The sequence below is a fragment of the Bradyrhizobium sp. 31Argb genome, from assembly GCF_043638955.1.
Taxonomy (GTDB): Bacteria; Pseudomonadota; Alphaproteobacteria; order Rhizobiales; family Xanthobacteraceae; genus Bradyrhizobium.
In genome coordinates this window covers 1-57,259 of record NZ_JBEGDB010000013.1, presented here as the reverse complement: position 1 = coordinate 57,259, position 57,259 = coordinate 1, and the positions used below count along the sequence as shown (strand labels likewise).

Sequence of the window (57,259 nt, the reverse complement as noted above, 5' to 3'; positions counted from 1 at the left end):
CTCTTCCTCCAGCGAGATTTCGCCCTTCTTGCGGACCAGGTCGATGGCGCGGTTGCGGGCAATGGATGCCATCCAGGTGATCGGCGACGCCAGCGCCGGGTCGAATTGTCCCGCGCTGTTCCAGATCTTGACGTAAGTATCCTGAATGACCTCCTCGGCAAGATCCTGTCGCCGCAAGATACGCAGGACGACCCCGAAGAGTTTCGCCCGTGTGGCCACGTACAATCGCTCGAAAGCGGCCTCATCCCCCTTCGCAACAGCAGCGATCAGCCAGACCAGTTCAGCCGGCGTCAGCATTCAGCATTCCCCAAATCGCGATCCCTGTTCGCCTGATGCCGGGAATTAATCCTATCCTTTCGTAGCATAGTTCGGCAGGCCGCGGTCCACCAGCCGATCGGATTCGGGACCTTTCCAAAGCAAAACCCGGGCTTCGCAGCCCGGGTTCGGTTCCCGTCCAACGTGCGGAGGTTCAGGATCAGGCGACGCCGAGGCGCGCGCGCATCAAGCCGATCGAGTCCATGTCGGCCTGCTCGCGGGCGCTCTCTTCCGCGCGCTCGCGGGCCTGGTCGCGCTCGTCCAGGAGCTCGACCTTCTTGAGTTCCTCAAAGGCTTCGCCGAGCTGCGCCTTGGCCTCTTCGAGCTGGATGCGCAGTTCATCGGCGGAGCGGGTCAGGTTTTCGCGGCGCTGGATCGCAGCCTTGGCATAGGTCGGATAGGCAAAGTGAGCGGGATCGTTGATCCCGGCCCGCTCCTGCTCGACCTGAATCTCGCGTTCAAGCTCCACCGACATGCGGTGGAAATCGGCGATCATGCCTTCGATCTGGGTGACCCTGCGGCGCTTCTCGTCGACCTGAAACTTCTTCAGGCGGATCAGCGTGTCACGTGACTTCATCGACTCATACTCCCCAGAAGTCCCGATTTTGAACGCGGGACAAGGCCGGCTCCCCCTGGACCCCGCCGGCGCAGTTAATGACCTGCCGCGGATGATGGCCCGACAAAGTTAGCGTTCCGTTTCCAAATTCGAGAGGATTTGCGCCAGTTGCCGGTAGCCGTCGGCCAAACTGACCGACTCGCCCTTGGCCTGGCGCAGGAAGGCCTCCAAAGGCTCATGCAGGCGGATCGCCTCGTCCACTTCCGGGCTGGAACCGGCCCGGTAGGCGCCGAGCCGGATCAACTCCTCCATATCGGCATATGTCGCCATCACCTGGCGCGCCCTGGTGATAACGGGGAGAAATGCCGGATCGGCCGAACGCGGCATCGTGCGGGAGACCGATTTGAGGATGTTGATCGCAGGATAGCGCCCGCGCTCGGCGATCGAGCGCTGCATCACGATGTGACCATCGAGGATGCCGCGCACGGCATCGGCGATCGGCTCATTGTGGTCGTCGCCATCGACCAGCACCGTGAAGATCGCGGTGATGGCGCCGACCCCGGTCCCCGGCCCTGCCCGCTCCAGAAGCTTCGGCAGTTCGGTGAACACGGTCGGCGTGTAGCCCTTGGCCGTCGGCGGCTCGCCGGCGGACAGGCCGATCTCGCGCTGCGCCATGGCAAAGCGCGTCACCGAATCCATCAGGCACAGCACCTCCTTGTCCTCATCGCGAAAATACTCCGCGATCGCGAGCGTGAGATAGGCGGCCTGCCGCCGCATCAAGGCCGGCTCGTCGGAGGTCGCGACCACGACCACCGAGCGCGCAAGGCCCTCCTCGCCGAGGTCTTCCTGGAGGAATTCCTGCACCTCGCGGCCGCGTTCGCCGATCAGCCCGATCACCGAGATGTCGGCATCGACGTTCCGCGCCAGCATCGACAGCAGCACCGACTTGCCGACGCCGGAGCCGGCGAAGATGCCGAGCCGTTGGCCGCGGCAGCAGGTCAGGAACGCGTTGAGCGCGCGGATGCCGAGATCAAGCGGGCTGCCGACCCGCTTGCGCGAATGCGCCGGCGGCGGCGAGTTGCGGAAGGGTACGGGAGAGGCGCCCTGCGGCAGCGGACCCTTGCCGTCGATCGGCTCGCCCATCGCGTTAACGACGCGGCCGAGCCAGGCCGGCGACGGCGGCACGAAGCCGGCGGCATTGGCGATGACAGCACGGCAGCCACGCCTGACGCCTTCGAGACCACCGAACGGCATCACCACCGCGTTGCTGCCGGAGAAGCCGATTACCTCCGCCGGGATGAAGCGATTGCCGCCAACGTCGATCACGATGCGGGCGCCGACCGACATCGCATGGATAGGGCCTGCGATCTCCACCATGAGCCCGCGGACGCCGACCACGCGGCCGTAAATATTGACGCCGTCGATGTCGCCGATCTGTTCCGCGAGCGCCTTCATTGCGAAAACCTTAAGTTTCGCCGATTTCTGCGCATCCGCTTAACTTCGTGTTTACCCGCATCATTAATCATTACGTCACTGTCTTTGGGTGACTGAGGTCGCTTGCCTGTTCAGAAGAAGGGCGAGTCGCGAGAGTCGGTTAGTCCGGCCTCTTAATGTGGAGCTTGAACGAGAACGGATGAGAAAAGCTACTTCCACGCAATATCTTAGGGCGATTCGAAAAAAATTGCACCGCGGACCTTGCGAACGGGAATCAGTTTTTGTTAACCATGTCTCGTCAGGATCCGAATCAGTTGTGCAAAGGCGTTTTGTGAGTGCCGCAAGTGCGGCCGACCTGACGCCCAGGAGCGGCGACTAAAGGGGACTGGCATGCGCGTTTTGCTGATAGAAGATGACAGCGCCGTCGCGCAGTCGATCGAATTGATGCTCAAATCCGAGAGTTTCAACGTCTATACGACGGACCTCGGAGAAGAAGGCGTTGATCTCGGCAAACTCTATGACTACGACATCATCCTTCTCGACCTGAACCTGCCCGACATGTCCGGCTACGACGTGCTGAAGCAGCTCCGGGTCTCCAAGATCAAAACCCCCATTCTGATCCTCTCCGGCCTCGCCGGCATCGAGGACAAGGTCAAAGGTCTCGGCGTCGGCGCCGACGACTACATGACCAAGCCCTTCCACAAGGACGAGCTGGTCGCGCGCATCCACGCCATCGTGCGCCGCTCCAAGGGCCATGCCCAGTCCGTCATCCAGACCGGCGACCTCGTGGTTAATCTCGACACCAAGACGGTGGAAGTCGGCGGCCAGCGCGTGCATCTGACCGGCAAGGAATACCAGATGCTGGAGCTGCTCTCGCTGCGCAAGGGCACCACGCTGACGAAGGAAATGTTCCTGAACCACCTCTATGGCGGCATGGACGAGCCGGAATTGAAGATCATCGACGTCTTCATCTGCAAGCTGCGCAAGAAGCTCGCCAACGCCTCCGAAGGCCGCAACTTCATCGAGACCGTGTGGGGCCGCGGCTATGTGCTGCGGGAGCCGCACGAAGCCGACGAGCGCATCCCGGCCTGATTACCCCGATCTCGCTGCTCCGACGAAAACCCCGCCGAAATGGCGGGGTTTCTGCTTTGCACCAATCCGGATTGCCAATGTTCAATCACCTCATATTTGAGCCTGGCGGGAACGATCTAAACTTCTGCTACGATGAACCGAACTGGGCTGATGGAGTTTGCGACACATGTCGAACTTCGATCTGGCACTGTCGGTCGGCCTTGGCATCGGCCTGGCCGCCGCAACCGGCTTCCGGCTATTCCTGCCACTGCTGATCCTGAGCGTGGCCGCCTACACCGGACATGCGAACCTGAATGAGGGCTTTGCATGGCTCGGCACACCCGCCGCGATCATCATGCTTGGCACCGCGGCCATAGCCGAGATCGCCGCATTCTACATTCCCGGTGTGGACAACCTGCTCGACACCGTGGCGACGCCCGCTGCCGTCGTCGCGGGGACGATCATTTCCGCCGCTGTGATGACCGACGTACCGCCGATGCTGAAATGGACGGCGGCCGTTATCGCGGGCGGCGGCATTGCCGGCATCACGCAAGGTTTGATCGCGGTGCTCAGGGCAAAATCGACCGTCTTCACTGGCGGCCTAGGAAATTCTGTCGTGGCAACCACCGAACTCGGAAGCGCCTCGCTGATCTCACTTCTGGCCCTGGCCGCGCCGCTCGCCGCGCTCGCGCTGGTCGTGCTGTTTTTCTGGCTCGCCTTCCGCCTGCTTCGGGGATCGGCTCGGCGATCGCACCAGCCGAACGAACCATGAGAGGTCACACGTCTGGTTGTGACCTTCGTCAATCGGCTCAAGCGAGGCTCACGACGAAATCATAACGGCCGATCTTGCCGTCGGACGCGTCGTCGATGCGCATCAGCAAGCGGCGGTCGAAGATGCCGTCGCGGCTGTTGGCACGTGCATCGTCCGGGAAGTAAAGCTGCGTGGTGAGGACCCGCTGACCCGGCGCCGCGATCTTGACGTGGAAGTGGCGTGTGCGCCCGGGATACATGCCCGGCACGACGGTCTCGAAAACATATCGTCCCTGCGCATCCGTGACCTGGTATCCGCGCAGCTTATAGCCGGTATTGTCGTAGGCGCCGCGCGCGTCGGCGTGCCAGAGATCGACGACCGCGTTCGCGACAGGTTGGCAGCGCTTGTCGATGACAAAGCCGGTCAACGTGATGGCCTCGCCCGCTGCATCAGCCCGAAAGTTGCGCTTCAGGGGTGTGCGCGGCGTGTAGAATGGCCCTTCGGTTTGCGAAACTGTGGGCGCGTTGTCGGCACCACATGATGGCGTTTCGGGCAGCAGTTGTGCTTGTGCCGGATCGGGCTGCCACAGCTCCGAAGCGGCAATGCCGAGCGAGGTTGCGGCCAGCCAGCGACCGATGGCCTGACGCCGCGTCAACAGATGATCTTTCATCAGGGATTGCCGACCTGTTTCCATGGGCACCACCGAGATGCGATTGAACCGGCCGTTGTCATCCGGCGACCAACGGATCGTGCAATTCTGTTGTCGGACGAATCGGGGCACGCTCGGCAAGGCCAGCATTCGGTTTTGCGTCGCCGCGCCGAAACAATGATACGGCGCGTTGAATGATCCTGCAATCGCTTGCCGGGCTTCCGGCTTTCCTGGTCTATTTCTGCACGGCGCTGGTCGCCGTCATGGCCTATCTCTTCGCCTATACCCGCGTCACCGCGCATAACGAATTCGAGCTCATCCGCGAGAACAATACCGCGGCTGCAATCGCGCTGGGCTTGAGCCTGTGCGGCTTCGTGCTGCCGGTGGTGAGCGCGATCGCGCATTCCGCCAACGTCATCGATTGCCTGATCTGGAGCGTGGTCGCGCTGATCGTCCAGATCATCGTCTACTTCATCGTCAAGGTCCCCGTACCGAACCTGTCGGGACGGATCGCCGACGGCGAGCTCGCACCTGCGATCTGGCTCGGGCTCTCCTCGCTCGCCGGTGGCGCCCTCAACGCCGCCTCCATGATCTACTGACCTCACCTGACCCAAATCTACTGACCAATGGCGACCAACCCGTCCAAAGAGTTCGGAACGCGAAAGCCGGCCCCTGTGCCGCCGCGCCCGCCGACCAAACGTTCGGCCGAGATCGTCCTGATCCTGATGGGCACGCTGGCGGTCGGCGTCACCGCCTATTCGCTGATGCCAAGCGAGGATTGCGTGCGGTCGCCGAACGACCCGGCACCATCGCTGCTGCAGAGCAACAACGCCGAATGCCGGCAGCGCGGATCTTCGTCCTCCAGCAGCCACGGCTCCAGCGGCGGTTCGCGCTACTCCGGCAGCGCCTCCTCCTCGAGCCATTCGGCCTCAGGCGCATCCGAATCAGGATCGAACCATGTCAGCCGCGGCGGCTTCGGCTCGTTCGCACACGCCTTCGGCTTCTCCGGTGGTTGAGAACGGCATATCCTTCGCACATCGCCGTGAAATGCGCGCTTTTGCTTGCCTTGGCATCGGTCGGTGTTGGAGACTGGCGTCACACCGCAAACGGCGGAAGACAGGACTGCCGTCATGAAACGCTCGCGCCGCGTCGTACTGACTCTGATGGGAAGTGCGGCGGTCGGCGCCGTCTCGATGGGGCTGGTACCGCGCACCAATTGCGGCCCCGGTAACACGGCCATGCCCCGCCCCGGTGGCAAACCCGATTGCGGCCCGGTCTACGGTGGATTCGGCGGCACGCCACGCCGCTTCCAGGACCATGCCGAGGGTGACTTCGACCCATCGTATGGCGGCAGCTGATATCCCATGCGCCGCATCCCTTGTGCCGAGCGTGACGACTGGCGGGCGACCGCCGAGCGCGCCGGATTCAGTTTCCACAGCATCGACGGCGAACGCTACTGGGACGAACGCGCCTATTACGCCTTCACGCTGGACGAGATCGAGCGCGGGATCGAGGCGCCGACCGGCGAGATCGATGCGATGTGCCTCGAACTGGTCGGTCGCGCCATCGACGACGAAAAATATCTGCGCCGATTGAAAATCCCCGAAGCGTTCTGGCCGCTGATCGCGGAGAGCTGGCGCCGCAACGAGGGCAGCCTCTATGGCCGGCTCGATCTCAGCTTCGACGGGCACGGATCGGCAAAGCTCCTGGAGTACAACGCCGACACGCCGACCTCGATCTTCGAAGCGGCGGTGTTCCAATGGACCTGGCTCGAGCAGGCGATCGAGCGCAACATCATCCCGGAGCGAGCCGACCAGTACAATTCGATCCACGAGCGGCTGATCGACGCCTGGAAGAAATTGGCATCCGGCGGACACCTGCATCTTGCCGGCATGACCGGCAATGCCGAGGACGCCGCAACGCTGGCCTATCTGGAGGATACCGCGTCGCAGGCCGGCCTTGCGACCACGCTGCTCGATATCGAAGACATCGGCCTTACCGAGGACGGCCGCTTTGTCGACCTGGATAACCGCGCAATCGAGCTCGCATTCAAGCTCTATCCCTGGGAATGGATGTTCCACGACAGCTTCGGCGCCAGGCTCGCGAGCGCTCCGACGCGCTGGATCGAGCCGCCGTGGAAGGCGATCCTGTCCAACAAGGGCATCCTGCCGCTGCTATGGGAGATGTTTCCGAACCATCCCAATCTGCTGCCGGCCTATTTCGAGGATGATCCGAACGCGCAAGCGCTCGGCAGTTCGTTCGTCCGCAAGCCGATCTATTCGCGCGAGGGCGCCAATGTCGCGCTGGTCAGCGCCGGCGCCACGCTGGTCGAGCAGGAAGGGCCCTATGGCGCGGAAGGCTTCATCCGCCAGGCGCTGGCACCGCTGCCGAATTTCGCAGGGCAATATCCGGTGATCGGGAGCTGGCTGATCGATCACACCCCATGCGGACTGTCGATCCGCGAGGACGAGAATCCGATCACGGGCAACACATCGCGCTTTTTGCCGCACGCGATCCTTTGACAGTGCCGCTCCTGCGTAATTGCGAGCGAAGCGAAGCAATCCATGCCTCCGCAAGCGGTGAGATGGATTGCTTCGCTACGCTCGCAATGACGGCCAAGGGCGATGGAGTTGTAGGATGGGTAGAGCGGAGCGAAACCCATTATTGGCGCCGCGTTCTCGTCGCGATGGGTTTCGCTCCGCTCTACCCATCCTACGGGAGCAATGCCGTTACCGCGCGGCGGAAGCGACCGCCTTTAGCCCGATCGGCGCGCCGGCGCGCGCGATCGGCGCGGTGCCCAGGCAATAGAGACCGCGGCGGTCCGGATAGGGCTTAAAGACGCTGGTGATGCCAACCACGGATTCGGCCGCCCCCAGCGCCAGCACGCCGTCAGGCTCGAGCATTTTCGCAAGCCGCGCGAAGATGTCCGTCTTCGTCTCCTGGTCGAAATAGATCAGCACGTTGCGGCAGAAGATCACGTCGAACATGCCGAGATGGGAAAAGTCCTGCAGCAGGTTGAGCTGGCGATGCTGCACCATGGCGCGGATATCGGCATTGAGCTGCCAGAACTCGCCGATCTGCGTGAAGTATTTCACCAAGAACTGGATAGGCAGGCCGCGCTGCACCTCGAACTGGCTGAAGATGCCGGCCTTGGATTTTTCCAGGACCGCCTGCGACAGGTCGGTCGCGACGATCTCGGTGCGCCAGCCCGCGAGCGCCGCGCCCACTTCCTTCAGGCACATCGCAATCGAGTAAGGCTCCTGCCCGGTCGACGATGCCGCGCACCAGATGCGCAGCGAACGCCGCGCGGCGCGCGCCTGGATCAGCGCCGGCAGCACCGCCTGCCTCAGATGATCGAACGGAATCTTGTCGCGGAAAAAGAAAGTCTCGTTGGTGGTCATCGCCTCGACCACTTCCGATGTCAGCGCCTCGGCGCCGCCGCCCTTCATCTTCTGGACCAGTTCCGGAATGCCGGCCAACCCCCACTTGCGCGCGAGCGGCACCAGCCGACTCTCGACCAGATATTGCTTGTCGGACGACAGGTCGAGGCCGGACCGCTCCTTCAAGAGCTTGCGCAGATAGTCATAATCCAACGGCGTCACGAACGATCTCCCGCAAACAACCGGTTAAGCTTCGGTCCGATCTCCTTGAGCGGCAGCACGGCCGCGCAGATACCCGCATTCGCCGCCGCGCCCGGCATGCCCCACACGACACTGGTCGCCTCGTCCTGGGCAATCACGCTGCCGCCGGCGGCGACGATATCCTTGCCGCCGCGCATGCCGTCCGACCCCATGCCGGTCAGGATCACCGACATGATGCCGCCCTGCCAGACATCGATCGCGGACATGAACATGGGATCAACCGCGGGCTTGCAGAAATTCACCGGTGGCCCGTCATCGAGTGCGATCGCGATCTCGGCACCGCGGCGCGCAACGCGCATGTGGCGGCCGCCCGGCGCGAGATAGATCTGGCCGGCCTTGACGATCTCGCCGTCAACAGCCTCGTGCGCCGGCCGGCGGCTGGCACGCGCGAGATGCTCGGCCAGGATCGTGGTGAAGGTCGGCGGCATGTGCTGGGTGATCAGCACCGGAAAGCGGTCGATCACCGGTCCGATCTCGGCGACCAGCGCCATCAGCGCCTGCGGACCACCTGTCGACGAACCGATCAAGAGCACCTTCGGCGCCAGCATGCCGAAGGGGCGGCGCACCACTGCCTGCTGCGAAGTCGCCGGGCGGATCGCGGCTTCCCGCGCCTTGTCCTGCACCGGGGCTATTGCCGGGCTTGCGGCGACGGGCGCCGCGCGCCGGCGCACCTTGGCACCGAGATGGCGGATCTTCTGGATCAGGTCGTGCCGGAAGGTTTCGGCGGCGCCCGCCTCGCGCGTGCTCTCCGGCTTGGGAATGTAATCGGCCGCGCCGAGCGACAGCGCCTTCAGGCTGATCTCTGCGTTGCGACGGGTCAGCGTCGAGGCCATGATGATGACGAGGTCGCGCTTCTTGGCGAGCAGCTTCGGCAGCGCCGAGATGCCGTCGAGCTCCGGCATTTCGATGTCGAGCACGGCGACATCGGGATTGACGCGCTCGAGCTGATTGACGGCGTCGAGACCGGTGCGGAAAGAGGCCGTCACCTCCATGTCGGATTCCGCGCCGATCCAGCGCGAGATCATGCCGCGGATGACGACGGAGTCGTCGACCACCATCACCCGCAACGGCTCCTCCCGCGTCGAAGTCCGGGACGGGGCATTTGTCAACGCAACACTCATCACTTCACCAACGGCTCAACGGCACACCTTCTCCGGATCATGCTCTCATGCCGATGGCTTTCAGCCGCCGGATCGAACACGACACTCAGATCAGGCCGACCTCCTGGAACTTCGCGGTGACGATGTCCCGGTCGAACGGCTTCATGATGTATTCATTGGCGCCGGCATGCAGCGCACGGGCGATATGCGCGACGTCGTTCTCGGTGGTGCAGAACACCACCTTGGGCTGATCGCCGCCGGGCATGCGGCGCAGATTGCCGAGGAATTCGTAGCCATCCATCACCGGCATGTTCCAATCGAGCAACACGGCGGCGGGCATGGCGCGCTTGCAGGCTTCGAGCGCCTTCTCGCCATCCTCGGCTTCGACAATCTGGAAATCCAGGCCTTCCAGGATGCGACGCGCGACCTTGCGAATGACGCTGGAGTCATCGACGACAAGACAGGTTCTCATGTTGGGCCTCTACTTCCTCATCCCGCAAGGGACGTTTCCGTTTCAGTTCTTCAATAGGCGTGCCCGCCTGGAGCGCGATGACTAGGCCGCCTTCGCATCCGGCATCAGTTCGAGCACGCGGTCGACATCGAGAACGACCATAAGCTGGCCGTCGAGGCGATGGACGCCGCCGGCGAGCTTGGCCATCCGCGGGTCGAGGTTGACCGGATTCTCTTCGCGGCTGTCATCGGGCAGCCGCAGCACCTCGCCGATCTGATCGATCAAGAGGCCATAGGATTCGCCGCGGAGATCAACGCCGACCGCCATCGGCGGCTTGCCATCGTCGTTCTTCGGCAGGCCGAGCCGCGCGCGCATGTCGACCACGGTGACGATGCGACCGCGCAGGTTGAGCACGCCAGCGATCTCGCTGGAGGACAGCGGCACACGCGTCAGCCGCTCCGGCATGAACACGTCCTGCACGCGTGAGATCGGCAGGCCGAACAGTTGCCCGCCGATCACGGCGGTGACGTATTCGGCCATGGTGCCTTCGATGGTGTCGGTCTTGCTGGTCATCGTTTCAATTCCTTGTGCCCGACTCAACTATGCCGCTTTCCTGATCTCGGCGGTCTGTTCCTTCAACGCCGCGATCAGGCCGGGACGGTCAAATTTGGCCACGTAATCATGGAAGCCGGCTTGCCGCCCGCGCTCGATCGCGGCCGGCGAGACCATCGCCGACAGCGCGATGATCGGAACGCTACTCAAATGCTGATCGGAGCGGATGCTCTCGGCGAACTCGAAGCCGTTCATCTCGGGCATCTCGATGTCGGTCAGCACCACGTCGAACGCCTGTCCCGAACGCAGCGCGGCCAGCCCTTCCTGTGCGTTCGGCGCGGTACGCACCTTGTAGCCGGCGGCCTTCAGGACCGGGGCCAGCATGTTGCGGAAGAACGCGCTGTCGTCGACCAGAAGCACCGATTGCGCGTTGGAGGACGGCCGCATCTCCTTGCGGCTGAACCAGTCGGAGAAGGCCATCGGCAGGAAGTGGCCGACGTCGATCACTTCGGTCGCCTGGCCCTTGATCACGGCAGAGCCGAGAATGCCATCCTGCGAGCCCGCGACCTCGATGTGCAGCCGCTCCTCCACGATGTCGATGATCTCGTCCACCACGAGCCCCATCGAGCGGCCGTCGTCGGCGAACACCAGGATCGGCTGCGAGCCGGAGCTCTGCACATTGACATCAGCCATCTGCACCAGCGGCATCAACTGATCGCGGTATTGCACCATGTAGCGGCCGTTGGAGAGCTCGATCTTGTCGGTGGCGATCTCCTCCAGGCGCGTGACGAGGCCGAGCGGCACCGCCTTCGGCTGGCTGGTGCCGGCACGGAACACCAGGAGCGAGGTGAGCTGCTCGCCGCTGACATGGGCCGCGGCGTTGTCGTCCGCCATCTCATGGGCGGCTGAGCCGGCAGCGCCGAGCGCCTTGGCGATGCCGTTGGGGTCGATGATCATGATGACAGCGCCATCACCGAGGATGGTGTTGCCGGAGAACATGTCGATGTGACGCAGCTTGGTCGACATCGGCTTGACCACGATTTCCTCGGTGTGGAACACGCCGTCGACCACGATGCCGAAAGTCTGGCTGCCGACCTGCGTCACCACGATGAAGCCGTTCTCGGGATCGCTCGACGAACCGTCATCGATCCTGAGCAGCTTCTTCAGATGCATCAGCGGCAAGAGCTTGTTGCGCAGGCGCAGCACGGCGGTGTCCTTGATACGCTCGATGCGGTGCTCGGAATTGGCCCGCGCGCGAACCAGTTCAACGACCGAGAGCTGGGGGATCGCAAAGCGGTCGCCGGCTGCTTCTACGATCAGCGCGGACACGATGGCGAGCGTCAGCGGGATCTTGATGGTGACGGAGCAGCCCTCGCCCGCGACCGACTTGATGTCGATGGTGCCGCCGATCTGGTCGATATTGGTGCGCACCACGTCCATGCCGACGCCGCGGCCGGAAACCGAAGTGACTTGCGCAGCGGTCGAGAAGCCCGGCGCGAAGATGAACTTGTGGATCTGCGCTTCCGTCATCTTCTCCAGCTCAGCCTCGGTGACGAGGCCGTTGGCCAGAGCTTTCGCCTTGATCCGGTCGGTGTTGAGGCCGCGGCCGTTGTCGGCGATGCAGATGATGATGTGGCCGCCCTCGTGATAGGCGGAGAGACGAATGGTGCCCTGCTCCGGCTTGCCGGCCGCCGCGCGCTCGGCCGTGGTCTCCAGACCATGATCGGCGGAATTGCGCACCATATGCGTCAGGGGATCCTTGATCAGGTCAAGCACCTGGCGGTCGAGCTCGGTGTCGGCGCCGTGCATTTCCAGTTCGATCTGCTTGCCGAGTTCGCCCGAGAGGTCGCGCACGATGCGCGGCAGCTTCTGCCACGCATTGCCGATCGGCTGCATGCGCGTCTTCATGACGCCTTCCTGCAGCTCGGCGGTGACGTTCGAGAGACGCTGCAACGGCACCTTGAACTCGGTGTCCTCGTTGCGGCGGGAGATCTCCAGGAGCTGGTTGCGGGTCAGCACCAGCTCGGAGACCATGGTCATCAGGTGCTCCAGCGTATCCACGTTGACGCGGATCGACTGGTTGGCGACCTTGTCGGACTCGTGCATGTCGCCTTCGGCGGCGGCCGTCTTCCTCGGCGCCTTCTTCTCCTTGGCAACCTCTGCGGCCGGCTCATGCGCGGCGGGCTTGGCCGCGGGCGCGGCAGCCGGTGCGGGCGGCGTCACTTCGGTGGCGGTTTCGCGGAACGCGCGCTCGAGCTCGTCGAGCGAGACTTCACCGGGGCGCAGTGGACGTTCGAGCGTCTGCACCACCAGCGTGCCCTCCGTCGCCGCGGGCTGCAGCGGCGGCGCGGCCACGACAGGCGCCGCTACCTCAGCAGCAGGCTCGCCGCCGGCCTCCGCCGCCATCGATTCGAAACTGCGCTCGGCCATCTCGTGCAGCTTGACGATGAGGTCTTCGTCCGATCCTTCCGGCTCGGCTTCGGTTGCCTCCAGTCCTGCGAGGATCTCCTTGATGCGGTCGATGCTCGACAGGATCAGCGTCACCGCTTCCGCCGTGACCGGCATGCCGTCGCGGAATTTGCCCATCAAGGTCTCGCCGGCATGCGCCAGCGCTTCCAGTCGCGGAAGCCCCAGGAAGCCGCAGGTACCCTTGATGGTGTGTACCAGGCGAAAAATGTTATCGAGAATCTTCGCGTTGTTCGGCTCTTGCTCGAACTTCACCAACTGATTGTCGACCGTATCCAGGCTTTCGCTGGTCTCGGTCAGAAACTCTCGCATCAAATCGTCCATGAACCTGGCCTTCGTACGCAGCGGCACGCGACATCGACGCGCCTTACGGAACTTGGACCAGCTTCCATGCAAAGCGTTTAAGTTTGGTTGAGTATGTGGAAAAGAACGGGATCAACAAAGAGATAAGAAGAAAAGATCGAAATCAACGGCAAGTTGCAAACAATTGGTTAACGCTATGGCCGCCGTCGCGGCGCGCGGCGTACTCGCTTCGCGCCTCCGATCGCGCTCTACGTCGTTGTTTGCGCATGATCTCTTGAGCGCCTGCGCGCCAGGAGATCATGCAGCAATCGTCAGGACGCGCTGACCACCACGGTCTCGCCCTCGAGGGCGAGCTTGACGGTCAATCCGCAGGCCTGCGCCAACAGCCTCGTGTAATAGGGCTGCACTGCATGGGCATCGACCGCGGCGGAGGTGCTGCCGAGAATATCGACGATGTTCTGCGGCACGCGGGCGTTCAGCCCGGCCGAGATGATGCGAAAGCTCATCGTCTCGCCTTCGTCGACCGGATCGATCGTCAGCGTGCCGCCGCGCGGAATCGTCTGCTGCGCGATCACGAGCATATTCAGGAGCAGCTTGACGCGGTTCTTGGGCAAGAGCAGCCGCGGCAGATTCCAGGTCAGCGTCACCTTGCCGTCCTCGATATGCCCCTTCGCCATGGCCTGGGCGTCGCCGAGATCGATCTGCGCGCCGGCCGACCCGGCCGCACCGAAGGCAAGCCGGCAGAACTGCAGGCGGGCAGATGCGGTCTTGGCGCTCTTGCGGATCAGGTCGAGTGCAAAATCGCGGTCCTCGGGTTTCGGATTGTCGTCGATGACCTCAAGGCCATTGACGATCGCGCCGACAGGACTGATGAGATCGTGGCAGACCCGCGAGCATAGCAGCGCCGCCAGTTCGAGGGCATCGGGAGCGGGACCGAGAGACGAAGTGCCAGACATGAAGTGTTCCTGGAATGCCGCGATACACGCGGACGGGAGCGAATCACGCATGCTTTTGGGTTTGATACACTGGGGAAGCGCATGCTGCCAGCTTGCGGCGGAAGTGAGATGGGAACACTAGATCATGATCCGATTGGACCGAATCGGATCATGATCTCATCTTTCTGTTTGAGCATGATCTTTTCGGAAAACCGGTTTCCACTTTTCCGGATCATGCTCTAGCCGATGAGAACCGCTTATGAATGAGGCATGCTCGCCCCGGATCGACGGCAATGCCGCGGCCGCGCTGATCGAACCGTTGACGGAGCTGGTGATCCGGGCCGGCGAGGCCATCCTTGCAGTCAATCGCAGCGCCATGAAGGTTGAGGGCAAGAGCGACGGCTCGCCGGTGACCGAGGCCGATCTCGCAGCCGACCGCATCATTGCCGAGGGCTTGGCGCGGCTTGCGCCAAACGTGCCGTCGCTCTCCGAGGAGCGCACGCATCTGGCAAGGCCGCCGTACAAAGACAGCTTCTTCCTGGTCGATCCGCTCGACGGCACCAAGGAATTCGTCGCCGGCCGCAACGAGTTCACGGTCAACCTCGCCCTGGTGACCGAAGGGACGGCGCTGCTTGGCATCGTCGGGGCCCCGGCCCTGGGCGTGATCTGGCGCGGCATTGTCGGCCGCGGCGCCGAGCGGCTGATCGTTCGCGATGGCGCGCCACCGGTTGTCGAGCCGATTCGCACCCGCCCTCACCCGCCGCGCGGAACCCCCTGGACCGTGGCGGTCAGCCGCTCCCATGGCGATGCGCGCACGGAGGCCTTTATCGCCGGGCGGGGCAGCGCGGTGCGGGCCGAACTCGGCTCCGCGGTGAAGTTCGGACGAGTGGCCGAAGGCCAGGTCGATATCTATCCCCGCCTTGCGCCGACCTCCGAATGGGACGTCGCGGCCGGCCATGCCGTGGTCACCGCCGCCGGCGGCAAGATCACGGATTCGCAGGGAGCGGCGCTGCGCTTCGGCCTGCGGGATGATTTTATCGTGCCGGAATTCATTGCCTGGGGCGATCCCGCCGCTGCGCCTTAGAACTTGTTTTGTCGAGGGCGCTACTGCGCCAGCGTCTGCTCCAGCTCCGGCCAGCGGGCGGTGGCGTCTTTCAGGAAGCGTCCGGGATCGGCGACAAAGGCGTCCCGGTTGTCCTCCCGGCCGAACAGATAGAGCCGCTGCCCGGCCACCGCCCAGAATCGCGGATTGCCGGCATAGGTGACGCCGCGGCCAAGATCGACCGGGTCGTAGCCGCCGAATTGCGGACCGTAGATTTCCGGATGGGCGACAAAGGAGGCGCGGTTGCCTTCATTGCGGAAGCGCCAGACCGCGCCTGCCTGCGCAGCCTCAAAGTCCGGCAAGCCCTCAAGGGCAGCGGCATCGGTAAAATATGCCACCGGGTCGAATCCCTCGATGGCGAGGCCGGAATAGTGATTGACCACCACCCGCTCGGTTGTAGCGGCCCGGACTGCCGAATCAATGCCGATCAAAGCTAAAAGGCCGACGGCGAAGCTGAAAAAGGCTATTCCGGGGCGTCGGCGGTATATTTCCTGCCGTTGTACCGTCATAGTTGATATCGATAACATTGGAGTCGAGGGGACACTGGGCGCAAGCTAGAGCCGACCTTGTTGGCGTCAGGTTAAGGCGGCGACCAGAATTTCGATCGCAGGGGTTCTTTATGAGTTTCGCATCACGCTTTGCCGCGGCAGCGCTCGCTGCGCTGATGTGCTGGATTGCGCCGGTTGCCGCCCAGCAGGCCCCGCCGCAATACCCGCCGCCGCAACGTGAGCCCAGTCCGAGCACCTATGGGCCGGACGAACTGGTTGCCGCCGGCCACAAATTCTTCGGTAACGTCTCGCGCGGGCTTGCCTCCGTCATCGAACGCGCGGTCAGCCAGTGGGGCCTGCCCAATGGCTACGTGCTCGGCGAAGAAGGCTCCGGCGCTTTCGTCGCCGGCCTGCGCTATGGGGAAGGCACGCTCTACACCAAGAACGCGGGCGACCTGCGGGTCTATTGGCAGGGGCCCTCGGTCGGCTTCGACTGGGGCGGCGATGGCGCCCGCACCATGACGCTGGTCTACAACCTGCCCTCCACGCAAGCGATCTACCAGCGCTTCGTCGGCATCGACGGCTCGGCCTATATCGTCGGCGGTTTCGGCATGACCGCGCTGACGGCCAACAATATCGTGCTGGTGCCGATCCGTTCCGGCATCGGGCTCAGGCTTGGCGCCAATGTCGGCTACCTGAAATATACCCCGCGTGCGACCTGGAACCCGTTCTGACCCCGCCGTTAACGCCTTAACGTGAATCCCTCACCGCGGACAGGCATTTGGCTGGCGTTTTGCCGGCCGCCCGTGGCATTGTGATTAACGATTTATTATCGCGGGAGTAACCCATTCATGGTCGAACCGATCATGTATCTGGCGATCGGTTTTCTGGTCTCGATGCTGTGCGGTCTGATGATCGTGCCGCTGGTGCATAACCGGGCGGTGCGGCTGACGACCCGGCGTATCGAGGCCGCAACCCCGCTGTCGATGGCCGAGATCCAGGCGGACAAGGACCAGTTGCGCGCGGAATTCGCGATGTCGGCGCGGCGGCTCGAGATGAGCGTCGAGCAGCTCAAGAGCAAGACCACGAGCCAGTTGGCCGAACTCGGCAAAAAGACCGACGCGATCAACCGCATGAAGATCGAACTCGGCGAGAAGAACGCCGCCATCTTCGCCCTCGAGGCGCGCGAAAAGGCGATGAAGGATCAGTCCCGCGCCACCGAAGAGGAGTTCGGCGCCAAGACCGAGCAGTTGCGCGCCGCCGAGCAGGCGCTGGCGAACAAGCAGAACGAGCTCGGCAAGATCAATGCCGACCTGAACGACCGCTCGATGGCGGCGGATAGCCGCCAGATCGAGCTGATCTCCGTCCGCACCCAGATCGAGGAATTGAAGGACCGGGTCAGCGACGCTGAAAGAGACTTCGCCGCCACCCAGGCCCGCCTGGCCGAGGAACGCAGCGCATCTGAGGCCGCGACCCGCGAGCTCGCGGACGCGCGGAGCCGGGCCGAGAGTCTGAACCAGCGCGTCACCGACCTCGACCGTCAATTGAGCGTCCAGGTCAACGAAGCCCAGATACTCGGCAACCGCGTCAACCAACTGGAGGGGCGGCTTGCGACCCAGGGCAAGCTCTTGGCCGAACGGGAATTCGAGAACAACCAGCTCCGGCAGGCCAGTGAGGCAGCCGAGCGCACCGTGAAGGAACTGCGCGCGGCGATGAATGGCGGCAAATCGCCCGCCCTCGAGAAGCTGAAAAGCGAGAAGGCCACTCTGGAAGAACAGCTCCGCATCGCCCGCGACGAGCGGTCAAAGCTGCAGCGCGACATCAACGCGATCCAGGAGCAGGCGGAGAACTCCTGGGCGACCGAGCGCATGGAGAACGCGCTGCTGCGCGAGCGCATCAACGACATTGCCGCCGAGGTGGCAAAGCTGGCGATCCAGCTCGAAGGGCCGGATTCGCCGATCGAGGCTATGCTAGCCGCAGAGCCGGCGGTGCCGGCCAAGGGGGGACCGAAGGCGAGACCGAAAGCCGCCAATGGCGTGCCCGCCGCAAGCGGCCTGCCCGAAGGCGGCGGAACGCTCGCCGAACGCATCCGGGCGCTGCAATCCCACGCTTCCCGCGCCCGTCAGCAGGGGGCATAAGGCTCTTTCACGCTTTGGGGTCGGCTTTGGCTTGACACCCCGCCCCTGCCCTTCGTAAATCGCGGGCTCCGGCCGTAAGGCCATTTCCGATCGGATGCCGTTTCCGGCCTCCGGCCGCGACGAGATCCCGGACGCATAGCTCAGCGGGAGAGCGTTCCCTTCACACGGGAGAGGTCCAAGGTTCGATCCCTTGTGCGTCCACCATTAATTCCATAGATTCAATGACTTAGCGGCTTAACTCTCTGACGGGTACCCCAAAAGAGCTAGGGCACAATAGGGGCACGTCGGTATGAGTTCAGCCGACAGGCAGTTCGGGAAAGATCTTGTCGAGCGTGATCGGAAAGTCGCGGACACGCACAGCGGTAGCGTTATAGATCGCGTTTGCGACTGCAGCTCCCGCCCCACAGTTGCCGAGCTCGCCGATGCCCTTGGCGCCCAGCGGATTGCCCTTGTCGTCCTCCTCGGGAAGGAAGATGGCTTCGACGCTTGGAATATCGGCATGCACGGGAACGTGGTACTCGGCGAGATCGTGGTTGACGAAATGGCCGTGGCGAGGATCGAGCACGGTCTGTTCCATCAGCGCCGCCCCGACGCCCCAGATCATGCCGCCGATCATTTGCGAACGCGCCGTCTTCGGATTGAGGATGCGACCGGCGGCGAAGACGCCAAGCATGCGCCGCAGCCGTGGTTCGCCCGTGTCGATATCGACCGCGACCTCGGCAAAATGCGCGCCGAACGCATGCTGGGAATAGGTGCGATAGGTTTCGCCGCGGGCCGCAGAGCCCTCGGCCGCTAATCCGTTCGGCGCGATCCGGGCCAGAAGATTGCCGAGGCTCTCCGAGCGTGAGCCGAGGTGGAGTTTTCCCCCCTCGAAACGAGCTTCCGAAATGTTCGCGCCACGCAAGGGCGAACGCTCATGCGATGCGGCTGCCGAGGCGATCTGCTCCCGGAGTATCAGGCAGGCATTGTGGACCGCCGTGCTCGAACTCGATGCGCCCCAGGAGCCACCCGAACCGGCGGTGCGTGGCAGGCTGCTGTCGCCAAGCTCGACCTTGACGGCCGCGAGCGGCACGCCCAGCCGCTCGGCCGCAACCTGCGCCAGGATCGTATAAGTGCCGGTACCGATATCGGTCATGTCAGCCTGCACCGTGACTTGCCCCCGCGCATCGATGGCGACACGAGCCGAGCCCGGACCGAGATAATTGGCGCGGATCGCGGCTGCCATGCCATAGCCGATCAGCTTGCGGCCTTCCCGACGGCTGCCCGGCTTCACCGGGCGGTCGCGCCAGCCGAAGCGCTCGGCCCCGTCGCGCATGCACGCGATCAGGTTTCGGCTGGAGAAGGCCACGTTGCGCTCCGGATCGCGCTCCGGCTCGTTGCGGATGCGCAAGTCGATCGGATCGAGGCCGAGCTGTTCGGCAAGTTCGTCCATCGCGCATTCAAGCGCGAGCAGGCCAGATGCTTCGCCGGGTGCCCGCATCCATTCACCACGATTGGTGTCGAGGCGTACCAGGCGATGCATCGTACGCCGGTTCGCTGCTGCGTAGAGCGCTCGCGTCGGCACCGCGCTCTGCTCAGCGAACTCCTCGAAACGAGATGTCGAAGAGGTGACCTCATGCTCGATCGCGGTCAGGCGGCCGTCGCGGTTCGCGCCGAGCCGGACCCGCTGCTTCATTGCCGCGCGATGGCCGGCACTGGCGAACATTTGCCGTCGCGTCAGAGCGACCTTAACCGGCCGGCCGAGAACGCGCGCGGCCAGTGCGGCGCAGACCGTCTCGGGATGAACGATCAGCTTGGAACCGAAGCCGCCGCCGATGAAGGGGCTGATGACCCTGACATTCTGCGGCGAGATGCGCAGCGTATTGGCCAAGCCGGCCTGGATATTCGCCAGCGTCTGCGCCGAAGTATGGACGGTCAGCCGGTCCCCATCCCACTCGGCGATGGCCGCATGCGGTTCCATCGGATTATGGCTCTCGAACGGCGTCGCATAAACGGCGTCGAGCTTGACCGGCGCCTCGGCGAAAGCGCGGTCAAAGTCGCCAAGTGTCGAGTCCGTGGGGAAGCCGGCATTGATACGTTCGGGCCGGTAGATTTCGGCATTCGGCGCTGCGGGGTCGAACGCGCCCGGTTCGCTCGCATAGCGCAGCCTGATCAGCCCCGCGGCCCCTCGCGCTTCCTCGAAGGTCTCGGCGACGACCAGCGCGACCGGCTCATCATGATAGCGGATACGCTCGCTCGCCAGCACCGGGCGGGCCCGCGTGAACACCTCCGGCACAGTTGGCGTGACAGCCGGACCGAAGGCCGATTGGCTCGGTGCGTTCCTGTGCGTCATCACCAGGATCACGCCGGGTGCGCGCTCGGCATCGCCGGTATCGATCTCGACGATACGTCCCTTGGCGATGCTCGCACCAAGGATGCAGCCAAAGGCCGGCGCGCGATCGAGCCTGTGCTCGTAAGCGTAGCGCGCCCTCCCCGTAACCTTGAGCGCTCCGTCGATACGGTCCACGGGCTGGCCGATCGGCGCGGCAGCGCCGGGGCGCGATGTCGCCTGAACGATGTAATCTTGAGCCATCGTCTTATGCCTCAAACGTCTTGGACGGTTTCAGCGAGCGTCCGGCGCAGCGTGCGCCGCGCCAGCTCGATCTTGAAGGCGGCGTGGCCTTCGGCGCGCGCGCCGGAAAGGGCCGCATCGGCGGCCGCGGCGCAGGTCTCTTCACCCGCGGGCTGTCCGGCAAGAGCCCGCTCGCCTTCGGCAGAGCGCCATGGCTTGGGCGCAACGCCGCCCATTGCGATGCGCGCGCCACGGATGCGTCCGGCGGCGACGTCGACAATTGCCGCGACCGAGACCAGGGCGAAAGCGTAGGACGCGCGGTCGCGGACCTTGCGGTAGAGCTGCCGACCCGGCGGCGGTGGCGGCAAGATCACAGCGGTGATCATCTCGCCAGCGGCGAGCGTGGTCTCGATGTGCGGCGTCGTTCCCGGCAGACGGTGCAGTTCTCGAAGCGGAAAGACCCGTGTGCGGCCGTCGGATTGTATCGTCTCGATCCGCGCATCGAGCGCGGTCATGGCCACCGCCATGTCGGATGGGTGGACGGCCATGCAGGCCTCGCTGGCGCCAAGGATCGCGTGAAGCCGGTTGAAGCCGCCGCGCGCGCTGCAGCCCGAGCCGGGATCGCGCTTGTTGCAGGGCATGTCGCGTTCATAGAAATACGGGCAACGCGTACGTTGCAGCAGATTTCCGGCAGTACTGGCCTTGTTGCGGAGCTGGGCGGAAGCACCCGAGAGGAGCGCCTGCGAAAGCAGTGGATAGCGGGTTCTCACCCGCATGTCGGCTGCGAGATCGCTATTGGGAACCTGTGCCCCGATACGCAGGTCACCTTCCGGCGTCTCCTCGATCAAGCGCAGTGGCAGGCGGCTAATATCGACGAGATGTATCGGCTGCTCGATCTCCAGCTTCATCAGATCGATGAGATTGGTGCCGCCGGCGATGAATTTGGTGCCGGGACGCGCGGCCACCGCGGCGGCCGCCTCGCGCAGGCCGGATGCGCGCTCATAGGTGAACGGCTTCATCGTTCAGGTCCTCTCGGCGACATCGCGAATGGCCGCGACGATGTTGGGATAGGCGGCGCAACGGCAGAGATTGCCGCTCATGCGCTCGCGAATTTCGGCATCGCTCAGCGTGGTCTGTGCAACGAGATCGTCCGTGACATGGCTCGGCCAGCCGTCCCTGGCTTCGTTCAGCATGCCGACGGCCGAGCAGATCTGGCCCGGCGTGCAATAGCCGCACTGGAAGCCGTCGCGCGCGATGAACGCAGCCTGCATCGGATGCAGCGCCTCGCCCCGGGCCAGTCCCTCGATCGTCGTGATCTCGTCGCCTTGATGCATGACCGCGAGCGTCAAGCAGGAGTTAACTCGCCTGCCGTTGATCAGGACCGTACAGGCGCCGCACTGACCATGGTCGCAGCCCTTTTTGGACCCGGTCAGACCAAGCTGGTGGCGCAGCGCATCGAGCAGCGTGGTGCGCGGATCGAGTTCGACTGAAGTCAGGCTGGCGTTGATGATCAGACTTACGGGGATTCTCGTCGTTCCGGCTGCAGGCTCGACAAGACTGCTAGACTGAGCAAGCGCCGGCACAGCGTCGGCGATCCCAACGGTGAGCAGCGCCGTCGCTGCCGCGGCCCCCTGAATCACGCTCCTTCGAGTCGGCCCGTCATCGGTCGGGCGTCGGTCCTTGCAGTCGGCCATGTCGAGCTCGCTCCCTTGCGCACCCCGTGCTTGCTCGGCGCAAGATAGGCGCGCCGCTTCGGGCGTTCTTTCACGATTCCGGCGCTCTTACAGGATTCAGGAAAAAAGCTGTTGCCGGTAGGCTCGGGGCGTCATGCCTCGCTCGCGTTTGAATGCCGTGGTGAAATGGCTCTGGCTGGAGAAGCCTAGTCTCGCCGCTATCAGCGCAAGTTCGTGGTCGGAATCCGCAAGAAGCTGCTCAGCGCGGCGAATCCGCCGCGCGATCACAAAGGCGTAGGGAGCCATTCCGATCGCCGTCCTGAAGCGGCGCGCGAAGGAATCGATCTCCATGTCTGCGATCGCCGCGAGATCGCTCAGCCTGATTTCCCCACCGAGGTGCTCCTCGACGTATTCCTCAATCCTGCGGAGCGTCGCCTTGCCGAGCGCGCCATGTGCACTTGGACTGGGTTTGCCACCGTCGAGCGCCATGACCCGATGCATCGCAATGGCGGCGAGATGCTCGACATAAGCAGTGTCCGGCTTGCCGCCGAATGCAACGTCGTTATGCAGCGCCGTCAACAGCGCGGCGACAACCGCATCGGCGCGATTGACCAATATTGGCAACGTCTCCGCCGAACGCGCGCATCCGAACCGAGCGTGATCGAGCCATAGGGCGGAGTAGACGAGATCCGGCTCGCAATAACTGCCGGAGCGCTCGACACCTGCGGGGATGAAGGAGAGCGCGCCCGGCCTGTCCCGGCCGTCATAGACGAGTTCGCCGGAGCACGAAATCCGCGTTCGCGCGGTCTTGCCTGTATGGGTCAGCACGATCAGATGCGAGGGCGCCGTCCAGGTTAATTCTGCTTCCCGGCAGGACCAGCGGCGATGGTCGAAGACGATTGCACCATCAAGCCATGAACACGTATCCGGTGACTCCGATCGGGTCTCATCTGTGACACGGAGTTCACCCTCTCCGATCATCGGGGTCAAAGCCATGGCAGGTACCTTTCCTTGATCAAATCAATTCGCTTGACCTCACCGAACGGCCGAAGTGAATTCGGGCACTTCCACATACGAATTTGAGATGTCGCTCGGACGTCAAACAATCTCCCTCCGTCACAAGGCGTGAAATAGCTGTGCTATTTGCGCCATACGTCAGATCGAGCACTTCTACCATCTTGCCCGGTCCTGGGGAGCCGGCAACCAGCCGAATGGCTTAGCCGTGCTGGAGGAGGCGCTAAAGCGCACTCTCCGCGACAAACCCTAGCGATCGTAAGCCATGTGGCACGACGCCATAAGCGCATCAGTTGCGCTCGCCGTGTTTCTCTTGCTTTGTAGCCGCCTCTGATATCGGGCCCAGACACCCCCTTGTGGTGCACACCCACTGTATGTATAATTCAGGTTGTTAACGACCACCCATATATATGATGAAGCTACATATTTTAGAGGTTTCAAATGGCCAGCACACCGGCGGCACGGCCGGCCAGATCTGTCCAACTTGATGTCATCAGAGCCTTCGCCATCCTGCTTGTGATCGGTGCACACCTCCTGGTCGCAGCGCCGGATGACGGCATCATCGGCTCGTTCGCATGGGCCTGGCATGAATATGGTGGATTCGGTGTGCCGCTGTTCTTCACGCTGTCAGGCTATCTCGTCGGCGGACTTCTGATCTCTGAGGTTCAGCGTCACGGATCGATCGATATCAGGCGGTTCCTGATCCGACGCGGGTTGAAGATCTGGCCCGCCTATTTCGTGTTTTTGGGTTATCTCGTGGCGATGCCGATCCTCAGGGGCAGGGCATCTCTCCATGACCAGCTGGCCGATTACTGGCCCAATGCGCTGTTCCTGCACAATTACGTCGGACCCAATCCTGCACTGCATACCTGGAGCCTCGCCGTCGAGGAGCATTTCTATCTGGCGCTCCCCTTCCTGCTCCTTGCCATCGTACGGCTCGGGCTGATGCGATGGATCGCGCCGTTGTTCCTGATGGCTCCGGTGTTCACCACCCTGTTGCGGGTGGCATACGCAGCATCTGGAGACCCTTACATGGCGGTCCAGACGATGGTGGCGACGCATCTGTGGGCCGATGCCCTTCTGGTCGGCGTCGGGGTTCGTGCTTTGGCAGAATTCTCCCCTGACCTCTTCGCCGGATTCCATGCCTGGCGCTGGCCGCTACTCGCCGCCGGCGCGCTGCTCCTGGCGATCGTTACACTCCCGATGCCAAAACTCGCCGGCGTGCCCATCAACAGGATCATCCCTATCATCACGATGTCCGCGACGGCGCTATTGATCGGAACGCTGCATCTCAAGCTGGCTGGGCGGACTGCGGCCGTGCTGGCCTGGATCGGCATGTACTCCTACGGCATTTATCTCTGGCATGTGGCGGTTGTCGGCGTCGTGCACCGATCCATCACCCTTTGCTGCAGGAAGGCAGCACCACGCAATGGCTGGCTGTTGCGGTGGTGACGGTCGCCGGCTCGGTCTTGTTTGGTGCGTTCATGTCGCGTCTGGTGGAGTGGCCGGTGCTGGCGATCAGGGATCGCGTATTCCCATCTCGCAGTGGCCCAGAAACGCAAAAAAGGCCCCGCACCCTCCGAAAGGAGGACACGGGGCCAAAAGATGGAAATCAGGAATGCGTTACGCCGTCGTTACCTTTCTTGTCTTAGGCGCCTCACCGGTCATGGCGCAGCAGCCGTTCTCCTGTCGCGGCACCTTGATTGATCAGCGTGTCGTCGGCGTCTCGCTCGGTGAATGCGATCTCAACTCGCTGTCCGAGACCGAGCTCCGGCGCATCACCGCTGTCTGTGGTCCCCCTAACGGGGTCGACGAGACCGCCAATCACGCCATCTGCACCATCCGCGCTCTAGTGTTCGAGAATGAAGGCGCCCCCGGGGTCAAGGTGACGCGGGTACTTAGCATCCGTGCTCGCCGCTAGGCGATCTGCTTGGCATAGTAGACCGAGGGCTCGCACCAGCGCTGCTCCGGATCGCAGCGGACGTAGCCGGCGCGCTCCAGGTTGCGTTGGGAGTAGACGTTGTCGGGTTGGGTATCGGTGACCAGCATGGTCCAACCTAAATCCAGCGCCTTAGCTTCCCTGACGGCCAGAAACAAGCGCTGGAGGCCCTGTCCACGATGGGGTGCCACCCCTCGGAACCTGGATGCTTCATCTGCGGCAGGCGGCCTGGGACCATGCGGTCATACTCGCCACGTACCCGAATCGACCCTCCCGAGAACAAGCGATGGCGAAAGCCATGTGCGCGGCGCTTGAGGACGTCTCCGACTTCCGACCATGGACGGGCGCGCTTCTGGAGCCGCCACATCAAGTTCTATACGCTTCCATCTGGTCCAGCCTTCTTGCTTTGTTGCTCAGTCTCGGCCCCTATTTGCGCGACTTTCTGCTCGCGGCAACGGCCGCTGCGCTGGTGGCGGGTTTCCAGCAACTTCAATATCGAAGAGCTTTGCGATCCGCCGAGTCCGCTCTTTTCGCTGATCAGTTCGCTCGGCGACTTCTCGCGTATCTAGACGTGGCAGTCCGAAACCCGGAGGAGTTTCCAGGTTACCTTGCCGCAGTACGCCGCTCCTCCGGCCTAGACTCGCGCGAGGACGGTAGCACTGCTCCGTTTGCGTGACGGCTCGGCGGAAGCCCAGTTCGTTGACCGCCCTCGGCCGCTGGCAGACGCCGCCGAGACGTGGTTTGAGGAGAATGATCCGGAGGGTGTGGCGTTCGAGTATGAGTGCTTGATCTCATCGAAACGGCCAAAGTGAATTCGGACACTTCCGCATACGAATTTGAGATCTCGCTCGGACGTCAAACAGTCGCCCTCCGTCACGAGGCGTGAAATGGCTGTGCTATTTGCGCCATACGTCAGATCAAGGGGCGTCGTCGAGGAAGACGCATTCCGCAACACGAAGACGAGCAGCCAACTTATCCGAAATGCGGATCTGCAAAAACACGGTCCCTTCCGTGTGGCGTAGTCTTCATCGCTCTCGGCTGATGAGCCCCTCGGACTTTCGGAAACTATGCTGCCAAAAACAGCATCGATCGCAACGCACATGCAGCGCTCCTGCCTTTGTCGAACGTGCGCACGATGGGATCTGGTTGTCGCAGAACTTTGCCGACCATGACCGGTAATTGTCGCGATCTGTCTCAGGAACGCTGCACTGCATAGTTCGCGACAAGTTGGAGCCGTGCTTCTGTCCCCTCCTCTTCGATCACCTTGCTTTCAATACGGCTTTGCGGAACTGCATCGAGTCCTATGCCATACGACTTTGCAACAAAGTGGCTCACCGGGACCGGATTCTGCGACTGCTTGTACTTAAAACGGGTTCAACCCTGCGCGACCGATACATTCTGTTACACTTTTCCGGTGGGTTGAACGCTGGACTTCGGTATGATGTGGAACGGAGCAACTGGATGGACTCGGCACCGCACATCGCCGTCGTGGATGATCATCGCGACATCCGCGATCTGGTCGGCAAATACTTGATGCAACATGGCTACCGCATCAGCCTTGCGGAGAGCGCCGCTGCACTTCGCCGTCTGCTCGAACGAAGTGCCTTTGACCTGGTGGTTCTCGACGTCATGATGCCGGGTGAGGACGGATTGTCTCTCTGCCGCCATCTCCGCAGCACCACGGACCTTCCCGTTATCCTGTTGACTGCCATGGTGGAACAGACCGATCGGATCGTCGGCCTCGAAATCGGCGCCGATGACTACGTGTGCAAGCCATTCAATCCGCGCGAACTCCTTGCCCGTATCAAAGCGGTGCTTCGCCGAGTCCAAAGCCTGCCGCCGCAGAAAGGCCGGCTCGCGACCAAGATCGTACGTTTCGATCGGTGGACCTTTGACATCAGCCGGCGCGAGTTGGTGGGACACGATGGCGTTGCTGTGCCGCTCAGCACCGCTGAGTTTCGGCTCCTATGCGCCTTTGTCGACCATCCCGGTCTGGTGCTCAGCCGCAATCAGCTCCTCGACTTGACGGTCGGCCGAGATGCCGATCCGTTCGACCGGAGCATTGACAATCAGGTCAGCCGGTTGCGGAAGAAGATCGAGGCCGATCCGAAGGTGCCGGCCTTGATCAAGACTCACTGGGGCGGTGGATACAGCCTCGTCGCACAGGTCGAACGGCCATGATGAGCTTATGGAAGCGCAGCCTGGCGGCCCGCTTCATCTGCTTCACGCTGCTATCCCTCATGCTGTCGCAAGCAGTGGTGTTCTTCATTTCCTGGGATGAGCATGGGCAGGCAATCCGGAAGGCCGCCAAGGGCGAGATTTTCAGCCGGTGCGCCTCGCTCGCCCGGGTCTTAGAGGCGACGCCTCCAGCGCTTCAGTCCGATATCCTGAACGCCAGCAACACCAGTTCAGCAAGATATTGGATATCGGCCAACGGCCTGAAGGATGCCCCCGCCTGGCGAGAGGAGGCGTGGGAGCGTTTGGCCCAGCCGTTGCCGCGCGTATCCTTTCCCGGCCACAGCGCGCCCGTCGAGGTGAGACCGGATTTCGTCCGAAATTCGGCCAGCAGTAGCAGCGCCACCTCCTCGCAATGGATCGATCTCAAGCCGGGAGCTTGGCCGCTGTCCCGGCCAGCGAAATTTCTCTATCTCGATGACAGCACCGGCATGGGTTTGGCCGTTCAATTGGCGGACGGCGCATGGCTGAACACTGCATTTGCCAAACCTGCGCAAGACGGCTTCTGGACCTCCCAATCCACGGTGACGCTCGGCCTGTCGGCGTTGTTGTTGTCGATCATTGCCGTATTCGCCGCGCGCGGCATCGCGCAACCATTGCGTCGCCTGGCCGTGGCGGCCGAAGCCCTTGGCCGCGGTCAGGAGATCGTACCGCTGCCGGAGACCGGCCCCGACGATATCCGGCGTACGGCCGAGGCATTCAATCGCATGCAGGCACGCCTGCATCGTTTCGTCGACGATCGAACCAGAATGCTGGCCGCCATCGGCCATGATCTGCGCACACCTCTGACCTCACTCCGTTTGCGTGCAGAATTCGTGCCTGATCAGGAAGTGCGGGAGAAAATGCTCTCCACGATTACAGAGATCCAGACGATGACGGAGGCAACCCTCGCATTCGCCCGCGAGGATGCGACCGCAGAAGCCACACGTACGGTGGACCTCTCCGCTCTCGTGGAAAGTCTTTGCGACGATCTCGCCGAACTCGGCTACGATGTTTCGTTCTCGGAGGGGGCGAAGATCAGCTATAGCTGCCGACCAGACGCGCTGCGGAGCGCGTGCCGCAACCTCGTCGAAAATGCCATCCGTTATGGCGAGCGGGCGCGGGTCAGCGTAGAGAGGCGAGCAGACAGCATCGAAATCATCGTCTCGGATGATGGACCCGGTATTCCGGACAACGCCAAGGAGCAGGTTTTTACGCCGTTCTTTCGGATGGAGAATTCGCGGAATCGCGAAACTGGAGGCGTCGGTCTTGGTCTTTCTATTGCGCGGACCACAGTCCGCCACCATGGCGGAGATATCACATTGATCAACCAGCAGAAGGGACTGCGCGCGGCCATTAGCCTGCCACCGCTGGATAGCGGACCTCCTCCCAATAGCGGACCTCCTCCCATCGGGGTCCGGGTCACGGTCGCAGGAGTGAAGGACAATATCAACGCTCTCGAACCGGCAACCCGCAGCGTTTCCACTTGAGCATACCATCGAGATAATGCCTTGCCACAATACGCTGTTTGAAATTCGATCCAGAATATTGATCAAGGTCCGGTGCACGACAGCGGGCTGATTCCGACCGTCGGTTGTGCGCGGACGCATTCTCGCTGAATGCCGCCAAGCGACATGCCTTTGACAGGTCCAGGGAGAGGTCAAAATGAAAACGCTAACGAGTGGAGCGACGCGTCTTGCACTAGCACTGCTGCTTACAATCGGAGCAACGCTGATGTGTGCCGCAAAGACATTCGTCTATGTGTCGAACGCGCAGGACGGCAACATCGATGCCTACACCATGGACACGAGCACCGGCTCGCTCACGCCGATCGGAAAGGCCGAGGCCGGCAAGCTGGTCATGCCAATGGCAGTGAGCCCGGACAAGAAGCACCTCTATGCCGTGGTACGCTCGCAGCCGCCGCACGTATTGACCTACTCCATTGATCCGGCAGCCGGTGTGATCACGCAGAAGGCATCGGCGCCGCTTCCCGACAGCATGCCTTATGTCTCGACCGATCGCACCGGGCGCTACCTGTTCACCGCCTCTTATGGCGGCGACAAACTCGCCGTGAGCCCGATCGACGAGAATGGGCTGGTCGAGGCGGAAGCGATTCAAGTGATCCCCACCGGCCGCAACGCGCATTCGATCTTGCCCGATCGCAGCAACAAATTCGTGTACGCGGCCACGCTCGGCGCCAATCAGGTGTTGCAATTTACTTTCGACAACAACACCGGCAAACTCACGCCCAACGTCCCGGCGGCGGTCAGTCCGGGGCCGGGTCACGGCCCCCGCCACATGGCGTTGTCGCCCGACAACAAGAACCTCTATGTGCTCAACGAATTGTCGGGGCACGTCACGCAATATGCGGTCGATTCCGGCAAGGGGACGTTGACCCTCGTCGAGAGCATTAGCTCGGTGCCGGCGGATGCCGGCCTCGCTTGGGGTACGCCGCAGGCGCCCGTCGGCGCTGCACCGACGCCCGGCTCAGCGCTGCCGAAGGACGAGAAGCCGAAAGTCTGGGCTGCTGACATCCAAATCACGCCCAACGGCAAGTTTCTGTATTCGACCGAACGTACCACCAGCAAGATCGCCTTGTTCACCGTGGCACCCGGAACCGGCAGGCTCGCCTACGTCGCCAATTTCGCGACCGAGGCGCAGCCGCGCGGCATTGGGATCGATCCGAGCGGCCAGTACCTCGTCGCGTCGGGTGAAAAGTCGGATCACCTTTCGGTCTACAAGATCGACCAGAGCACGGGCAAACTCGGCGAGCCTAGTCGCTATCCAGTGGGAAGTGGAGCGAACTGGGTCGAGATTGTCGACGTGCAGTGAGCGTACTCGCTTTTTTTGGGCTCTGTTCCGCGGAGATCGTGCGTTGCGCCTCCGCGATTGCGCTTGTTCTACTCCCCAATGATGGCCATCGACGTGAGCCAGGATGGCTTCAATAGGATTGCGTTGGCGACCATCAGCCACGGGCTCGCTGTCGCTCAAGTACACAAAGACCTCAGCTCCGGCGGCGGGGCGCCCTTCCCCTCGAGCATCCCCAGCGCTAGCGCGGCCTCCACCCGCACGCTCGGATCCTGATCGCCCGCTAGCTGTCGGAGAGGGAGGAGGGCTTGTTCGATCCCCGGGAAGGCCGGACCGAGGCGACCGAGGTGCCAGGCCGCCAGGCTGCGGACGAAGCCAAGCTCGTTGCCCAACTCCGCGATGAGGACGGTGACCGACTCTCCACCCGATGGCGCCACCCGGGCCAGGGCCGCCGCCGCCCAGACGCGCACGAACGCAACCGGGTCCTGGAGGGCCGCGGCGAGGTCGGACATAGCCTCGGTTGCCGCGGGGCCGATCTCGCCCAGGGCATATGCGCCGAGGCGGCGCTGGAGCGGATCGGTGCTCGAAAGCTCCCTCGCCCAGTCTGGAACGGAAGTCCCTAGGTAAGCGAACTGCGCGCTCATGGCCCGACCCTCAAGGCCCCGCGCCGAGCCGGCGGTCCAGGTTGAACGCGGCGCTTATCAACCCGATGTGAGTGAATGCCTGCGGGAAGTTGCCCAGCGCTTCGCCACACGGACCTGTCTCCTCGGCGTACAGACCGAGGTGGTTGGCGTAGGTCAACATCTTTTCGAAGATGAAGCGGGCCTCCTCGGCGCGGCCCGCCCGGGCCAGCGCTTCCACCAGCCAGAACGTACACATATTGAACGTCCCCTCGCTCCCGGTCAGGCCGTCGCCGGCTCCTCTGCCGATCTCGTAGCGGTGCACCAGGCTGTCGGAGACCAGCTCCGCCATGGTCCGGTCCAGCGTCCCGCGCATGCGGGGGTCGGTCGGCGACAGGAAGAAGACGAGCGGCATGATCAGATTGGACGCATCCACCGCGTCAGTGGCGAAGTGCTGCACGAAAGTCTGCCGCTCCGTGTCCCAGCCGTGCGTCATGATGGCCTCGTAGATGCGGTCCCGCTCCGCGGCCAGGCGGGTGCGGTCCAGCGGCAGGCTCCGCTTCTGCGCAAGGCGGATCGCCCGATCCAGCGCCACCCAGCACTGCACTTTGGAGTAGACGAACTGCTGCTGTCCACCGCGCACCTCCCAGATGCCATCGTCGGCTCGCTCCCAGTTGTTCGTCACCCAGTCCAGCATCTTGCGCAAATGGCACCAGGAATCATAGGCGATCGGCGTCCCGTACTTGTCGTACAGGTAGACGGCGTCCATCAACTCGCCATAGATGTCGAGCTGCAACTGGTCGGCAGCGGCGTTGCCGACTCGCACCGGACGCGAGCCGCGGTAGCCATCGAGGTGGCCGAGGACCTCCTCGGGCAACTCGCGCCCGCCGTCGATGCGATACATAGTCTGCAACGGGTCGCCCCGGGTGCCCTCAACGGCCCGTTGCTCCAACCAGGCCATGAACTGCTCTGCCTCCGACGTCAGCCCCAGGCGCAGGAAGGCGTAATTGGTGAAAGCGGCGTCGCGCACCCAAGTGTAGCGATAGTCCCAGTTGCGCACCCCGCCGATCTCTTCCGGCAGCCCGCAGGTCGGCGCCGCCACGATCGCGCCGGTCGGCGCGAACGTCAGCAGCTTCAACACCAGCGCCGAGCGGTGGACCATCTCGCGCCAGCGACCTGAATAGTTGCACTTCCTCAGCCACTGCCGCCAAAAGGCCAGGGTCTGCGTCAGGGCCTCCGTGCCGACCAGCCGCGCCTCGAGCAGGACCCCGTCATGAACGCTGTCGTGGCCGTTCTCCTCCACCTGGCGGAGGATGAACGTGGTCGTCTCGCCGGGGTTGAGGACGAACTCGGCAGCGACGCCGTCGCCCTGCCGACCAAGCGGGAAGCGGCTGACTAGCGAGACTTTCATGCCTTGCGCCTCGAAGATCGCTCCCCGGCCCTCCAGGACGACCTGGTGGGGCCGGCGGGCGAAGTCGAAAGCCGGCCGGCAGTCGAGGCGGAAGCGGACCGACCCGCGCACCGCCCGCACCACCCGGACGATCTGATGGATCTTTCTGATCTCGCGCGCGCTTTGGACCGGCATGAAGTCCACGACCTCACCGACGCCCTGGTCGCTAAGAAAGCGCGTCACCAGAACGTTGCTGTCAGGCATGTACATCTGTTTGTGCTGCGCCTCGTAGAGACTGGCGATGCGGAATGAGCCCCCTTTCTGGTCGTCGAGGATCGCCGCGAAGACGCTCGGCGAGTCAAAGTGCGGCAGGCAGCACCAGTCGATGGAGCCGTCGATGCCAACCAGGGCAACGGTGTGCAGGTCGCCGATGACGCCGTAGGACTCGATCGGCTTGTAGCCCATGATCTCGTCTCCTCCGCTCGCTCGACGCTGATCGAGCCCCACGATGGGCGTATCGTCAATGCCCTGAGGCGGCGAAAAGACACACCGGATATTCAACTTTTTTGCTTGCAACCCTCGCCCGCGGCCGCTCGCCAGTAAGATTTCTGAAATTCAGAATCCGCTAAGAGGTCCGAAAAACATCGTTCGCATCGAGATCAACTGGTCTGCACTTTCGATAGCTTAAGCGTTCTACGCTGAATGTGGAAACTCCAGCCGTGCACCGAAGGGCCTCCTTTGGACGGCTCCTGGAGCGCCTCGCAGGACGTCAAAGCGCGTCTCATCGCCATCGCGCCAGAAACGGATGTCGAATAGCCCTGTACCAAGCCGCAGATCGAGTACGGTCAGATCGGGCAACCATTGCGGCAGAGATGGATCAACGTACAGCTTTCCCTTCGGAGCGTCCGGCGCGAACCCAAGTATCGCCTGCAGAAATGCGAAGACCGACCCCGCTGCCCAGGCCTGTGGGATGTTGGCGCCAAGATATTGAACGGGAAAGCTCCTTCGATCACGCTCGATCGTCGTATAGAGCTCCGGCAACTGATTGGACAGGAAGTGGCTTCCTGCATCGCTGATATCGCGCGCGATCCTTGCGGCCTCTGCGTGGAATCCATATCGTTTGAAGCCGAGAGCGATGACGGCATTGTCGTGGGGCCAGACCGACCCGGTTTGGTAATTGTATGGGTTGAACGCTGGGTTCGAGGCCGACAGCGTGCGGATGCCCCAACCGCTCCACATGTCCAATGCCATGAGACGTTGCACGACCTTTCCGGCGCGTTCCTGCGGAACGATGCCTGACCACAAGCAATGGCCGGCATTGGAGGCAACCGTGAGGACCCTTTTCTTTTCGCCATCCAGCGCCAGGGCGTAGAAACCCAACTCCTCATCCCAGAAGGTCTCGTTGAACCGTTTGAAGAGTGCTGCGGCTTTCCTTCGCAGATCCGCGGCACGGCGTGTCTTGCCGAGTTCATCGAACACTTCCGCCATGCGCAGCCAGGCGTCATAGACATACCCCTGCAACTCGCACAGCGCCTTCGGTCCCTTGACAAGCGATCCGTCAGGATAAACCACACTGTCTCCGGAATCCTTCCAGCCCATATTCTCGTAGCCGACCGGAGAGCGGGTCTGATATTCCTGGAATCCATCGTCGTCGCTATCACCGTGGTTGTCTATCCAGGACAGGCATCCCTCCGCGGTCTCAAGATGCTGATCCAACAGCGCCCTGTCGCCCGTTGCCCGCCAGGCCGCATGTAGCGTGATGAGATAGAGCGGCGTCGCATCGGCCGTGCCGTAATATGGCGTGTGCGGGATCAGTTTGAAATGAGCGAGTTCTCCGTAGCGGATTTCATGCAGGATCTTTCCCGGCTCCGCGTCACGATAATCGTCCCGTTCCTTCGCCTGGAGCGAGCCCAGGATGTCGAGCGTTCCACGGGCGAAATCTGGATAGATCAGCATGTTCTGTAGCGACACGATCAAGCTGTCCCGGCCGAACGGAGCCACAAACCACGGCAAGCCGGCGGCAGGCAGGAACACCATGTGATCGGTGCCGGCGATCGGGAGCCGAAGCGCCGCCATGTCCTCCAGCGCCTGGCGATAAAGGCGGTAGAACTCCTCGTTACTGCAGCGGATCTTCAGTACCGATTGGAGCCAGTCCGAGAGCGCCTCGGCGTGGCGGGTTCGTTCATGGTTGTGCACACACGCGTCCGGTGCAGCGAAGTGTCGGTCGCCGTCCTCCAACGCATAGAGCAAGCAGCAATGCCAAGCTTCGCCCGCCTCGAGGCTGATTTCGAAGCTCAATCGGCCATTGGCGTACTCGATTTCGCTCTGGCGATGTACAGGAGCAACGGTTACTGCGCGGACGAAATCGCTGTTGCGATAGCATGTGCGAAGTTCCTGGTTCGCCGACGACCATGTCGTGGTGATCCGCCCGCGGCGCACAATATCGCCCGATTTTACCTCGAAAATGTCTGCGAAGTCCGACCGTATCGCGATCTCGAGCTGGAAGCGTACCCGCTTCGTGCCGTGATTTGTAATGTCGAGATCCTCGTGCATCCCGCCATTGATGTATCGGCTGATCACGAAACCGAGCGTGCGCGGCGGGATCAAGCCGTCGGCGGAGGGAATCCCGTGGTTCGTAAGATAAATTCGGGACGCGTAATGGGTGATGGAACCTCCATTGAGAAGATCCCAGGGTTCACCATTTGCGTAGACGGCCCAGCTGCTGATTACCCTTGTATCAAGGAAATAAAGTCCCTTTTCAGTTGGCCAGTTGATTTGTGCGTCTGGTTCGCTGACCAGCACTGTTTGCCCCTGATGGATCGAGATTTGATGCGGACCAACCTGAACCTTAAATGGCATGGGATGCTCCCGAATTCGACCACTTGGTGCCCGCGATCGCAACAATGGCATCAACAACGACCAGATGAGGCTGCAAGCTTCTCTAGAAGCATTGCTAAGGCAGAAGCATTACGCGTTTCGGTCTCATCTGCCAGCTGGATTTAGGTTTCCGACAAGAACGAACGATACCTTGCTCTCCCCCTGGGGGCCCGGTGGGGATCTTATTTCCGCACACGCGCTGGCTCAAAGGACTCAGGCGCCGCAGTCGCAAATGCCTGTAGCGAATAGGTCAGCGTTTCAGACGCACATCCCTTCGAGTGGCGAACTATCATAACGCTGGAGGGCTGGTCGTTGCTTCTCCGAAGAAGTCGCGCTACCAGTGGGCGGGCGCGCGCACGGGCCTTGATACGGAGATGCCCTAGTACGAAGTGTTCCGAGTTCAGTTCTTTCCGCCGCACGCGCCGGAAGGACCAAGCTGAAGGGGCGAGACCATGAGCGCCGTCCTTCCGATCATTTGCCTTGCAAGGCATGGCGAGACCGCGTGGAGCCTCTCAGGCCAGCATACCGGCCTCACAGATTTGCCTCTCACCGAGCGCGGTGAGCTCAATGCGCAGAGTTTGGGCTCGCGGTTGCTGGGTTTCACTTTCGCGAAAGTGTTCACGAGCCCCCTGAAGCGAGCGGTCCGGACGTCTGAGTTGGCTGGCTTCGGCGTCGAAGCGGAACCCGACCGCGATCTGCTGGAATGGAACTACGGCCAATACGAGGGGCGTCGCACAAAGGAGATCCATGAAGAGCGTCCTGGCTGGCAATTGTTTCGCGACGGCTGTCCGGGAGGAGAAACACCGAACCAAGTCGGCGCCCGGGCCGATCGCATTGTGGAGCGCGTTCGCAACGTCCCAGGGAACGTGTTATTGTTTTCGAGCGGACATTTTCTCCGAGTTTTGACCGCACGCTGGTTAGGCCTCGATGCGGGGGCCGGACGGTTCTTCACGCTCGACACTGCAAGCCTGAGCATACTTGGGTACGAACACGATCAGTCAGAACCAGCGATCCGGCTGTGGAATGACACCCGGCACGTCGAAGGTCGGTTCGCACCAGCCTTCGCACACTGAGGTTTAGAAGCGCCAGTCGGGGTAACATACTCTTGAATATGCCCCGTGCGTGTTAGGCGCGCGCGCTGAGCATATTGCAGAGAGTTGCGTAAGGGTAAGACCGATGAATCAGGTCGTCTTTCTGGTCGATGTCGACAATACGCTTCTCGACAACGACCACATCCAGGCTGACATCAAGGCCCACCTCGAGCGCCAGTACGGTGCCGCCTGTCGCGACCGGTACTGGGCAATTCTCGACGACCTGTTTGTCGAACTGGGGTATCGAGACTATCTCGGTGCACTGCAGCGATACCGTGTCGAACACCCGCAGGACATGCATCTGTTGTCCATGTCTTCGTTCCTGGTCGATTACCCGTTCGCCAATCGTCTGTATCCGGGATCGCTTGATGTGCTCGAACGACTGCGTCAGTGGGGCCCAACCGTCCTTCTCACTGATGGCGACGTTGTTTTTCAACCGCGTAAGGTTGAGCGCTCCGGCCTTTCAGAGGCAGTCAACGCGCATGTGTTGATCTACATCCATAAGGAACTCGCGCTCGACGATGTCGCGTCCCGCTATCCGGCACTGCACTACGTCCTGGTGGACGACAAGCCGCGAATCCTCGCCGCGGTCAAGGAAGCTTGGGGCAGTCGCGTCACCACTATTTTCCCTCGACAGGGACAATATGCGCATAACGCGAAGGCGCTCGCCTCCTTCACACCCGACGTGACGGTGGACCGGATCGGAGACCTGCTCGACTGTGATCTGGGTCGCCTGCTTGCGGCAATCCCTCAACTCGAAGCTGTGCGGAGGTGAAGCGATGAAGGCAACGCAAAAGCTCCACGAGCTCGGACAGAGCGTTTGGCTCGACAACATCACGCGCGACCTGCTAACGAGCGGCACTTTGAAGCGCTACATTGACGACTTGTCGCTGTCGGGGCTCACATCGAACCCGACAATCTTCGATCACGCGATCAAGAACAGCTCTCATTATGATTCTGCGATCCGCCGCAAGCTGAACGAGGGAAAGTCGGGTGAGACGCTGTTCTTCGAACTAGCAATCGAAGACCTGGCGCAGGCAGCGGACCTGTTCCGCCCGATTTGGGACCGCACCAATGGTGTAGACGGATGGGTCTCGCTCGAGGTCTCGCCACTCCTTGCACATGATACGGCGAGCACAATCGCAGCCGCCAGGGAGTTGCACGCACAGGCGAAGCGCCCCAACCTCTTCATCAAGATACCCGGCACCAGGGAAGGGCTGCCCGCCATCGAAGAGGCAATTTTCGCCGGCGTGCCCGTGAATGTGACCCTGTTGTTCAGCCGAGAGCACTACCGCGCCGCGGCCGAGGCATATCTGCGGGGCATCGAGCGGCGCATTGCAGCCGGTCTGAATCCAAATGTTGGCTCCGTTGCATCGGTCTTCGTCAGTCGCTGGGATGCCGCCGTCGCCAACAAGGTTCCCGCGCCTTTACACAACAAGCTCGGTATCGCAATCGCGAAACGAACATACAAGACAGCCTGCGAGTTGGTCGGCTCAGCACGCTCGCGGCGTATTTACAACGAGGGTGGGCGGCCACAGCGCCTGCTATGGGCGAGCACGGGAACCAAGGATCCCGCGGCATCCGACGTCCTGTACATCAAGGCGCTGGCCGCGCCGCTCACGGTCAACACCATGCCGGAAAGCACGGTGAAGGCCCTCGCCGACCACGGAGACGTTGGAGAGATGTTGGCGGCCGATGGCGGCGACTCCGAAGAGGTGCTGTCGCAATTTGCAAAGGCCGGCATCGATGTCGATGCGTTAGCAGCAACGTTGCAGGACGAGGGCGCCAAGTCGTTTGTCAAATCCTGGAACGAACTGCTGGAGGTTATCTCTGCCAAAACCGAGGTGCTCAAGAAGGCAAGCTAGGTTGCAATCGAGACTAAGGTCCTCCCAATGAATATACTGGTCGTCGACGTTGGCGGCACCCACGTCAAGATCCTTGCCTCCGGCGAAAAAGAGAAACGAGAAATTGACTCCGGGCCGACCCTGACGGCACGGCAGATGGTATCAAGCGTCAAGAAACTGGCCGATGGTTGGGAATATGACGTGGTGTCGATTGGTTATCCGGGCCCCGTAGTGCATGACCGGCCTGTGACCGAACCTCACAACCTCGGAAAAGGCTGGATTGGTTTCAACTTCACTGCAGCATTCAAACTGCCGACGAAAGTCATCAACGATGCCGCGATGCAGGCGCTCGGCAGCTACCGGGGCGGCAAAATGTTGTTTCTAGGGCTCGGGACGGGGCTTGGCTCGACGATGATCGTGGACGGCATTGTCCAGCCAATGGAGCTTGGCCATTTGCCCTACAAGAAGCGTACCTACGAGGATTATGTTGGCGCTCGCGCGCTGGAAGAATTTGGGAAGAAGGCATGGCGAAAGCGCGTCGAGGATGTTGTTGAATGCCTGGTTGCGGCACTCCAACCCGATGACGTCGTGCTGGGCGGCGGCAACGCCAAGAAGCTGAAACAACTGCCGCCATCGTGCCGGCACGGGGATAACGCGAACGCGTTCAAGGGCGGATTCCGGATGTGGGAAGGCCCGCTGGCGGAGAAGAGTGCTCGCTCGCGCAAGCAAGCTGCGCAAGCCGCCATGATGCGTTAGCAGGAGCGATGAATGCCAACAGCCACGAAATCAGTCACTGTACTTCCCGCCTGGAACGCTCTGTCGGCACATTTTCAGAAGGTCGGCCGCTTACATCTGCGCGAGCTTTTTGCTCAAGACCCCAAACGCGGTGACCGTTTGACGAGCGAGGCAGCAGGACTCTACCTCGACTACTCCAAGAACCGCATAACCGATGAAACGCTGAATCTGCTGCTGCAACTGGCCGAACAGTCGGGACTGCGGGCGCGGATCGATGCGATGTTCAGCGGCGAGAAGATCAATACTTCCGAGAAGCGGGCCGTTCTGCACGTAGCGCTGCGCGCGCCGAAAGGGCAATCGATCCTGGTTGATGGCGAGGACGTTGTACCCCAGGTCCATACGGTACTCGACCGCATGACCGACTTCTCCAATCGCCTACGCCGCGGCGCGTGGCACGGCCACACCGGCAAGCCGGTCTGTAACATCGTCAACATCGGCATCGGCGGCTCCGATCTCGGGCCCGTGATGGCCTATGAGGCGCTCAAGCACTACAGCGACCGCGCGATGACGTTCCGGTTCGTCTCCAACGTGGACGGAACCGATTTCGCGGAGGCGACCCGCGATCTCGATCCGGCGGAGACCCTGTTCATTATCTCTTCCAAGACCTTCACAACGCTGGAGACCATGACCAATGCCCGAAGCGCGCGCAATTGGTCGCTCACGGCACTTGGGGGTGACGAGAAGTCGGTCGCGAAGCATTTCGTCGCGGTGTCGACCAACGCAAAGGAAGTGACCAATTTCGGCATCGACACCGCTAACATGTTTGGCTTCTGGGACTGGGTCGGCGGACGGTACTCCATGGACTCAGCGATCGGACTCTCGACGATGCTTGCCATCGGCCCGGACAACTTTCGCGCCATGCTCGGCGGCTTCCATGAGATGGATGAGCATTTTCGCACCGCGCCGTTCGAGCGCAACCTGCCCGTGCTGATGGGGCTGCTTGCCATTTGGTACAATAATTTCTTCGGCGCGCAGACGGTTGCCGTGTTGCCGTACGAGCAATACCTGAAACGATTTCCGGCCTATCTCCAGCAATTGACGATGGAGAGCAATGGAAAGCACGTCACGCTCGAGGGCAATCCTGTCGCGCATGACACCGGTCCGATTTATTGGGGCGAGCCTGGAACCAACGGCCAGCACTCGTTCTATCAGCTCATCCATCAGGGCACTCGCCTCATTCCCTGCGACTTCATCGCCTTTCAGAAGACACTCAACCAAGTTGGGGAGCAACATGACATGTTGATCGCGAACGTCTTTGCGCAGGGCGAAGCGCTCGCATTCGGCAAGACGGCCGACGAAGTTAAGGCGGAGGGTTCGCCCGACTGGCTCGTTCCACATCGCGTGTTCGAAGGAAACCGGCCCTCCAACACGATTCTGCTGGAACGGCTGACACCCGCCGCACTCGGTAAGCTGGTTGCACTTTACGAACACAGCGTCTTCACGCAGGGGACGATCTGGAACATCGATTCATTCGATCAGTGGGGCGTTGAGCTTGGCAAGGTTTTGGCCCAGCGCATCATCCCGGAACTCACCAGCGAGATTGAACCGAAGCTCGGCCACGACAGTTCAACCAACGCCCTGATTAGACGATACCGTACGTTCAGGTAGGAGCACCCATAAATACCGATCTCGAGGCGCCGAGAAATCTGGGCACCGGAGAGCAAACCACGTCGTAGCAGCAACATCCTTCAGAGGAGCCACCCATGCAGCTCGGAATGATCGGCCTTGGCCGAATGGGCGCCAATATGGTGCGAAGACTTCTCCGACATGGCCACCAATGTGTCGTCTTCGATATGTCACCTGATGCGGTGGCGGATCTGGTGAAGGACAAGGCGACCGGCAGCTCTTCGCTGGCGGATTTCGTAAAAAAGCTCGAAAAGCCCCGAGCGATCTGGTTGATGGTTCCGGCAGCAGTCGTGGATAGATCGATCGGTGATCTGCTGCCGCTGCTCGAAGCCGGCGACACTCTGATTGACGGCGGCAACTCCTACTACATCGATGACATCAGGCGTTCCAAGGAGTTGGCGCGGAGCGGCATCAATTATGTAGACGTCGGCACCAGCGGCGGCGTGTGGGGTCTCGAGCGCGGCTACTGCATGATGATCGGCGGTCCTGACGAGGCAGTGCAGCGGCTGGATCCCATCTTCAAGACCCTCGCCCCCGGTGTCGGCGATATCCCGCGCACGCCAGGACGAGAGCGCGCTCCCGCCGGCACCTCCGAGCACGGCTATCTCCACTGCGGGCAGAGCGGCGCCGGTCACTTTGTCAAGATGGTCCACAACGGTATCGAGTACGGGCTGATGGCGGCGTATGCCGAGGGCCTCGGTATCCTGCGTGCGGCAAACATTGGTAAGCAGACGCACGCGACGGATGCCGAAACAACACCGCTTCGCGTTCCCGAGCACTACCAATATGACCTGAAGCTGCCCGAAATCACAGAAGTGTGGCGGCGCGGCAGCGTGATTGCCTCGTGGCTTCTCGATTTGACAGCAACAGCGTTGCTGGAAGATCCGGCGCTCTCCAAATTCGCAGGGCGCGTATCTGACTCCGGCGAAGGACGCTGGACCATCGCAGCAGCGATCGACGAAGCAGTCCCCGCCCCGGTGCTGACGACGGCGCTTTACGAGCGCTTCAGTTCTCGCGGCGAGGCTGACTTCCAGAACAAGCTGCTTTCGGCGATGCGCTACGAGTTCGGTGGACACTTGGAAAAGGCGGCCAATGAGAGACCGAGATAGCCATGAGCGAACCTAGATCCGACGCATTGGTGTTTTTCGGCGCAACCGGCGATCTCGCCTACAAGAAGATCTTTCCGTCGCTGCAAGCGATGCTGAAACGGGGCCACCTCGATGTGCCCGTCATCGGCGTCGCAAAGGCCGGCTGGACACTCGACCAGCTCAAGGCCCGGGTACGAGATAGCCTCGAAAAGCACGGCGGCCTCGACCCCGCTGCGTTTGACAAGCTAGTCGGTCTTTTACGTTACGTGGATGGCGACTATGCCGATCCGACCACGTTCGACGCCCTTCGCAGGCAGCTCGGCTCGGCGCAGCGGCCGGCACATTATTTGGCGATCCCACCGGCATTGTTTGCAACCGTAGTGGAGCGGCTCGACACTGCCGATTGCACCAACGGCGCGCGTGTCATTGTGGAGAAGCCATTCGGGCATGATCTCGCCTCGGCACGCAACCTCAACAAGATTCTGCTCGCCAGGTTCGACGAAGATCATATCTTCCGCATAGACCACTATCTCGGAAAACGACCTGTTCACAACATGGTCTTCTTTCGCTTCGCAAACGCGTTCCTGGAGTCGTTCTGGGACCGCAAGTTCGTGAGCAGCGTGCAGATCACAATGGCGGAGAATTTCGGCGTGCAGGGTCGTGGTGCGTTCTACGATCAAACCGGCACAATTCGCGACGTGATCCAGAATCATCTGTTTCAGGTGTTGGCCAATCTGGCGATGGAACCGCCAGCCCGATCGGACAGCGAATCGCTGCGTGACGAGAAGGTCAAGGTCCTGAGATCGATTCCACCGATCGCTGAGAAGGAGTTGGTGCGCGGACAGTTTCACGGCTACCGGCAGGAGCCTGGCGTTGCTCCGGACTCGCAGGTGGAGACGTTCGCCGCGCTGCGACTGGAGATCGACTCCTGGCGCTGGCAGGGAGTGCCATTTTACATCCGTGCCGGAAAATCGCTTCCCGTGACTTGCACGGAGGTGATCGTACGCCTTCGTGAGGCTCCGCCGATCTTTCCCCATTGCGCCGCGATACCGAATTATTTGCGGTTTCGCATCAATCCCGACATGGCCATTGCTCTTGGCACGATGGTGATGGATGAGGGTGATCGAGAGGTCGGCGAGCCGGTCGAATTGTTGGCGAGCCGCCGCCCTGGCCCAGAAGAGATGGATGCATATGAACGCGTGCTCGGCGACGCCATGAACGGCGACCGGACGCTGTTTGCACGACAGGACTATGTCGAAGAAGCATGGCGGATCGTCGATCCGGTCTTGAAGAAGGTGACCCCCGTCCACGAATACCAAGCCGGAAGCTGGGGGCCTCATGAAGCGGACAAGAATGTCACGCCACCGGGCGGCTGGCACAACCCAACGGTAGCGTAACGCAGAGAGTGAGGAATGTAGATCGAAGTGCTCCTCGATCCCGCCTCTGTTGCTCGATGGGCGGCAGCCTATCGCTGACGAAGCACGCACACCGGTTGCCGCGCACAAGCGGCCTGTAATCGACGCCTGCGGGAGGAAATCAGCCATGACCGACGCCGAACTCGACCAGCTCGCGATCAACACCATCCGCACACTGTCGATCGACGCGGTCCAGGCCGCCAACTCCGGCCATCCCGGCACGCCGATGGCGCTTGCGCCCCTTGTCTATACGCTCTGGAACCGAGTCATGCGCTTCGATCCGCAAGATCCGATCTGGCCCGGCCGCGACCGCTTCGTGCTGTCGAACGGCCACGCGTCAATGCTGCTGTGGTCGGTGCTTTATCTTACGGGCACGCAGGCCGTGAATGCCGAGTACGAAACGTTGGGCAGGCCTGCTGTCACTCTCGACGATATCCGGCGCTTTCGCCAGATTGGGAGTCACGCGCCAGGGCATCCCGAATACCACCTGGTATCCGGCGTGGAGACGACCAGCGGCCCGCTCGGACAAGGCATTGCGACCAGCGTCGGCATGGCAATCGCGCAGCGCTGGCTCGCTGTGCGGTACAACAAGCCGGATTTTGCTATCTTCGATTACGACATCTATGCCGTGTGCGGAGACGGATGCCTGATGGAGGGTGTTGGCTCTGAAGCGGCGTCGCTCGCCGGCCACCTTGGCCTCGACAATCTGTGCTGGATCTACGACAACAACCACATCACGATAGAAGGCAGCACGCGGCTGGCATTCACCGAAGATGTAGCCGTCCGTTTCACCGGTTATGGCTGGAATATCCTTCATGTCGGTGACGCCAACGACATTGCGGGCATTGAACAGGCCTTGGCAACGTTTCGCGACACGAGCGGCCGACCGACGCTGGTGATACTCGACAGCCATATTGGATACGGCTCGCCACACCGCCACGATACGGCCGCGGCGCATGGCGAGCCGCTCGGTGTTGAAGAAGTCAAGCTCACCAAGCGCGCCTATGGGTGGCCCGAAGACTCGAGTTTCCTGGTGCCTGACGGCGTTATCGAACACTTCGCCTCCGGCGTCGGCGTGCGAGGCGCCGAGGCCCACCGCAAATGGCAGGCCCTGTTCGCTGATTACCGCTCGAAGTATGCCGCGCTGGCGACCGAGATCGACCAGATGCAACAGCGCAAGCTTCCGGCAGGCTGGGACCGTAACCTGCCGTCATTCCCGGCCGATTCGAAGGGCCTCGCGGGTCGTGAGGCGTCGGGAAAGGTCCTGAACGTTCTAGCGCAGAACGTTCCCTGGTTGATTGGCGGTTCGGCCGATCTAGGTCCATCGACCAAGACGCTGCTAACCTTTGAAGGCGCAGGCGATGTTCAGGCCGCCACACCGGGCGGCAAGAATTTGCATTTCGGCATCCGCGAACACGCGATGGCTGCAATCCTGAACGGTCTGGCACTATCGAAACTGCGGCCGTTCGGCGCGACCTTCCTGATTTTCAGCGACTACGCCCGGCCCGCGATACGACTGGCCGCGCTGATGGAGCTACCGGTCGTCATTGTTTTTACCCATGATGCCATGGGCGATGGCGAAGACGGCCCAACGCATCAACCGATCGAGCATCTCGCCTCAATGCGGGCAATGCCGGGTCTGACGCTGTTCCGGCCGGGTGATGCCAACGAAGTGGTGGAGGCCTATCGCTACGTCATGCAGCTTCGTCATCGGCCAGCCTTGTTGGCGCTGTCTCGTCAACCGTTACCGACCCTCGATCGCAGCAAATATGCATCGGCATCCGGGGTGTCGCGAGGCGCCTACGTGCTTGCCGACGCCCCTGACGGCAAGCCAGACATAATCCTGATTGCCACCGGCAGTGAGTTGAGTTTGGCGGCCGACGCTCATGAGAGACTTAGCTTGGATGGTATCCGCTCGCGCGTGGTCTCGATGCCTTCCTGGGATGTCTTCGAACGCGAGACGCAGGAATACCGCGACGCCGTCTTGCCGCCGGAGGTCACGGCCCGCGTTGCAATCGAGCAGGCGTCAACGTTCGGCTGGGAGCGGTACGTCGGGCGGACTGGCCGAGTCATTGGCATGCACACTTTTGGCGCTTCCGCTCCACTGAAGGCCTTGCAGCAGGAGTTCGGGTTCACTGTCGATCATGTCATCGCGACGGTCAAGGCGATGTTGCAGCCCTCGAAAGCCGCATAGCATGGACCATGTCGGGCGAACCGTTCCACCCCGTTCGGCTGAGCATGCAAGGCTTGCCGACTCGTCGCCCGATACTCCCGGTGACTGGAAAGCGATCGGGCCTTACATCAGCGAGCGGGCTTGGGGTACGGTGCGTGAAGACTACAGTGCGGATGGACAAGCCTGGCAATACTTCCCATACGAACACGCGCGCTCGCGCGCCTATCGGTGGAACGAGGACGGTCTCGCCGGCCTTTGCGATCGAGCGCAGCGCCTGTGTTTTGCTCTAGCCTTTTGGAATGGACGTGACCCCCTCCTCAAGGAACGTATCTTCGGTCTCAGTGGTCCAGAGGGAAATCACGGCGAAGATGCCAAAGAGTACTGGTGGTACGTAGACGCAACACCGACCAGCTCGTGGCTTCGTTGGCGTTACCACTATCCGCACGCGGAGTTTCCCTACGCGTTGCTTCGGCAGGAGAACGCAAGGCGCAACAAGGACGAGCCTGAATTTGAACTCGTGGATACCGGTGCTTTCGAAGGGGATCGTTTCTGGCAGATCACGGCGGATTACGCCAAAGCATTACCTCATGATGTATGCATACGCATCAGCGTTCGTAACGCGGGACCCGATCCGGCTGAGCTTCACGTGCTTCCGACACTGTGGTTTCGCAACCGCTGGTCATGGGAGGCAGGTGTCGCACGGCCGACCATCCGGGCGACCGCTGAAACCGGCAACGTCGGCGCGATCGCTGAAGAAGAACTGCTGGGCCGCTGGCGCTTCACTGCCGGGGCGGATCCGGCCGGAAGGCCGCCGCTGCTGCTGTTCTGTGAAAACGAAACCAATGCCAAGTACCTGTATGGCGTCACTGCTGAGCAGACGCCCTATCCAAAGGACGGCATCAACGACCACGTCGTCCACGGTGCGGCGACAGTAAATCCTGCGAGGCAGGGCACAAAAATGGCCTGCTGGTATCGCCTCAACGTCGCTGCCGGCGAAACGGTCGAGCTCAGGCTTCGCCTGGCACGTGATGGGCTGGGCCAGACCGCGGACCTCGGGGCAGACTTCGAGCGGATCCATGCCGACCGGAGCCGCGAAGCTGACGAGTACTATAAAGCGCTGACCCCTGACAGCGCGAGCGAGGATGAGGCCGCAGTTATGCGGCAGGCGTTCGCTGGAATGCTGTGGAGCCAGCAGTTCTACCATTACGACGTCGCGCGCTGGCTCGCCGGCGACATCATACGTCCGCCCCAGGCACGCACGTTCGGTCGCAACGCGGACTGGCGCCATCTGAACAACCACGACATCATCGCCATGCCCGACAAATGGGAATATCCATGGTATGCCTCATGGGATCTCGCCTTCCATTGCGTGGTGCTGGCGCACATCGACCCCTCAGCAGCGAAGCATCAACTGCTGCTGCTGGCGCGCGAATGGTACATGCACCCGAACGGCCAGTTGCCGGCGTATGAATGGAATTTCGGAGACGTGAATCCGCCAGTTCAAGCGTGGGCCACGCTTGCGGTGTTCCGGATCGATGGCGGCACCGATTTCGATTTTCTGGCTCGCGCTTTTCAAAAGCTCTTGATCAACTTCACCTGGTGGGTAAATCGAGAAGACGCATGTGGCGACAACGTGTTCGAGGGCGGCTTCCTAGGACTCGACAACATCGGCCCGTTCGACCGCTCGCAGATGCTCCCCGAAGGCGATGTACTGGAGCAGTCGGATGGCACCGCCTGGATGGCCAAGTTCTGTCTCAACATGCTGGAGATGGCACTCCTGCTTGCCAACCATCAGCCTAGCTACGAGGACGTCGCGGTAAAGTTCTTCGAGCATTTCGCTCTAATCGCCGCCGCCATGAGCAGGCTCTGGGACGACCAAGACGGCTTTTTCTACGATCGGCTTCGCAAGCGCGACGGCTCGACTTTCACGGTGCGCGCGCGTTCCATGGTGGGACTGTTGCCAATCTTTGCGGCCGTAGAGCTCGATGCGGCGCTGTGGGAACGACTGCCGATGTTTCGCCAGCGCACGCGCTGGTACATCGAGAACAAGCCGCACCTTGCAGAATTCCTGCACATGCCGCCGACCAATGAACGCCCTCGGCTGATCTCGCTGGTGGGCAAGTCGCGCATGAAGCAGATTCTCGCGCGTATGCTCGATGAGTCGGAGTTTCTGTCGTCTTACGGGCTGCGATCGCTGTCGCGTTACCACCGCGAACATCCGCTCATCGTCAACATGGACGGACATGTCGCTCGTCTCGACTATGAGCCGGGCGAATCTCGGACCGGACTGTTCGGCGGCAATTCGAACTGGCGCGGACCGATCTGGTTTCCGCTCAATTTTCTCGCAATCGAGTCGCTACGACATCTGCATACCAACTTTGGGGAAGACTTCACCGTTGAATTGCCGACAGGATCAGGCAGGCAGGCAAGCCTCGAGCAAGTGGCCGAAGAACTCGAGCGCCGACTACTCAGATTGTTCCTCCGGAACGCAGAGGGCCAGCGACCAGCGCTCGGATTGAATCCCCGCTTCCGGCGCGGCGGGGCTTGGTGCGATTTATTGCTCTTCTACGAGTATTTTCATGGCGATACCGGCGAGGGCCTTGGCGCCTCGCATCAGACCGGCTGGACCGCTCTCGCCGGCGCGCTGGTGGCTAATCGGCGTTTGCGACACGATAGGGACTCGCGCAGAGGTCGCAATATTTCGAATTGGTCATCACCCGCATCGACCGCGAGTCAGGAAGCAGAAGTTGCCGGGCGCTCGTGCGGAAATTCGTAAACGCATGCGAGACGACAGTTAACCGTACTGCTCCTCGCTCCTTCGCTGATTCGTGTGAACGTCCAGGTCGCGGCTGGCTTGCGCCACCGACACCCCGCGTTCCCTGAGCGGCTTGACCGCTTCGACCTTGAACTCGCGCCTGAACTTCCGTCTCTTCATCGCCCACCTCCGGCTTCATGAACACCGAATCCTGATGTCCATCAAACCGGGCAGCAGCTCGATCTTCCAATAGTTCTGATCGCTCTAATTCGTTTGTAACAGCGATTACTTCGGCTTATAGGGCACTTATGCGGAAACTCGACCCTGTGAAGCACGAAAATAAGCGTCAGGAAATTTTGACGGCGGCGATGCGCTGCTTTTTGCGGAGCGGACTCAAGGGAGCCTCCACGGCCCAAATATGCTCCGAAGCAAAGATCAGCCCTGGGCACCTCTATCATTATTTCGAGAGCAAGGAAGCGATCATCGGAGCACTGTCAGAGGCATACCTTCAGACTGCAGCGGAACGCTTTAGATCGGCAGTTGGCGGAGATCGCTCGGTAATCAATGCGATTCTTTCCGAAATGGACATGCAGGCGAAAGGGAGCCAGCCGGCCAAACTCGCGCTTATGTACGAAGTCTTCGCCGAGAGTGCGCGCAACCCCGAAGTAGCGAAGATATTGCGGACATACGACCTAAGCAGGCGTAGCGTGATGGCGGAAGTCCTACGTCACGGACAAAGGCGAGGCGAAATCGATCCCAAATTGGATCCGGAGGCTGGGGCGACGGCGGTAATCGGCCTTGTTGACGCTGCGAAAGCGATGACCCTTCGCGCGTCGCGATCCGACCTTAAAAAGGTTCAAGACACATTCAAGTCGGTATTGACGGGACTTCTCCGTTCACCGACGCAAAAGGCAACGAAATCAACACCACCTTTCCGCTCGCGTCCATGATCGGGCCGAGACTGGTACGCCACGACGTACCCGCAAAAAAGGTCTTGCCCCCCATTCCGGCAAAGGCTGATTCGGCGAACACCGATCAGTGACCTATTGGACTTGCGGGGTGCGGCACGAAGGTTGCGAGTTCACTCACGATCGTCGGGACACCGCTTCATCGAACGGATCGACAGCGACCGTCTCGAAGTCCGCGTCACGCTCGATCGGCGGCCGGATCGCTTGGCGTTGCACCTCGTCACGCTGCACCGGTGACAATGACGGACTGACGTCGACAAGTCGCTCGCCGCAGCCGGCGAGCCCAGCCGTCAGGATCGCGCCGCCTAGAGCGAGGCGGGAACGCATTTTGCTCATGGCGCGGCCTACCCGAACTGGACGCGGCAGAGCCGTTCGGAGACTTCCCACAGGCGGAAGGCGACTTCGGCGTCCTTGGCCTGGGGCGGCAGCTTCGCCTCCGCCGGGTGTCCACGCATCTCGTTCATCTTGTCGGGCCCATAGTACGTGCCGGGACGCGCGTCGGGCGAGGTGGCGGCGAAGAGGGTCGGCGGCGCGCCTTGCGCAGCCGGCTGGAACATGAACCAGAAAAGCCGCCGCGTAAGACCGACGATGCTGCTTCGCCCGGCGCCATTGGGCAGCAAATCGGTGCGCGAGACGCCGGGATGGGCCGCGAGGCTGGCGACACCCCAGCGGCCGCGATCACTGCGGCGCTGAAGCTCAAGCGCGAACATCAAGTCGGCCAGCTTCGACTGGCTGTAGATCGCCATCGGCTTGTAATCGCGCTCCCCCTGGAGGTTGTCGAAGTCGATCTTGCCATTGCGCGCCGCGACACTGGATATCGTCACCACGCGCGGGTCGCGGCCCTTGCGAAGCAACGGCATCAGTCCGGCCGTGAGCGCGAAGTGGCCGAGATAGTTGGTCCCGAATTGAAGCTCGAACCCGTCCGAGGTCACGCGCCGAACCGGCGGGACCATCACCCCGGCGTTGTTGATGAGCACGTCGAGGCTGGCACGCGTGCCGCGCAGCCGCTCGCTAAAGGCGGCGATCGAGGCCAGACTCGCAAGGTCTAACTCCTCGAAGCCAGCATTCGCCTGCGGCACTGCCTCGCGGATGCGGGCCAATGCCTCCGCACCCTTGGCAGGGTTGCGCCCGGCCACGATGACCTCCGCACCGGCGCAAGCAAGCGCCAGAGCGTCTTCGAAGCCGAGCCCTCCCGTGCCGGTTACGATGACGGATCGGCCATGCAGTGATGGCATGTCGGCCGTAGTCCACTTTGCCATATCGATTCCTTTTTGAACTGCTGCCTATATTAGATCGATCACTCGATCTATTTAATATCCGGAGAGCGGCCGCGCAACTGCTCACCCCGAGGGGCGCTTGAATAATTACACTCAGTGTAATACATTAACTACACCCAGTGCGAGTTTTTCGAAAGGATCTGCAATGCCGAGTTGGAAAGCGTTAGCCGCAGCCGGAATCGTCTTGATGCTCATCGCGGGCACCACCGGTGCCTTGGCCCAAAGCAAGAAGCCCGATGATATCGTCGGCATATGGGAATCCGACAACCTCAAGATCGACATGTTCAATGCCGGCCCGGAATACAATGCGCGCCTGCTCTGGGGCGACAAAGTCGTCGAGGCCGACGGTAAGACGTTCAAGCTCGACGCCCACAATCCCGATCCGTCGCTACGGTCGAGATCTCTGAAGGGAATTGTGTTGATCAAGGGACTTACGTGGAAGGACGGGAAGTATACCGGAGGTACGCTGTATGACGGCCGTTCGGGACAAAGTTACAACTGCGACGCGGAAGTCGCCGAAGGCGAACTCCGGCTGCGCGGCTACGTGGGAGTTTCGCTTCTCGGCAGAACTGTCGTTTTCAGAAGGGCGTCGGCGGCGTCGGGCTCGAAATCCTGACAGCGGCGCCGGACGACGAAAGATCCCGGTACCTGGCGGCATTCCCGCCTCGGGCTCGGAATAGCATCATCGGAAGAGCCGACCTCTCAGCGCGGAAGCTTAGAGCTCGGCCTTCAAGTTCGCGAACGAATCGCGGAGATAGGCCGAGAGAGGGCGTTTTCCCTCCTCGGCGCCCCACGCTTCGAGCGCCAGACGCATCGCGCCGATCGACATCATGGCGACCGCGCGCAGCGCCTTCTGTCGCTTCGGTTCCGGCCACATAATGCAGAGCGCCTCGAATACGGCCTGCTCGCTCTCGACATATTTGGCGTGGGTCCGGGCCGCCAATGCTTCGTTCGAGCGCATCAGCTTGTCGATCATGATGCTCTTGTCGGAGTGATAACGCGCCGTGAGTTTCAATAGAGCATTCTTCACTGCTTCAAGCGGGGGCTGCTTGGTGGACTGTTCCAAAACCACGCTCCTGAGCGCCTCCGCCAGTCCCCGCTGCCAAGCGAGCACAATCTCCTCCTTGGACTTGAAGTAGTAGAAGAAGGTCCTTCGCGAAATTCCCGAAGCTTCCGCGATTGTCTCGAGAGTGGTCGCGTCGTAGCCGTGCTTCACAAACAGTTGCAGACCCGTTTCGGCTATGCGTTGCAGGGTTTCGCGCCTTTTGCGTTCGCGAACCCCCTCTTCCTTCGGAGATGTGTTCTTCATGACCTATTGTCGCATGAATTTCAGCCCTTGGTGACCTTCATCGAGTGCAATAATGGATTCTTGCGCATAGTGCGATTCTCTGTCCAGTAAGGTCAAGAGCGCATGGTTTCCTTCTTCAGACAACGGCCGGTCTTCGCTGCTGGGATAGGCCGTCAGGATGCGAAGAGCAAGCCGCGGACAATAGCAGAGTCTGTATGCACGACCTTGCGAAGCGAGTGCGGGAGTCCGGGCAAATTCGCCTTCTCGCCGAACGTCAATCCACTGGAGTCACAGCGCTGCTTTGCAGCGGACGCAATCAGTATCTCAAGACGCCGACGAGGCTTTTGAGCGCTCGGCAGCCCCGGCGATTTGGGCGGCCGTTGCATCCGGGTTCGCGGTGGCTCGCAGTGTTAGTATCCTCGATTCGTTCCACGACGACGCCTGCCAAGGTCGTACAGGCGGTCACGCCTTGCTCGGCTTTGCCGACGAGAACGCGGCATAGCTCCGCGCCCGGGCGTATTGCCGGAAGTCGTCCGCGTCGAGCGGACCGAATGCCGCCGCCTTCTCGAAGGCTTCGGCGCATTTCGTAAATTCCGCGAGCATGTAGGTGGCACGCCCCAGGCCGACGTATCCGCTCGCGTCCCCGTGCTCGATTCCGTTGCGGAAGTGCTCGGCCGCGTCTTCGTAGCGACCAACCTTCAGATAGAGCGCGCCCAAGCCGAAGCTGGCTTCCGCAAGGCTCGGATCGAGAGCGAGCGCGGAGAGGAAAGCTTTTTCCGACTCTTCGGCGTCGCCTCTCTCCTGCCGGTGAGAATCGCCAGTCGGAGCCAGGTGTCGGCGTGGACGATCTCCAGCTCCAACGCTTTGCGCAGGCAGGTCTCGGCCAGCTCGTCGCGGGAGAGGCATTCGTAGATGCTCGAAAGGTCGCGCCACAGCCGGACGTCGGTCGGCGCCAGGGAAAGGGCCGCGACGAACGCCTCCATGGCTAGTTCGTAGTTCTCTGCCCTACGGCACATCGATCCGAACTGACGCAACGTCGGCAAGGGTGCCCCGTGCCTCTCGAGGAGGGTCACGACAATGGGAAATCTATTCTTTAGATCATCCAACTTGCCGGAGACGCTATCGGCATCCAGCAGGTTAAGCGCCAAGTCGATCGAAGCTGTCTTCATCGGGCCGAGGTTCGTCTGTGCTTCGATGTGGTCCGCAGCGGCCACCAAGCCGGTCCGCAACGTACCCCGGAGGTGGCCCCGCTGAAGACGACCGGCCGTCACGAGCGCACCATCGTCACCAGGACCCCGCGGATGTCGCCCTCCGATTCGAGGGAAACCGACTGATGGTCCCCGCGGGTCGCTGACGATTCCCCGTGCGCAACTGCGATCGACTGAAGATTGAGGACAGCCGCCGCAAGGCAACGAATGAGACTCCGACGGTCGAACTTCATGGCAACTCTCCTTCGATAAATGAGAGGAAATCGTGCGAGATGTGTGGCTCTCGACGAAGCGGTTCGAGGCAGACGTTCGGTTCAAAGGTATTGCTGAGGGACGATTTCGCTCCCAAGATCACGTGACGAACGGAAGACCGGTCGTCGCCCTTCCGGTGAGGCTCAGAATCGCGTTGGCCACGGCGGGAGCGATCAATGGCACACCGGGTTCGCCCACACCCGTCGGGTTCCTCCGCGAAGGCACGATGTAGGTTTCGACGGAAGGCGCCTCGTCCATGCGAAGAACCCTGTAACCGTCGAAGTTCGTTTCCTGCGGAACGCCGCGATCAAGCGTTATGCGGCCGTAGAGCGCGGCACTTAGTCCGAAGCAGACCCCACCCTCCATCTGCGCGGCAATCTGGTTCGGAGCTACGGCGACGCCGCAATCAACCGCGCAGACCACGCGGCGCACTTTCGGGATTCCTCCGCGCATGGATACTTCGGCCACCTGGGCGACGACGGTACCGAAGCATTCGTGAACGGCGAGCCCGCGTGCCCACCCGGCTTCGATCGGGCCGGCCCAACCTGCCTTCTTGCAGACGAGCTCCAATACGGCGAGCCGACGGACATCGCCTGCCTTCGCATAGATTGCGCGGCGGTACTCGGCCGGATCGCGTTTGGCCCGACGCGCGAGCTGGTCGACTGTATGTTCGAGGACCATGGCCGTGTGAGAGTTGCCGACCGAGCGCCAGAATGCTGGAGGCACGGCGAGCTTCGGCGTGAAAACCTTGCCATCGACCACGGCCGCGACGGCAAGGTACGGCGAATTCTTGATGCCCTCGACAGCGATTTCGTTGGCGCCGAACGGAATCAGCGCCTGCGCCACGGCGTGATGGCGCCAGGCAGCCGGAAGGCCTGCGTCGCCGCACTTGATGGAAATCCTGTGGTGAACCATCGGCCGGTAGTATCCTGAAGTCATGTCGTCTTCTCGCGTCCAGACGAGCTTGACCGGCCTGCCGCCACCCACGTGACGGGCGATGTTGACGCATTCGACAACGTAGTCGGATGTCATGATGCCCCGGCGTCCAAACGATCCGCCCGCCGGCAACGTTTCGATCTCGACCATGCCGGGCAGCGAGATCGCCGTCAGCGCGGCATTAATCTGGTCCATGGTCTGCAGCTGCGACGCGAACATCAGCTTCACCTTGCGCCCGTCGACCCGCGCGACGCAGTTCATCGGCTCCATCGCAGCATGTGCGAGATACGGGAAGTCGAACGACGCCTCGAAAAGTTCTCCATCGAAGGCCCGCTCGACATTGCCGACGGTATGGAACGCCGCGCCGGTCACATCGGTTTTGCCGTTGGCGATATCGCGGTAGAGAGCCCGCAGTTCGTGCGATGAACGCGTCTCGGCCTTCGTGTCGTCCCAAGTGATCTTGAGCGCGTCGCGCCCGCGGCGCGCGGACCAGGTGTCTTCCGCAACCACCGCCACGCCGCTCCCGATCTCGAACACGTCCACCACGCCGGGTATTCTTCGGGCCGCGCCGGCGTCGAAGCTGGCGAGCTTGCCTCCGAAACGGGGAGGGTGGGCAACCATTGCCGTGAGCATGCGCGGAAGCTGGACGTCCTGCGTGTAACGCGCAGTACCGTTGCTCTTGGATTGGCTATCCTTGCGGCGCACAAGATCCGTTCCGATCAATTTGTAGTCCTTGGGATCCTTGAGCGTCGGATTCGCCGGCGGCGTGACCTTCGCCGCGTCAGCGAGCAACTCAACGAAAGTTTCCTGACGGTCCGAACCGGCGTGATATACGACGCCGCTTCGTACGTTGATCGAGGCGACGGGTACGCCCCACTTTCCGGCAGCAGCCTGCACGAACATCGCGCGCGCGGCGGCACCGGCGTGGCGAAGCTGGTCCCACGAGCCTGCGATGGCGCTCGAGCCCGCGGTAGCCTGGATTCCCATCACCGTGTTCTTGTAGATGGCGGCATTTGCGGGGGACGACTCGAGCCTGACTTTTTCCCAATCCGCGTCAAGCTCTTCCGCGACGATTGCCGCGAGCCCCGCGTGGGTGCCCTGCCCCATCTCCTGATGCTTGTTGACGACGGTAACCCAGCCCGCTTCGTCGATCTTGATGAACGGCCCGAACGCGCTTGGATCCGGGCTTTGCGCGCCGATGCTCAGCGCGCCAGACGCGACGGCTCCTATGTTTCTTGCCGTGTAACCGACCACTAGCGCCCCGCCCAGCAGGCTGCCGCCCAAGACCAGACGCCGGCGGGTGAGCACGGGCGATCGCGACGACCGTTCTTCGGATTTACGTTCGGACATCACGCGACTCCTGCCGCATCCTTGATCGCCGCTCTGATGCGCTGATAGGTCCCACATCGGCAGATGTTTCCACTCATGGCACCATCGATGTCGGCGTCGGTGGGCTTAGGGATCGCTTCAAGCAGCGCGGCGGCTTGCATGATCTGGCCGGACTGGCAGTAGCCGCATTGCGGAACGTCGTGCTTGACCCAAGCGGCAAGCAGGCGATGGTCTGCACCCAATCCCTCGATCGTCCTGATCCTCATGCCTTGCGCGTCGGCTACGGAAATCGAGCACGAACGCAGAGCCTGCCCGTCCGCATGAACCGTACAGGCTCCGCATTGGGCGACGCCGCAACCGTACTTCGTCCCGGTCAACCCGAGATGATCGCGGATGGCCCAGAGCAACGGCATGCGGACATCGCCGTCGAAGTTCCGGTCGTTTCCATTGACGTTGAGCTTCATCACCGCGCTCCTTGCCTCCGCCCCGGCCCGCGGCGGAGCGGCTAAATAATTGCACCAAGTGTAAAGTTTATATCGCACTCAGTGCAACAACAAGCCCAGAGGTTGAGCTTTTATGCGGCCATTTGGCGCGTACACAATATCTTTAGTCGCTTTCGAGTTGGACTCAGCCCCCTTAAATAGAGCGACCGGTCTAATTCTCTTGACGCTAAAATTCGTCCTCGATAATAGATCGATCATTCCGTCTATTGTTCCGGGGGAATGCCATGCGATTGCTTCGAGCCCATCGTGGATCAGTCGACCCCCGCGGCTGTGAGAGCGACGCGGGTCACCAACTTGCCGCCGTGCCGAGGCGAATTCACAACACCTCCACTCTCGGCACTTGGTGGCGCCCGGCTTAGCGCTATTTGCGCCTCAGATCGGACAAAGTTGAATCCGGATGGCAGCCTCCTTCGACCGGAACGAACTTTGAATGCAAGGCCGAGGCAAGGAACCAAGTTACTACGCGGCGCTGGCGCGCTCGCAGAAAGAGGTCGAACAATGATCGATTGGGCAGGGAAACCAGCCAGGCGAACGATCGCGGCGCTTATGGCCGTTGCGGTATCAGGGCCAATCCCTCAATCGGCCATGGCTGCGACGGTCTATGCGCGGTATTCGCTGGCTTATCTGGGGGTTCGGGTCGGCGAGGTTAAGACGGCGAACGACATTGGCGCGTCATCCTACCAAGCTGACCTTGATGCCCAGCTAACGGGCGCCGCGAGAGTCGCTATGTCGTATAAGATCAACATGAAGGCGAATGGGCTTGTCCGCGAAGGAGCCCTTCTTCCCTCGCACTTCACGACCAGCCAAGTCGGGACCGGCAGAGCGCAAAGCATACGGGTGTCGCTCAAGGGCGGCAACGCGCAAACCACCGAGATTGATCCACCGATCGAAGATAGCGCGGCACTGGTTCCTTTGAAGGAAGAATACAAGCAAAATGTGGTCGATCCCGTTAGCGCACTCATACTGACTGTTCCGCCCGGTGACGATGGAGTGGGCCCCTCCTCCTGCAACCGAACCTTGCGCGTGTTCAACGGTGTTTTCCGGGCGGATATAACCCTCTCTTACCTCAGGACGGAGCAACTCAAGACCCGAGGCTATTCCGGTCCCGCGGCCGTATGCTCCGCGCGGTTCGTCCCTCTCGCGGGTCACGACCCAAATTCGTCGATGACAAAATTCATGGTCGCCAACCAGGGTATCGAAGTTCGCCTGGCTCCGGTGAGGGGCACCTCAATGGTCATGTTAGTCTCGGCGACCGTACCCATGCCATTGGGTACCGGAGTCATAAAGCTCGAGGAACACAAGACGCAATAACTGCCCGTCGGCACGCGCCAGTGAAGCAGTCCCAGTTTCGACTCGATTCATCGACTTCCGAAGGAGGTTAAACGCCTTCCCGCCGCAAGCGACATCATGGGAGAGCGCTCAGGCCGGCCGGAAAATCTTTCCCATCGTGCCGGCTACAGGCGCGGGAATGATCTCCTTCCGGCGCTGATGCTCGAAGGGTGCGGACGATCAGTTGCCGCGATGGACGTGGGCCGCATCATGCGGATCCGGACCCACGTTTCCCCGACACGGTGTTCGAACCAACGACGCCATACGACTAGGCCGTGTGGACTCTTGGGATTCTCAAATCAGATTGAACGTGATTCAAGGCTTTCTTTTAGGAGGAAGCCTTG

51 protein-coding genes, 1 tRNA gene and 2 pseudogenes (1 of these 54 cut by a window edge) are annotated in these 57,259 nt (G+C 61.9%); 27 read left to right on the top strand and 27 right to left on the bottom strand.

From position 1 onward, the window contains the following. From AAFX91_RS04610 to fliI, 3 genes are all read right to left on the bottom strand, one after another. Positions 1-297, bottom strand: the 5' portion of a protein-coding gene (locus tag AAFX91_RS04610) for a sigma-70 family RNA polymerase sigma factor (protein ID WP_394565679.1). The gene continues 276 nt to the left of window position 1, outside the view; only the first 297 of its 573 coding nucleotides appear in the window; the start codon lies at positions 295-297; its stop codon lies off the left edge, out of view. A 178-nt stretch (positions 298-475) separates the two neighbouring features. Then, complete coding sequence (gene fliJ, locus AAFX91_RS04605) at positions 476-892, bottom strand: flagellar export protein FliJ (RefSeq protein ID WP_028162102.1); 417 nt, start codon at positions 890-892, stop codon at positions 476-478. Between the two features lie 108 nt (positions 893-1,000). Continuing rightward, positions 1,001-2,326, bottom strand: a complete 1,326-nt coding sequence (fliI, locus tag AAFX91_RS04600; protein ID WP_394565678.1) for a flagellar protein export ATPase FliI — start codon at positions 2,324-2,326, stop codon at positions 1,001-1,003. Positions 2,327-2,695: 369 nt separating this feature from the next. On the opposite strand from fliI, the gene ctrA reads away from it, so the two are divergent. After that, positions 2,696-3,397, top strand: a complete 702-nt coding sequence (ctrA, locus tag AAFX91_RS04595; protein WP_016848562.1) for a response regulator transcription factor CtrA — start codon at positions 2,696-2,698, stop codon at positions 3,395-3,397. Positions 3,398-3,563: 166 nt separating this feature from the next. After that, the gene (locus AAFX91_RS04590) at positions 3,564-4,148 is read left to right on the top strand and encodes a DUF4126 domain-containing protein (RefSeq protein ID WP_130581075.1); all 585 of its coding nucleotides are present in this window, start codon (positions 3,564-3,566) and stop codon (positions 4,146-4,148) included. Positions 4,149-4,185: 37 nt separating this feature from the next. On the opposite strand, the gene AAFX91_RS04585 is transcribed toward AAFX91_RS04590, so the two are convergent. Then, positions 4,186-4,926: an intradiol ring-cleavage dioxygenase gene (locus AAFX91_RS04585; protein ID WP_245476448.1), complete on the bottom strand. Its 741-nt coding sequence runs from the start codon at positions 4,924-4,926 to the stop codon at positions 4,186-4,188. Positions 4,927-4,970: 44 nt separating this feature from the next. Between AAFX91_RS04585 and AAFX91_RS04580 the strand changes: the two genes are divergently transcribed. From AAFX91_RS04580 to AAFX91_RS04565, 4 genes are all read left to right on the top strand, one after another. Beyond that, a complete protein-coding gene (locus tag AAFX91_RS04580) occupies positions 4,971-5,375 on the top strand; it encodes a DUF350 domain-containing protein (RefSeq protein ID WP_130581074.1) in 405 nt (134 codons plus the stop codon). 27 nt (positions 5,376-5,402) lie between these two features. Next, the gene (locus AAFX91_RS04575) at positions 5,403-5,792 is read left to right on the top strand and encodes a hypothetical protein (protein ID WP_394565677.1); all 390 of its coding nucleotides are present in this window, start codon (positions 5,403-5,405) and stop codon (positions 5,790-5,792) included. A gap of 63 nt (positions 5,793-5,855) precedes the next feature. After that, a complete protein-coding gene (locus tag AAFX91_RS04570) occupies positions 5,856-6,134 on the top strand; it encodes a hypothetical protein (protein ID WP_130581072.1) in 279 nt (92 codons plus the stop codon). A 6-nt stretch (positions 6,135-6,140) separates the two neighbouring features. Then, positions 6,141-7,298, top strand: coding sequence for a glutathionylspermidine synthase family protein (locus AAFX91_RS04565; RefSeq protein WP_130581071.1), 1,158 nt, complete (start codon positions 6,141-6,143; stop codon positions 7,296-7,298). Between the two features lie 207 nt (positions 7,299-7,505). Here AAFX91_RS04565 and AAFX91_RS04560 read toward each other — a convergent pair whose 3' ends face one another. The 6 genes from AAFX91_RS04560 to chpT all read right to left on the bottom strand — a co-directional run bounded on the left by AAFX91_RS04560 (position 7,506) and on the right by chpT (position 14,245). Next, a complete protein-coding gene (locus tag AAFX91_RS04560; protein WP_130581070.1) occupies positions 7,506-8,378 on the bottom strand; it encodes a protein-glutamate O-methyltransferase CheR in 873 nt (290 codons plus the stop codon). Continuing rightward, the gene (locus tag AAFX91_RS04555) at positions 8,375-9,538 is read right to left on the bottom strand and encodes a chemotaxis response regulator protein-glutamate methylesterase (RefSeq protein WP_394565676.1); all 1,164 of its coding nucleotides are present in this window, start codon (positions 9,536-9,538) and stop codon (positions 8,375-8,377) included. The genes AAFX91_RS04560 and AAFX91_RS04555 overlap by 4 nt, the downstream gene beginning before the upstream one ends. An 85-nt stretch (positions 9,539-9,623) precedes the next feature. Then, positions 9,624-9,989 (bottom strand): PleD family two-component system response regulator, encoded by a 366-nt coding sequence (locus tag AAFX91_RS04550; protein WP_028165519.1) that lies wholly within the window; start codon positions 9,987-9,989, stop codon positions 9,624-9,626. 81 nt (positions 9,990-10,070) lie between these two features. After that, entirely contained in the window at positions 10,071-10,541 is a 471-nt protein-coding gene (locus tag AAFX91_RS04545) for a chemotaxis protein CheW (protein WP_027578765.1), read from the bottom strand. Between the two features lie 27 nt (positions 10,542-10,568). Continuing rightward, the gene (locus AAFX91_RS04540; protein ID WP_130581069.1) at positions 10,569-13,310 is read right to left on the bottom strand and encodes a hybrid sensor histidine kinase/response regulator; all 2,742 of its coding nucleotides are present in this window, start codon (positions 13,308-13,310) and stop codon (positions 10,569-10,571) included. Positions 13,311-13,600: 290 nt separating this feature from the next. Further along, positions 13,601-14,245, bottom strand: coding sequence for a histidine phosphotransferase ChpT (chpT, locus tag AAFX91_RS04535; RefSeq protein WP_394565675.1), 645 nt, complete (start codon positions 14,243-14,245; stop codon positions 13,601-13,603). A gap of 238 nt (positions 14,246-14,483) precedes the next feature. Between chpT and cysQ the strand changes: the two genes are divergently transcribed. Beyond that, positions 14,484-15,308: a 3'(2'),5'-bisphosphate nucleotidase CysQ gene (gene cysQ, locus AAFX91_RS04530; protein ID WP_394565674.1), complete on the top strand. Its 825-nt coding sequence runs from the start codon at positions 14,484-14,486 to the stop codon at positions 15,306-15,308. A 20-nt stretch (positions 15,309-15,328) separates the two neighbouring features. On the opposite strand, the gene AAFX91_RS04525 is transcribed toward cysQ, so the two are convergent. Continuing rightward, positions 15,329-15,853: a YHS domain-containing (seleno)protein gene (locus AAFX91_RS04525; protein WP_207234686.1), complete on the bottom strand. Its 525-nt coding sequence runs from the start codon at positions 15,851-15,853 to the stop codon at positions 15,329-15,331. 92 nt (positions 15,854-15,945) lie between these two features. Between AAFX91_RS04525 and AAFX91_RS04520 the strand changes: the two genes are divergently transcribed. From AAFX91_RS04520 to AAFX91_RS04510, 3 genes are all read left to right on the top strand, one after another. Beyond that, positions 15,946-16,548: a DUF1134 domain-containing protein gene (locus AAFX91_RS04520; RefSeq protein WP_130584020.1), complete on the top strand. Its 603-nt coding sequence runs from the start codon at positions 15,946-15,948 to the stop codon at positions 16,546-16,548. A 117-nt stretch (positions 16,549-16,665) separates the two neighbouring features. Then, positions 16,666-17,952, top strand: coding sequence for a hypothetical protein (locus AAFX91_RS04515; protein WP_394565673.1), 1,287 nt, complete (start codon positions 16,666-16,668; stop codon positions 17,950-17,952). A 129-nt stretch (positions 17,953-18,081) separates the two neighbouring features. Beyond that, positions 18,082-18,156: transfer RNA gene (locus tag AAFX91_RS04510), tRNA-Val, on the top strand. 91 nt (positions 18,157-18,247) lie between these two features. On the opposite strand, the gene AAFX91_RS04505 is transcribed toward AAFX91_RS04510, so the two are convergent. The 4 genes from AAFX91_RS04505 to AAFX91_RS04490 all read right to left on the bottom strand — a co-directional run bounded on the left by AAFX91_RS04505 (position 18,248) and on the right by AAFX91_RS04490 (position 23,004). After that, complete coding sequence (locus AAFX91_RS04505) at positions 18,248-20,524, bottom strand: molybdopterin cofactor-binding domain-containing protein (RefSeq protein ID WP_394565672.1); 2,277 nt, start codon at positions 20,522-20,524, stop codon at positions 18,248-18,250. A gap of 11 nt (positions 20,525-20,535) precedes the next feature. Next, a complete protein-coding gene (locus tag AAFX91_RS04500) occupies positions 20,536-21,522 on the bottom strand; it encodes an FAD binding domain-containing protein (RefSeq protein ID WP_394565671.1) in 987 nt (328 codons plus the stop codon). Between the two features lie 3 nt (positions 21,523-21,525). Beyond that, positions 21,526-22,197, bottom strand: coding sequence for a 2Fe-2S iron-sulfur cluster-binding protein (locus AAFX91_RS04495; RefSeq protein ID WP_394565669.1), 672 nt, complete (start codon positions 22,195-22,197; stop codon positions 21,526-21,528). Positions 22,198-22,293: 96 nt separating this feature from the next. Continuing rightward, positions 22,294-23,004: a helix-turn-helix domain-containing protein gene (locus AAFX91_RS04490; protein WP_394565668.1), complete on the bottom strand. Its 711-nt coding sequence runs from the start codon at positions 23,002-23,004 to the stop codon at positions 22,294-22,296. Positions 23,005-23,631: 627 nt separating this feature from the next. Here AAFX91_RS04490 and AAFX91_RS04485 point away from each other — a divergent pair. Both AAFX91_RS04485 and AAFX91_RS04480 read left to right on the top strand, forming a co-directional pair. Continuing rightward, positions 23,632-24,642 (top strand): acyltransferase family protein, encoded by a 1,011-nt coding sequence (locus tag AAFX91_RS04485; RefSeq protein WP_394565667.1) that lies wholly within the window; start codon positions 23,632-23,634, stop codon positions 24,640-24,642. A gap of 166 nt (positions 24,643-24,808) precedes the next feature. After that, positions 24,809-25,111 carry a hypothetical protein gene (locus tag AAFX91_RS04480; protein WP_394565666.1) on the top strand — a complete coding sequence of 101 codons (303 nt, stop codon included), beginning with the start codon at positions 24,809-24,811 and terminating at the stop codon, positions 25,109-25,111. Here the strand turns inward: AAFX91_RS04480 and AAFX91_RS04475 are convergent. Beyond that, positions 25,108-25,320, bottom strand: a complete 213-nt coding sequence (locus tag AAFX91_RS04475) for a hypothetical protein (protein ID WP_394565664.1) — start codon at positions 25,318-25,320, stop codon at positions 25,108-25,110. The two genes, AAFX91_RS04480 and AAFX91_RS04475, sit on opposite strands and share 4 nt — an antisense overlap. Before the next feature lie 1,270 nt (positions 25,321-26,590). Between AAFX91_RS04475 and AAFX91_RS04470 the strand changes: the two genes are divergently transcribed. The 3 genes from AAFX91_RS04470 to AAFX91_RS04460 all read left to right on the top strand — a co-directional run bounded on the left by AAFX91_RS04470 (position 26,591) and on the right by AAFX91_RS04460 (position 30,175). Continuing rightward, positions 26,591-27,310: a response regulator gene (locus AAFX91_RS04470; protein WP_282528118.1), complete on the top strand. Its 720-nt coding sequence runs from the start codon at positions 26,591-26,593 to the stop codon at positions 27,308-27,310. Beyond that, positions 27,307-28,833, top strand: coding sequence for a sensor histidine kinase (locus AAFX91_RS04465; protein WP_394565663.1), 1,527 nt, complete (start codon positions 27,307-27,309; stop codon positions 28,831-28,833). The genes AAFX91_RS04470 and AAFX91_RS04465 overlap by 4 nt, the downstream gene beginning before the upstream one ends. Positions 28,834-29,077: 244 nt before the next feature. After that, entirely contained in the window at positions 29,078-30,175 is a 1,098-nt protein-coding gene (locus AAFX91_RS04460; RefSeq protein WP_245475806.1) for a beta-propeller fold lactonase family protein, read from the top strand. A gap of 155 nt (positions 30,176-30,330) precedes the next feature. On the opposite strand, the gene AAFX91_RS04455 is transcribed toward AAFX91_RS04460, so the two are convergent. The 3 genes from AAFX91_RS04455 to AAFX91_RS04445 form a co-directional block, all read right to left on the bottom strand. Continuing rightward, positions 30,331-30,795 carry a HEAT repeat domain-containing protein gene (locus AAFX91_RS04455; RefSeq protein ID WP_130578056.1) on the bottom strand — a complete coding sequence of 155 codons (465 nt, stop codon included), beginning with the start codon at positions 30,793-30,795 and terminating at the stop codon, positions 30,331-30,333. A 10-nt stretch (positions 30,796-30,805) separates the two neighbouring features. After that, positions 30,806-32,626, bottom strand: a complete 1,821-nt coding sequence (locus AAFX91_RS04450; protein WP_130578057.1) for a glycoside hydrolase family 15 protein — start codon at positions 32,624-32,626, stop codon at positions 30,806-30,808. A gap of 228 nt (positions 32,627-32,854) precedes the next feature. Beyond that, on the bottom strand, positions 32,855-35,020 hold the full coding sequence (locus AAFX91_RS04445) for a glycogen debranching N-terminal domain-containing protein (protein ID WP_394565662.1): 2,166 nt from the start codon (positions 35,018-35,020) through the stop codon (positions 32,855-32,857). Between the two features lie 470 nt (positions 35,021-35,490). Here AAFX91_RS04445 and AAFX91_RS04440 point away from each other — a divergent pair, with 470 nt between their 5' ends. The 9 genes from AAFX91_RS04440 to AAFX91_RS04400 all read left to right on the top strand — a co-directional run bounded on the left by AAFX91_RS04440 (position 35,491) and on the right by AAFX91_RS04400 (position 47,846). Next, positions 35,491-36,111 carry a histidine phosphatase family protein gene (locus AAFX91_RS04440; protein ID WP_394565660.1) on the top strand — a complete coding sequence of 207 codons (621 nt, stop codon included), beginning with the start codon at positions 35,491-35,493 and terminating at the stop codon, positions 36,109-36,111. Between the two features lie 103 nt (positions 36,112-36,214). Next, positions 36,215-36,904 carry an HAD family hydrolase gene (locus AAFX91_RS04435; protein ID WP_394565659.1) on the top strand — a complete coding sequence of 230 codons (690 nt, stop codon included), beginning with the start codon at positions 36,215-36,217 and terminating at the stop codon, positions 36,902-36,904. A 4-nt stretch (positions 36,905-36,908) separates the two neighbouring features. Then, complete coding sequence (gene tal, locus AAFX91_RS04430) at positions 36,909-37,994, top strand: transaldolase (protein WP_394565658.1); 1,086 nt, start codon at positions 36,909-36,911, stop codon at positions 37,992-37,994. A gap of 27 nt (positions 37,995-38,021) precedes the next feature. Then, positions 38,022-38,729 carry an ROK family protein gene (locus AAFX91_RS04425; RefSeq protein WP_130578062.1) on the top strand — a complete coding sequence of 236 codons (708 nt, stop codon included), beginning with the start codon at positions 38,022-38,024 and terminating at the stop codon, positions 38,727-38,729. A gap of 12 nt (positions 38,730-38,741) precedes the next feature. Beyond that, positions 38,742-40,376, top strand: a complete 1,635-nt coding sequence (gene pgi / locus AAFX91_RS04420) for a glucose-6-phosphate isomerase (protein WP_282528100.1) — start codon at positions 38,742-38,744, stop codon at positions 40,374-40,376. A gap of 95 nt (positions 40,377-40,471) precedes the next feature. Then, entirely contained in the window at positions 40,472-41,503 is a 1,032-nt protein-coding gene (gene gnd / locus AAFX91_RS04415; protein ID WP_394565656.1) for a phosphogluconate dehydrogenase (NAD(+)-dependent, decarboxylating), read from the top strand. Positions 41,504-41,505: 2 nt separating this feature from the next. Then, complete coding sequence (gene zwf / locus AAFX91_RS04410; RefSeq protein ID WP_394565655.1) at positions 41,506-42,879, top strand: glucose-6-phosphate dehydrogenase; 1,374 nt, start codon at positions 41,506-41,508, stop codon at positions 42,877-42,879. A gap of 145 nt (positions 42,880-43,024) precedes the next feature. Then, a complete protein-coding gene (tkt, locus tag AAFX91_RS04405; RefSeq protein WP_394565654.1) occupies positions 43,025-45,091 on the top strand; it encodes a transketolase in 2,067 nt (688 codons plus the stop codon). 1 nt (position 45,092) lies between these two features. Beyond that, positions 45,093-47,846: a glucosidase gene (locus tag AAFX91_RS04400; protein ID WP_394565653.1), complete on the top strand. Its 2,754-nt coding sequence runs from the start codon at positions 45,093-45,095 to the stop codon at positions 47,844-47,846. Positions 47,847-47,885: 39 nt separating this feature from the next. Here the strand turns inward: AAFX91_RS04400 and AAFX91_RS04395 are convergent. Then, a pseudogene (locus tag AAFX91_RS04395) lies at positions 47,886-48,005 on the bottom strand (transposase); the annotation flags it as partial. A 146-nt stretch (positions 48,006-48,151) separates the two neighbouring features. Between AAFX91_RS04395 and AAFX91_RS04390 the strand changes: the two are divergent. Next, positions 48,152-48,775, top strand: coding sequence for a TetR/AcrR family transcriptional regulator (locus AAFX91_RS04390; protein WP_394565652.1), 624 nt, complete (start codon positions 48,152-48,154; stop codon positions 48,773-48,775). Between the two features lie 135 nt (positions 48,776-48,910). Here AAFX91_RS04390 and AAFX91_RS04385 read toward each other — a convergent pair whose 3' ends face one another. After that, positions 48,911-49,129: a hypothetical protein gene (locus AAFX91_RS04385; protein ID WP_130578069.1), complete on the bottom strand. Its 219-nt coding sequence runs from the start codon at positions 49,127-49,129 to the stop codon at positions 48,911-48,913. Between the two features lie 8 nt (positions 49,130-49,137). Then, positions 49,138-50,052, bottom strand: coding sequence for an SDR family oxidoreductase (locus AAFX91_RS04380; protein WP_394565651.1), 915 nt, complete (start codon positions 50,050-50,052; stop codon positions 49,138-49,140). A gap of 205 nt (positions 50,053-50,257) precedes the next feature. On the opposite strand from AAFX91_RS04380, the gene AAFX91_RS04375 reads away from it, so the two are divergent. Continuing rightward, positions 50,258-50,686 carry a DUF2147 domain-containing protein gene (locus AAFX91_RS04375; protein WP_130578071.1) on the top strand — a complete coding sequence of 143 codons (429 nt, stop codon included), beginning with the start codon at positions 50,258-50,260 and terminating at the stop codon, positions 50,684-50,686. A gap of 99 nt (positions 50,687-50,785) precedes the next feature. On the opposite strand, the gene AAFX91_RS04370 is transcribed toward AAFX91_RS04375, so the two are convergent. The 5 genes and pseudogenes from AAFX91_RS04370 to AAFX91_RS04350 all read right to left on the bottom strand — a co-directional run bounded on the left by AAFX91_RS04370 (position 50,786) and on the right by AAFX91_RS04350 (position 55,550). Further along, positions 50,786-51,379, bottom strand: coding sequence for a TetR/AcrR family transcriptional regulator (locus tag AAFX91_RS04370; RefSeq protein WP_130578072.1), 594 nt, complete (start codon positions 51,377-51,379; stop codon positions 50,786-50,788). A 441-nt stretch (positions 51,380-51,820) separates the two neighbouring features. Beyond that, on the bottom strand, positions 51,821-52,075 hold the full coding sequence (locus AAFX91_RS04365; protein WP_394565682.1) for a hypothetical protein: 255 nt from the start codon (positions 52,073-52,075) through the stop codon (positions 51,821-51,823). A 3-nt stretch (positions 52,076-52,078) separates the two neighbouring features. Further along, positions 52,079-52,264 (bottom strand): annotated as a pseudogene (locus tag AAFX91_RS04360) (hypothetical protein); the annotation flags it as partial. 653 nt (positions 52,265-52,917) lie between these two features. Next, positions 52,918-55,104, bottom strand: a complete 2,187-nt coding sequence (locus AAFX91_RS04355; protein ID WP_130578074.1) for a xanthine dehydrogenase family protein molybdopterin-binding subunit — start codon at positions 55,102-55,104, stop codon at positions 52,918-52,920. Next, entirely contained in the window at positions 55,104-55,550 is a 447-nt protein-coding gene (locus AAFX91_RS04350) for a (2Fe-2S)-binding protein (RefSeq protein WP_282528112.1), read from the bottom strand. Before AAFX91_RS04350 ends, AAFX91_RS04355 begins: the two co-directional genes overlap by 1 nt. Positions 55,551-56,084: 534 nt before the next feature. Here AAFX91_RS04350 and AAFX91_RS04345 point away from each other — a divergent pair. Next, positions 56,085-56,897: a DUF3108 domain-containing protein gene (locus AAFX91_RS04345; protein ID WP_165421049.1), complete on the top strand. Its 813-nt coding sequence runs from the start codon at positions 56,085-56,087 to the stop codon at positions 56,895-56,897. The last annotated feature ends 362 nt before the right edge of the window (positions 56,898-57,259 follow it).

Bases quoted from the DNA above. Each gene is read 5' to 3' on its own strand.
- fliJ (WP_028162102.1), bottom strand. From the start codon at position 892: ATGAAGTCACGTGACACGCTGATCCGCCTGAAGAAGTTTCAGGTCGAC.
- fliI (WP_394565678.1), bottom strand. From the start codon at position 2,326: ATGAAGGCGCTCGCGGAACAGATCGGCGACATCGACGGCGTCAATATT.
- ctrA (WP_016848562.1), top strand. From the start codon at position 2,696: ATGCGCGTTTTGCTGATAGAAGATGACAGCGCCGTCGCGCAGTCGATC.
- AAFX91_RS04590 (WP_130581075.1), top strand. From the start codon at position 3,564: ATGTCGAACTTCGATCTGGCACTGTCGGTCGGCCTTGGCATCGGCCTG.
- AAFX91_RS04585 (WP_245476448.1), bottom strand. From the start codon at position 4,926: ATGCTGGCCTTGCCGAGCGTGCCCCGATTCGTCCGACAACAGAATTGC.
- AAFX91_RS04580 (WP_130581074.1), top strand. From the start codon at position 4,971: ATGATCCTGCAATCGCTTGCCGGGCTTCCGGCTTTCCTGGTCTATTTC.
- AAFX91_RS04575 (WP_394565677.1), top strand. From the start codon at position 5,403: ATGGCGACCAACCCGTCCAAAGAGTTCGGAACGCGAAAGCCGGCCCCT.
- AAFX91_RS04565 (WP_130581071.1), top strand. From the start codon at position 6,141: ATGCGCCGCATCCCTTGTGCCGAGCGTGACGACTGGCGGGCGACCGCC.
- AAFX91_RS04555 (WP_394565676.1), bottom strand. From the start codon at position 9,538: ATGAGTGTTGCGTTGACAAATGCCCCGTCCCGGACTTCGACGCGGGAG.
- AAFX91_RS04550 (WP_028165519.1), bottom strand. From the start codon at position 9,989: ATGAGAACCTGTCTTGTCGTCGATGACTCCAGCGTCATTCGCAAGGTC.
- AAFX91_RS04545 (WP_027578765.1), bottom strand. From the start codon at position 10,541: ATGACCAGCAAGACCGACACCATCGAAGGCACCATGGCCGAATACGTC.
- AAFX91_RS04540 (WP_130581069.1), bottom strand. From the start codon at position 13,310: ATGGACGATTTGATGCGAGAGTTTCTGACCGAGACCAGCGAAAGCCTG.
- chpT (WP_394565675.1), bottom strand. From the start codon at position 14,245: ATGTCTGGCACTTCGTCTCTCGGTCCCGCTCCCGATGCCCTCGAACTG.
- cysQ (WP_394565674.1), top strand. From the start codon at position 14,484: ATGAATGAGGCATGCTCGCCCCGGATCGACGGCAATGCCGCGGCCGCG.
- AAFX91_RS04525 (WP_207234686.1), bottom strand. From the start codon at position 15,853: ATGTTATCGATATCAACTATGACGGTACAACGGCAGGAAATATACCGC.
- AAFX91_RS04520 (WP_130584020.1), top strand. From the start codon at position 15,946: ATGAGTTTCGCATCACGCTTTGCCGCGGCAGCGCTCGCTGCGCTGATG.
- AAFX91_RS04515 (WP_394565673.1), top strand. From the start codon at position 16,666: ATGGTCGAACCGATCATGTATCTGGCGATCGGTTTTCTGGTCTCGATG.
- AAFX91_RS04505 (WP_394565672.1), bottom strand. From the start codon at position 20,524: ATGGCTCAAGATTACATCGTTCAGGCGACATCGCGCCCCGGCGCTGCC.
- AAFX91_RS04500 (WP_394565671.1), bottom strand. From the start codon at position 21,522: ATGAAGCCGTTCACCTATGAGCGCGCATCCGGCCTGCGCGAGGCGGCC.
- AAFX91_RS04495 (WP_394565669.1), bottom strand. From the start codon at position 22,197: ATGGCCGACTGCAAGGACCGACGCCCGACCGATGACGGGCCGACTCGA.
- AAFX91_RS04485 (WP_394565667.1), top strand. From the start codon at position 23,632: ATGGCCAGCACACCGGCGGCACGGCCGGCCAGATCTGTCCAACTTGAT.
- AAFX91_RS04480 (WP_394565666.1), top strand. From the start codon at position 24,809: ATGCGTTACGCCGTCGTTACCTTTCTTGTCTTAGGCGCCTCACCGGTC.
- AAFX91_RS04470 (WP_282528118.1), top strand. From the start codon at position 26,591: ATGGACTCGGCACCGCACATCGCCGTCGTGGATGATCATCGCGACATC.
- AAFX91_RS04465 (WP_394565663.1), top strand. From the start codon at position 27,307: ATGATGAGCTTATGGAAGCGCAGCCTGGCGGCCCGCTTCATCTGCTTC.
- AAFX91_RS04460 (WP_245475806.1), top strand. From the start codon at position 29,078: ATGTGTGCCGCAAAGACATTCGTCTATGTGTCGAACGCGCAGGACGGC.
- AAFX91_RS04455 (WP_130578056.1), bottom strand. From the start codon at position 30,795: ATGAGCGCGCAGTTCGCTTACCTAGGGACTTCCGTTCCAGACTGGGCG.
- AAFX91_RS04450 (WP_130578057.1), bottom strand. From the start codon at position 32,626: ATGGGCTACAAGCCGATCGAGTCCTACGGCGTCATCGGCGACCTGCAC.
- AAFX91_RS04445 (WP_394565662.1), bottom strand. From the start codon at position 35,020: ATGCCATTTAAGGTTCAGGTTGGTCCGCATCAAATCTCGATCCATCAG.
- AAFX91_RS04440 (WP_394565660.1), top strand. From the start codon at position 35,491: ATGAGCGCCGTCCTTCCGATCATTTGCCTTGCAAGGCATGGCGAGACC.
- AAFX91_RS04435 (WP_394565659.1), top strand. From the start codon at position 36,215: ATGAATCAGGTCGTCTTTCTGGTCGATGTCGACAATACGCTTCTCGAC.
- tal (WP_394565658.1), top strand. From the start codon at position 36,909: ATGAAGGCAACGCAAAAGCTCCACGAGCTCGGACAGAGCGTTTGGCTC.
- AAFX91_RS04425 (WP_130578062.1), top strand. From the start codon at position 38,022: ATGAATATACTGGTCGTCGACGTTGGCGGCACCCACGTCAAGATCCTT.
- pgi (WP_282528100.1), top strand. From the start codon at position 38,742: ATGCCAACAGCCACGAAATCAGTCACTGTACTTCCCGCCTGGAACGCT.
- gnd (WP_394565656.1), top strand. From the start codon at position 40,472: ATGCAGCTCGGAATGATCGGCCTTGGCCGAATGGGCGCCAATATGGTG.
- zwf (WP_394565655.1), top strand. From the start codon at position 41,506: ATGAGCGAACCTAGATCCGACGCATTGGTGTTTTTCGGCGCAACCGGC.
- tkt (WP_394565654.1), top strand. From the start codon at position 43,025: ATGACCGACGCCGAACTCGACCAGCTCGCGATCAACACCATCCGCACA.
- AAFX91_RS04400 (WP_394565653.1), top strand. From the start codon at position 45,093: ATGGACCATGTCGGGCGAACCGTTCCACCCCGTTCGGCTGAGCATGCA.
- AAFX91_RS04385 (WP_130578069.1), bottom strand. From the start codon at position 49,129: ATGAGCAAAATGCGTTCCCGCCTCGCTCTAGGCGGCGCGATCCTGACG.
- AAFX91_RS04380 (WP_394565651.1), bottom strand. From the start codon at position 50,052: ATGGCAAAGTGGACTACGGCCGACATGCCATCACTGCATGGCCGATCC.
- AAFX91_RS04375 (WP_130578071.1), top strand. From the start codon at position 50,258: ATGCTCATCGCGGGCACCACCGGTGCCTTGGCCCAAAGCAAGAAGCCC.
- AAFX91_RS04370 (WP_130578072.1), bottom strand. From the start codon at position 51,379: ATGAAGAACACATCTCCGAAGGAAGAGGGGGTTCGCGAACGCAAAAGG.
- AAFX91_RS04355 (WP_130578074.1), bottom strand. From the start codon at position 55,104: ATGTCCGAACGTAAATCCGAAGAACGGTCGTCGCGATCGCCCGTGCTC.
- AAFX91_RS04345 (WP_165421049.1), top strand. From the start codon at position 56,085: ATGATCGATTGGGCAGGGAAACCAGCCAGGCGAACGATCGCGGCGCTT.